Origin of the sequence: Oceanisphaera ostreae (genome assembly GCF_042676125.1) — a bacterium.
GTDB classification, from domain to species: domain Bacteria; phylum Pseudomonadota; class Gammaproteobacteria; order Enterobacterales; family Aeromonadaceae; genus Oceanimonas; species Oceanimonas ostreae.
Genome location: NZ_JBHTJS010000040.1, coordinates 1 through 57,671, shown reverse-complemented (window position 1 = coordinate 57,671; position 57,671 = coordinate 1). Strand labels below are relative to the sequence as shown.

The window sequence follows — 57,671 nt, the reverse complement described above, 5'->3', positions numbered from 1 at the left end:
TGGCGATAACCAGCCAGACTACCAGCTCGGCGGGGAGCTTTCGCCGCCTGACACTCGCTTTATCCGTTTGCTCTAGCGCGGTATGAATCCAGTCTAAAGGAAGGTGTTTGTGGAAGGTCGATAACGACTCAGGAACGGCAAATGTATCAGTGTCGAGTAACCAGTGAGCAAGCAAAAAAATACCCTCATACCATATGGTGATGAGGGTATTCTGACGCCGTATAAGGATCGGTCAACCGATCGCCAAAATTTCTTAACTGATCGGTGTTAGCCCACGGGCTGCCCTTTTTTATGCGTGTGCGGCGTAAATAGTGAGGCGTGAGGAGAAATGACAGCGCCGGGCGCCAAGCTAGCTCAGAATACCGCTCTTAGACTTTAGCCGTCATACTGGGCTCGCCCCAGTATCTCGCTTTTTAATGTTTTTCTTTAACTTACGGCTTACGGCTGCAGGCTTACCGCTCCCCGCAGGGGGCTGAGATCCTGACGTGCGTCAGGAAGACGGCTAAGGGACAACGCCGAGCGCCAAGCTTAACAAAAGATGGTGTGTGTATTGTCCGCTTCACTCTTCACCCTTCACATCACCCCAACAACAACTTATGTAATTGCTGCAATGAGCTGACTTCATAGTGGGGGCGTATGCCTTCGGGCGTGGGCTTGCCGGCACTATTGAGCCAGCAGGTATCAATACCGGCGTTAAGGCCGCCTAAAATATCCGAATGGGGGTTATCGCCGACCATCAAGATCTGCTCTTTGGGTGGGTGGCCCATTTTCTTAAAGGCATGCTCAAAAATAGCGGCGTCCGGTTTGGCCACGCCTACCTGTTCAGAAATTATCAGCGTATCAAATGCTTGCTGCCAACCGGCGCGGGCTAGGCGGGTGTGCTGCATAGACGTGAAGCCGTTGGTGATAATACCAAGCTTAGCTTTGCCGGTTAGTGCGGCGATTAACTCAAGCGCACCGGGCAGGGGCGGGCAAACTTCTGCCATAGCGGCCAGAAAGTCGCTATTTAACCGTTGAGTAGAAACTGCCAGCCGCTCGGCCCAACTCTTAAAGCGCTGATGTTGCAATTGTGCGGCGTTGATGGCGCCATTTTGATAGTTCACCCACAGTGGCGCACTTAAAGCCTGATAGTGCTGGTAGTCGACAGCCGTGAATTCAACGCCAAAAGTGGCGAACATGCGCGTTAACCCGGCAAAAGCATCGAAGTGAAATAAAGTTTCGTCGGCATCGAACAGGATCCATGAATAGCGCATAGCATGATTACTCCGGCGTTGTTGCGGTGCTAGTGAAAAAATAGCTAGTTTAGGGACTCTGGGCGCGTAAACACAACCACTAATAACCGATTAAAGATATTTATGCTGGCTTGGGCTTAATCGATTTTTGTTTTACAGTAAGCGCTTTTTAATGCAACTAATCCCATTAACGGCAACATGAGGCACACGATGGATCTTTCTAACTGGCTGGCGCTGGTCACCATTTGTACGGTCGGCGCCATGAGCCCAGGCCCCAGCCTTGCAGTGGTAATGCGTAACACCATGCGGGGCGGACAAAGCCATGGCGTGTTAACGGCACTCGGCCATGGTGCCGGTGTGGGCTTATACGCCTTAATGACGGCATTAGGGCTGGCGCTGATTATTGCTAACCATCCGTTGTTGTTTGATGTTATTCGTTATGGCGGCGCGGCTTTTCTGGCTTGGTTGGGCATTAAGGCCTTGCTGGCAAAAGCAAGCCCTGAGGGTGATACCACTGCCGTTCATCATATTGCTGGTCGGCAAGGAGCATTTGAAGGTTTTATGGTAGCGTTTTTAAACCCCCAGTTGGCCATCTTCTTTGTCGCGCTGTTTAGTCAGTTTGTGCATGCCGACACCGACTGGCAGCAAAGCAGTATTATGATGCTGACTGCCGGGGGAATAGACGCGGCTTGGTATGTGTTGGTCGCATTAGTGTTATCGCGAGGGCCGGTATTAGCATGGCTAAAAGCCAAGTCGATTTGGCTCGACAGGCTCAGTGGTATTGTGCTGTTAGCGCTGGCACTTAAAGTGGTGTGGTAAGTCAGATTACCTGGTTGTTTGTTAACCCGAGCCGGTGTTTTTGGTTGTGCGCTAGATCAAAGTTTGGTAGCCTAATAACGCAAATTAATGTGTTTTGTGAACAATAATTAGAACAACATTCGGAGCAATAAGATCCAATTCAGGGTCGATTCGTCTCTCATCATTGTTATCCGCTAGGACCAAACAGTTGAATCCAATGTCATATTTTACGCTTGCTGATAGCTGGCACGACTTAGCGTCGTTGTCACAAATCGGCTTGGATGGCGTGGGTATGATCAGTGTGGTGATGATGTTAGAAGTGATCAGTGAATGTCTATTATCCTGGACCGGTTTGTCTGGCGATGTGTTTGAATATCAAGCCCAGCTCAGCGACTTACTGCCATTTGAAACCATTAAAGCTATTATTCTTACTAGTTTGCTCGTCTTTATGCCCCTATTACTGCGGTGGTTATTACTGCTGTTGTATCTGCTGCTGCAATCGCTGCATTGGCCGCGCTTAACCTCCGTTAAGCCGAATTTTGACTCTCCACTCCCGCAATACTGTGTACTGCGCACCGCTCACGGTTGCCGCGCTCCCCCTTTGGCCCGCTCTGGGTTCTAACACTCTTTAGGTTCAATTGAGTTCTCTTGCTGATGCTTGCTACTGGTTATTTCCCAGTTAGTTAACGCAGTAAAGCCCTGTTGACGCCCGCATTTGAGTGTTTGCCCCATATTGGGTCTCCGTGTTGTTAGTGACTGCGTATTTGCCTTTTTTGGGCTCATGCTCCGCGAATTTTGCTCATTAATCTGCACGGATACCCCTCATGGTCTTGTCGCTTGGCGATAAGGTAATTCCTTAAGGAATAGGGGAAGGGTTCTTGTTTATGCAAAACCTAGTTATACAAAACCTGCTTGGTCGAAACCTGTTTAGTCGAAATAAAGTATTTCGACATCTAAAAACTGCGCTGTTTGCCGGTGCGAGCGCCATGTTGTTGGCCGGTTGCCAAGGCGGCGTACTTGATCCTAAGGGCCAAGTAGGCGTCGACGAAAAGCACCTGATCGTGGTTGCCACGCTCTTGATGTTAATTGTGGTGGTGCCGGTTATTTTTATGACGCTGTTTTTCGCGTGGAAATATCGCGAAGGCCGCACTCAGGAAATCTATGCGCCTAAGTGGTCGCACTCCACCAAAATCGAGTTAGTGGTGTGGATTATTCCTATCATTATCGTGGTTATTTTAGGCGTCATTACCTGGCGTTCTACTCATGATCTGGACCCTTACAAGCCGCTGGTGCATGAGAAAGATCACATCACAGTGGAAGTGGTCTCACTGAACTGGAAGTGGTTGTTTATCTATCCAGAGCAGGGTGTGGCTTCGGTGAATGAGTTGGCGTTTCCGACCGATGTACCGGTGGAATTTAAGATAACGTCTGACACCACCATGAACTCGTTTTTCATTCCGCAACTCGGCGGCCAGATTTACTCCATGGCCGGTATGGAAACCAAACTGCACTTAATTGCCAATGAAGCAGGCACCTACGACGGCTACTCCGCCAACTACAGCGGCGAAGGCTTCACCGGTATGCAGTTTAAAGCCATAGCCACGCCAGATGAGGCCGGTTTTGATGCCTGGGTAAACAAGCTCAAACAAGCACCTGACAGCCTGAGTCCTGCTACATATAAGCAACTAGCCAAACAGAGTGAAAATAATCCGGTGCACTATTACGGCCAGGTTAGTTCAGACATGTTCCACCACATCTTGCATCAATTTATGCACGGCCATCACGGCAGCGAACAGGCTGCAAATGATGCCCCCGCTATGCACGCTATGAACGATGAGATGACCATGGAGACTGAAAAATAATGTCCTTACTAGGAAAACTCACATTAGACGCCGTGCCGTATCATGAGCCAATTATCATGATTACGCTGAGCGTGGTGGCAATAGCCGCCATGGTGATTGCCTTTTTGGTAACCAAATATAAGAAATGGACCGTATTGTGGCGCGACTGGATCACCTCGGTGGACCATAAGCGTTTAGGTATTATGTATATCATTCTGGCGTTCGTGATGTTGGTGCGCGGCTTTGCCGATGCCCTCATGATGCGGGCCCAATTAGCGCTATCGACCAATGGTGCCGATGGCTACTTGCCGCCTGAGCATTACGACCAAATCTTCACCGCCCACGGTGTCATCATGATCATCTTTATGGCCATGCCATTTATGATTGGTTTGATGAACATAGTGGTGCCGTTGCAGATTGGTGCTCGCGATGTAGCCTTTCCGTTTTTGAACAACCTCAGCTTCTGGCTGGCGGTGTCCGGTGCGGTACTGGTGAATCTGTCACTGGGTTTGGGCGAATTCGCCAAAACCGGTTGGGTGGCGTATCCGCCGCTGTCCGAGATGGACTTTAGTCCAGGCGTGGGGGTGGACTATTACCTGTGGGCCTTACAGATCTCGGGGATAGGCACCTTGCTGACCGGGGTGAACTTCTTGGTCACCGTATTCAAGATGCGCACCCCTGGCATGAAGCTGATGCAAATGCCGATTTTCACTTGGACCTGTACTTGGGCCAATATCCTGATAGTGGCGTCGTTTCCAATATTGACCGCTGTGCTGGGTATGTTGACGCTAGACCGTTATTTGGACTTCCACTTCTTCACCAATGAAGGCGGTGGTAATGCCATGATGTACATCAACCTGTTCTGGGCTTGGGGTCATCCCGAGGTGTATATCTTAGTGTTGCCAGCATTCGGTATTTTTTCGGAAATCATCTCTACCTTTACCGGTAAGCGTTTGTTTGGTTACACCTCCATGGTTTATGCCAGCGGTGCCATTTCGATCTTGGGCTTTGTGGTGTGGCTGCATCACTTCTTTACCATGGGCTCCAGCGCCAACGTCAATGCCTTCTTTGGCGTGATGACCATGATTATCGCGGTGCCCACCGGGGTTAAGCTGTTTAACTGGTTGTTCACTATTTATCGTGGCCGGTTGCGCATGACGGTGCCTGTGTTGTGGACCTTGGGCTTTATGACCACCTTTACCATTGGTGGTATGACCGGCGTATTGCTGGCCTTGCCCGGTGCCGACTTTGTACTGCATAACAGTCTGTTTTTGATTGCGCATTTTCATAACACCATTATTGGTGGTGCCGTGTTTGGCTATTTAGCCGGTTTTGCCTTCTGGTTCCCGAAAGCCATGGGTTTCCACTTGGATGAAAAGCTGGGCAAGATTTCCTTCTGGTGCTGGCAGATTGGTTTCTACGTGGCCTTTATGCCGCTATACGTGCTGGGCTTTTTGGGCATGACTCGTCGTTTGAACCATACCGATAATCCTGCTTGGAACTTCTGGCTCTATCTGGCCGCTGTGGGTGCGGTGTTTATTCTGGTGGGCATAGCCGTGCAGTTTTATCAGCTGTACAAAGCGTTCCGTGATCGCGAGCTAAACCCTGACTTGACCGGTGACCCTTGGAATGGTCATACCCTTGAATGGTCTACCTCTTCACCGCCGCAGTTTTATAACTTTGCCGAGCTGCCAATGGTGGAAGACATAGACGCCTTCACCGACATGAAAGAAAAAGGCACCGCCTATCAGGCACAAGCTCACTATCAACCGATCCATATGCCGAAAAATACCAGTACCGGTGTGCTGATTGCTGCAGCGATTACTGCCGCGGGCTTTGGCGCTATTTGGCATATTTGGTGGTTAGTGATTGCGAGTCTGGTGGCCAGTTTCGTTATTTTCTTGTGCCGCGCCTATGACAATGACACCGACTATTACGTACAGCCCGATGAGGTTAGCGCCATCGAGTCTGCGCATATACGTAGCCAAATCAAGGAGGCCTGATGCAAGCCGTAGCGATTGATCACACCCAAGTGCAGCAACAAGAGCACTCACATGAGCATCACGACACCAGCGGCAATACGTTGTTTGGGTTTTGGCTCTATTTAATGACCGACTGTTTGTTGTTTGCCTCGGTGTTTGCCACCTATGCGGTGTTGTATATGAACACCGCCGGTGGCCCGTCTGGCAAAGACTTGTTCGACTTAAACTTTGTACTGGTGGAAACCGGCGTCTTGTTGGTCAGCAGTATTACCTACGGCTTTGCCATGTTGGCTGGTCATCACCATAAGCGCGGCTTAACGCTGTTGTGGTTATTGGTGACCTTCACGCTGGGCGCCACCTTTATTGGCATGGAGGTGTATGAGTTTCAACACCTGATCGCCGAAGGTGCGGGCCCAAGCCGCAGCGCCTTCTTGAGTGCTTTCTTTACCTTAGTTGGTATGCACGGCTTGCACGTGACTGCCGGTTTGGTGTGGATGGCCATCTTGATGATAGAGCTGATTGCTAAAGGCACTACGCCACGCACCTTGACGCGTTTAAGCTGCCTGAGCATGTTCTGGCACTTTCTTGATGTGGTGTGGATTTGTGTATTTACCGTGGTCTATTTATTAGGGGCAATGGCATGAGTAATCATCATGATACGGCGGCGGATCACGGCAGTGTATCTTCTTACTTAACAGGCTTTGTGCTGTCGATTTTGTTAACCGCCATTCCATTTTGGGCGGTAATGACCGGGCAAATGAGTAAAAGCCAAACGTTGTTGTTGGTGGTGGGTTTGGCGATAGTACAAATCTTTGTCCACCTTAAGTACTTCTTGCACCTGAGCTTTAAGCTCAACAGCCGCGCCAATACGGTGGCGTTCGTGTTCTCCGCCTTGATTATTATCATGGTGGTGGGCTTGTCGGTGTGGATTATCATTAGCGCTAACGAAATGATGATGTAACCAAAAGAGGATAAGTAGAGTCAGCCAAAGGGTTCACTCCTCCGACACGCCATAAACCCATCCCTGGGGGCTCGGACATGCTATCTGACCGCCAAGGATGGCGGAAATACCGAAATGGCAGGAGCATTTTTCGGTGCTGGCATGTCACGGTCGGTGGAGTAAATCCCTTTGGCTTCCTTGCTGATCCGAGAGTTATTTGCTCTAGGCATTTAAGGTGCCGAAGCAATAAGCTGTTTATGCAACGGGGTAGTTAATCCCAAGGGGCTTTTTATGATTCGGCCTTATCTTAAGGTAACCAAGCCAGGCATCATCATGGGTAACTTGATATCGGTAGCGGGGGGCTTTTTTATGGCAGCCCGCGGCGATATCGACTGGTCGCTAATGTGGGCCACCGTGCTGGGATTGTCGCTGGTGGTCGCTTCTGGCTGCGCCATCAATAACTGTATCGACCGCGATATAGATGTGCATATGCGCCGCACCCGTAACCGAGTAACGGTCACCGGTGAGTTATCCGGCCGTGCGGCGTTAATTTATGGTTTGGTACTGGGTGTGCTGGGCTTTGCGATACTGGCGGTGCGAACCAATGAGGTTGCGGTTGGGTTTGCCGCCTTCGGTTATGCGGTTTATGTGGGGCTATATAGCCTTTGGATGAAGCGCAAATCAGTGTATGGCACCTTAGTTGGTAGCCTGTCAGGCGCAGTGCCGCCAGTGGTGGGTTACTGCGCCGTTACCGGCCAGTTCGACGCCGGTGCCGCCATTTTGCTGCTGATATTTAGCTTATGGCAGATGCCGCATTCTTACGCTATCGCCATTTTTCGTTACGACGATTATGCGGCGGCCAACATTCCTGTGTTGCCGGTGGCCGAGAGTATCGCCAAGGCCAAGCGCCAAATCGTGCTGTATATCGCGGTGTTTTGCTTAGTCACCACGTTATTGCCGCTCAATGGTTATACCGGTCTGACCTTTATGGCCGTGTCGTGTGCTACCAGTTTATGGTGGCTGGCGATGGCTTTTAACGGCTATCGCCGCGGTGCAGAAGAACAGGGCTGGGCACGCCGCGTGTTTGTGTTGTCCATTATTACCATTACCGCGATTAGCGTGACCATGGCGCTGGATTTTAGAGCCGTTCCCGATGCCTTATTGGTGTTGAACCACTAGGGTCAGCAGGCCCTACTTTTCCATGTTTCTCCCTTTGGCCAAAGTAGTTCATCCAACTGCTTTGGCCTTTTTTGTGAGTGACTCATTATTTAGCGCATGGAATGCAGGCCGATCATATTGCTCTCGGTATCTACAACTAGCGCAATAAAGCCGTAAGGGCCAATAGCAAACTTTTCCCGCATTACTTGGCCGCCATTGGCCTGTACTCGACTCGCCTGTTCGGCACAGTCATCACAACTAAAATACACCAAAGTGCCACCACCGCCCGGTGATATGCCATCCATCTTAACGAGGGCTCCGCTGGCACCACAGGCGTTGTCTTCGCCTGGAAACATCCACATCTCGGGCCAATCTTCGGCCATTTTGTCTGCGGGCTCTAGGGTCACGCCCAGCACCGCCTCGTAGAATTTACGCGCCCGCGCCATCTCGGCCACATAAATTTCAAACCACACTACTGAGTTCGTTTTCATGATGCTTGCTCCTCCGTTGTTGTGTGTATTAATTATAGTCGGGCAAAGTTATGGACAATAAAAAACGCCGAAGCGGTTAGGCTTCGGCGTTGTTATTATCGAGCTAAATTAGCAGTTAATTGCAGAACTGCTTACGGTAGTTTAGCGTCTCTGGCGGGATCTTCCCGCTCTTCGTGACGGTCTTTATGCGGAACAATACCTTGCTCATACGCCATAATGTGAGCGACTTTCGGGCCAGTCCAGAGCACGGGTAACAAGAGTAGCGATACCGGTGCTGCGGTGATCACAATAAAGGATTGCAGGGCGTTAATGCCCCCTTCACCCATGCGTAATAACACGGCGGCTACTAAACCCATGGTAAGCGCCCAAAAGATACGGTCGCGGGTACGTGGCGTGTGATCACCACTAATGGCCATGGCAATTGCGTACGCCATGGAGTCACCTGTGGTGGCTACGAAGATCACGGTGAGCACCAAGAAGGCCGGTACCATAAACTCAGCGAAGGGCAGTTGTTGGGTAATGCCCAATAACGCTGCGGGTAAGCCACCTGCGGCTAATGGCTCAGAAATCAGCCCTGCTGTGGTTTCTTCATAAAAGATACCGGCACCCCCTAGGGTAGCAAACCAGAAGTTAGTGACTAACGGCGCCATAATGGCTACCGCTACCACTAATTCACGCAGGGTACGGCCACGAGAAATACGGGCAATAAACAGCGCCATCATTGGGCCATAACCAATAAACCAACCCCAGAAGAACAAGGTCCACCAGCCCATCCAGTCACCTTCAGGGCGAGTAAGTGCCATGGGCATAAAGTCTTTAAGGTAAAGACCCATACCATTAAGGAAGGAATCAATAATGAAACCGCCCGGGCCGAACAATAAAATGATGGCAATTAAGATAAGCGCTAACACCACGTTGGCACTAGATAGCCACTGAATGCCTTTTTCTATACCGGTAGAGGCTGAAATGGTATAAATCAACACCAAGCCGCCAAGAATGGCTAACTGCAAGGTATAGTTATTTTCCCAGCCCAGCAGCGCTTCAAAACTAAAGCCTAACTGCGTGGCCAAAAAGCCAATGGGACCAATAGTACCGGCGGCTACTGCAATAATAGATACCACATCAGCAACGGTCCCTAACCAATGCGTTTCTACTTTTTTACCCAAAATAGGATACAGCAGGGTGCGCGGGCGCATCGCCAAGCCTCGGTCGTAGTGCGCATGCACCACCACTAATGCCGACAAAGTACCTAGTGCGGCCCAGGCCATAAAGCCCCAATGCATAAAGCTTTGTGCAAGACCTGCAGATATAGCAGAAATGCCAACGGACGCTTCTGCAAACACCGGAGGGGTGCTTAAGTAGTGGTACATAGGCTCGGCGGCAGACCAAAACACCCCGCCGCCAGCCAGCAGGGTACACATAATGACGGCCAGCCAGCGAAAGGTGGAACTGTCGGGGCTAACGTGACCACCTAACCGTATATCACCGTAGCGAGTAAAGCCCAGCACGAGGGCAATCACTAAGTTAGCCAGCATCCAGACTTGCCACAAGGGGCCAAACACACCTATAACCCAAGAAAAACTGATGTTAATCCATTGGGTCATCTGTTGTAGGTCAATAAGGGCGAGTATTACGAAGAGGAGAAGGAAGCCACCACTTAGGCCGGCCACGAGACGTTTGTCGTTCGTTCGGGGTTTAGAAGATTTCATCAATTCACTTTGTTCAATGTATGAACGCACCAATTATACACAAATAGTGCTAACAATTAAAACAGAATGAAAAAACAACACTAAATGGTGGTTTCTTAGGGGGAAGCAGCGAGAAATTTTGCTGGTGCTTCTGTTAAGATAAATACTCTTTAATTTTAGGACAGGATATTTTTATGCTTCGTCCTCGAGTGGCGCCTCATCAGTTGATTCATCAGCATCAGCCTCTAGATGATGATGAGCTGGGCATTATGTGTTGGAACACGCAAAAGCTAACTCTAAGCCCAGAGTTTCAGTTGTGTTTAACGCAGTTATTGGTGCAATTTCCTACACGGTTATTGTTATTGCAAGAGGCTAAGTTGGCGCTAAGTCAGCGACTGCAGTTAGACGGCTGGTCGTATGCGGTCTCCCCTAATATTCAAACCCCCACTCATTTATTTGGCGTACTCACCGCCGGCCAATGTGCTTTTGACGACATTACGGCCGTATTAAGCCAAGGTCGCGAGCTCACCTTTGCTACTCACAAGAGCCAGGTTATTACTCATCATCCGCTGCAGAGTGGCGACACTTTGTTGGTGGCTAATATTCACGCGATTAACTTTGTGCGTCACGGCCAGTTTCATCATGAAATATCCGTATTACGCCAAGTACTGCTACAACATCAAGGCCCCTTGATTGTAGCGGGCGACTTTAATGTGTGGAGCCGCTCGCGACGCTTATATTTAGCACAGTTTTGTCGAGCGATGGGGCTAAAAAGAGCGGCCATGGAAGATGCGAAATATATTAAAGCCTATCGTAAGCAGCCCTTAGATTTTATTTTTTATCGGGATTTAAAGCTGCGCTCAGCCATCGCCATCAACACCCCCACCGTCTCGGATCACAATCCCATTTACGCGCAATTTTCCCGTTAATAGATGAGCTCCCTGATATCAGAATAAGGCAGGCAAAAAAATACCGGGCACGGAGCCCGGTATGCTTGAGGTGTTACTTATTCAATATCAAATTTTTACCGGATCACTGCCTCTTTTCCAGTCCCACAGCGCAATCAGCGCCAGAGCACCCAAGGCGCTGAGCCGCACCACCGGGCTTTCGACCAGCATCAGGGCGGCGATAATCAGCAGCAGACCTCGGGCCAGCAAATTAAGCTGATTGAAAAGACGAGCTTCCACCCCGCAGGCAAAAGCAATAATCAGCCCCAGAGTCGCTAGAATAGCCACCACAAATTGGAACGCGGTGTCATCGGCCTGCCACAGTAGGCCGGAGTAGGCCATCATCAGCGGGATAATGAAAAAGCCAAAGGCGAGCTTAAATGCTTGCACCGCAGACTTCATTGGTGAGGCTCCGGCAATACCGGCACCAGCAAAGGCGGCTAAGGCAATGGGCGGAGTCACGTTAGAGGTTTGCGACAGCCAAAACACAATTAGGTGAGCGGTGAGTACCGGCAGGCCGAACTCGTTAAGAGCAGGCACAGCCATCACCGACAGCACGATATAGGCGGCAGTGACTGGTAAGCCCATGCCCAACACCACGGCGGCCAGAGCAATCAGAATAAATGCCCCCCACAGGTAGCCACCGGAGAGGGAGATTAGCGCCTGAGTAAACTGCAGGCCAATACCGGTTTGCCCCACCACACCCACCACAATACCGGCGGTGGCACAGGCGGCACTGATTGGTAATATCATCAGCGCACCATCGCGTAAACCGGCCAATATGGCGGAAAAGGGAACCCAAGTTTTGCGGCGACTAAACGCGGCCACCACAATCGCCAAACAGCCAGCCAAGCCAACCAGTACCGGGGAGTAGCTCATCAGCAGCAGCACGGTGATCATCACCAGCGGCAGCAGATAGTGCCAGCCTTGTTTGACCACCACTGCAATTTTTTCTACGTTATCCATACCTTTAAGGCCGAGCTTACAGGCCATTAAATGCACATAGAGCAAGGTACAAAAGAAGTAGAGAATGGCCGGTGCAATAGAGACCAGTAATATTTCTGCATAAGGCAGGCCGGTAAACTGCGCCATAACAAAGGCACCGGCTCCCATTACGGGGGGCATAATCTGCCCGCCGGTAGACGCCGCCGCTTCAATACCCGCCGCTTGCTCGGGTTTGTAGCCTAGCTTTTTCATCATGGGGATAGTTAATGCCCCCGTGGTGACCGTGTTGGCAATGGCCGAGCCAGAAATTGACCCTAATGCCGCCGAGGCCAGTACAGAAGCTTTAGCGGGGCCACCGCGATAGCGGCCAGCTATAGCAAAGGCACAGTCGATAAAAAATTGACCTGCTCCTGTTACTTGTAGCAAGGCGCCAAATAACACGAATACAAATACCACGCCGGCAGAGATGGCCAATGGCGCACCAAATACACCATTAGTAGAAAAAATATGGAAGCGAATAATTTCTTGTAAATCAAAGCCTTTACTAGCGAAATCGTCGGGCAGCACATTGCCCAGCATGGCATAAACTAAAAATACAATTGCAATGCAGCTCATCACCCAACCAACGGTACGACGAGTCGCCTCCAGCAATAGCGCAATCAGTATCACACCGGCGTAAAGGTCGACGGTACCCAACCCATCGAATAAGAAACTTAAATCGTTATAATCAAAATTAGTGAGACGAAAGCCAATCCATGCGCTTATTGCGGCAAAGGCAAAGTCCAGAAACCGTCCTGTTCGATATAAAGAGGGAGGAGCGGTACGAGAAAAGGTGGGGTTGACCAGAAATACCAATACCAGTACCCAGCTTAAATGCAGTGGCAGAAAAACCGGTGCCGATAGCTCGGCAGCAAGGCCATGCCAGATCTGAAAAAGTGTTAGGGCCAGCGCAATGGCGCCGATGAGATAATCGAACCCGCCCAAGCGGGCGGGTTCGTTGCTTAAGGAAGGCTGTTGCATTGTGCTTAGTTGCCTTTTTTCTCATTCATGAAAGCCTGAGCACTTTCGTGCAGCGGCACGCCCTGTAAGCGATCCATGTTTTCTACCGTGGTGTTCTTGGCATCGGAAATTACCTTTTGAATCTTGCCCATGTCATCAAATGCCGTTTCAAGCATCTGGCTTGCTAAGGCTGGGTCTAAGTCTTTCTTAACCACTAACACGTTCCACACCACAGGCGCGGTAAAAGCGGGCACCTTGTTATAAGTGTCGGCGGGAATTTCCATGCCCGAATAAGCAGGCAGGGCGGCATTGATCTTGTTCAGGTCATCTTCGCTAAAAGACAATATGCGTATATTACGAGTGAGCGCGAGTTCGGTAATGGCACCCACACCGGCACTGCCAATAATCACGCCCGCATCAATTTGGCCATTCGATAACGCTTCTGTGGTCGCTGTGTAGTTGAGGCTTTGTGCTTTGAAATCACCTTCGTTAATACCAAGCGCCTTTAAAATATTGGTAGAACCCACTCGCGTGCCTGAGCCAGGTGCACCGACAGAGACCTTTTTGCCTTTCAAATCGCTGACCGAATGAATATCGGAGTCGGCGGGTACCATAAACTGCACCACGTTAGGGTAGAGGGCGAATAATACCGAGATATCCATGGGTTGTTTGAAAGGGGCTTCCCCCTTAGCGGCGGCCAGCACGGAGTCACCCATGGCGATACCGACCAGCTGCTGACCCGAAGCGACCTTAATAATATTTTCTACTGAAGCGGCGGTCACTTCGGCGCGCATATTAAAGCCGTCGATGTTTTGGCTCCAAGTTTGAGCCAGCATACCGCCCAATGGGTAGTAGGTGCCACTTTGGCTGCCGGTACCAATAGTGTAATTAGCGGCAGTTGCAGGTAGAGCAATGGCGAGGGAGGCGGCAAGCAAGGCGCGCTTCAACCAAAGAGACATAGCATATTCCTTATATTTGATATCAACAGGCCCCTATGAACAACAGAGCCGAACGTGTTAGCAGTTAGCAAGATGTTAGTTTAGTGCAATTTTAGATACCTACAAGACTATTTATCTTTGTAGAGAGACTGTGTGTCAATAATATGATGTTAAGCTAATAAAGATAACAAAATCATAAAATTATCGGCAGATATTCGTTTTTATTTTTGTTATAAATGTATTTTTAGCGACAATTATGTAACAACAAGCGATAGTCGGTATTACTACTAGGTTAAATGATTGAACAATCAAATTTTTATGTTACAAGTAAGCATGATCATGCTAGGCATTGCCGTAATTGCTTACTTGAAGACAATTGAGTTATTTAATACTGCGCTATTAAAATATTCATTAGAGCCTTAATTCTCGTGGCAACCCATGCCGAGTAAATGAATAATATGGTGAGCTTGTGAATGTTAAATGGGGCTTGCTCTGGAGCAAAACGGGTCTGTGGTAAGCATGTTTATATGCTCGGCTGTTATCTGCATTATTACCCTATTTGTGTACCGTATCGTTCAGGACCCAGGGAGCCTTACTCTTGATTATCCATTTTGTTGAACATTCTGCCTTGTTGTTGGCACTGTGTTGGCTGATGACGCTGAATTCTTGTTGCTGGGATCGTAATGACAATATTGCGAAGCTTACCAGTGGGGTGCTGTTTGGTATTACGTGTGTCGTTGGCATGCTAATAGCAATCGAGCTGAATAGTGGCTGGGTATTTGATGCTCGCAGTGTGATTTTGAGCATAGCCGCATTTGTCGGCGGTCCACTGGTGGCTGGCGTAGCTGGCTTGATGGCGGGCGGTTATCGCATTTGGCTGGGCGGCGCTGGCACGAGCGGGGGGCTTATGGTTATCGCCCTGTCTATGATGTTGGGGTTGATCTATCGCTATTTACATCAACGGGGCAAGGTCGGTAATGGGCTGTTTGCATTGTTCTGTTTCGGTTTTTTAGTACATGCCGCCGTGTTGTTGCACTTTTTTCTGCTGCCGGTACCCCATAGTACTGCTATGGCGCTGCAAGCGGGCGTGCCCATGCTGTTAGTCATGCCGCTAACCACAGTGTGTTTAGGTTGGATGCTTAACGATATTAAACGGCGCAACCACAGTGAACGAGAGCTGCGTATTGCCGCAACCGCCTTTGAAGTTCGGCAAGGCCTGCTGGTGGCGGATAAAAATAGCTGTATTTTAAGGGTCAACCGTACCTTTAGTGATATCACCGGTTACCACTCCGACGAAGTGGTGGGTGAGCATACCAGCCTGTTCAGATCTGGGCGTCATGACGCCGACTTCTATCAGACGATACAGCAGCAGCTGATGGCGGAAGGACGTTGGCAGGGAGAAATCTGGAATCGACGCAAAAATGGAGACATCTATCCAGAGTGGCTGTCAGTCAGTGTGGTACGTAATGCCCAAAGCGAGATCACCCATTATGTGTCTTCAATGGAGGATATTACCGAGCGCAAGAATGCCGAGGCGCGCATTCGGGATCTGGCTTTCTTTGATGCACTAACCGGCCTACCCAACCGTAGTTTGTTGCTTGACCGTGTTCAGCACGCCATGGACTCGTCAACTCGCAGCAGTCGCTATGCCGCCTTATTGTTTCTGGATCTTGACGGCTTTAAGAGCATTAACGACTTACATGGCCATAACACTGGTGATCAGATGCTGTGTCAGATTGCTACTCGCCTTAGCGACGCCCTGTATTCTAGTGATACGATGGCGCGCTTGGGGGCCGACGAATTTGTGATTTTAATCGAGAACCTCAGCATCGAGCACCAGTATGCCGCCGATCGAGTCGAGCAATATGCCATGCGGATGAAGTACTTATTAGGCAAGCCCTATCAGATAGCAGAGCTCGAGCTGCACCGCGGTGCCAGCATTGGCATTACCTTGTTTAACAATGCCAGCAGTTCAGCCGATGAACTACTGCAGCAGGCCGAGATGGCGATGCATCAGGCTAAGACGTCAGGCAGACAGAGTATTCGCTTCTTTGACCCTGCGATGCAGGAGGCTGTTAGCACGCGGATGCTGCTGGAAGAAGATATTCGGCGAGGGCTGCAAGCTGAGGAGTTTATTCCTTATCTGCAGCCACAGCTAAACGAGATAGGCCAAGTGATTGGCGCAGAAGTGTTGGCTCGTTGGCAGCATCCTCAACGAGGCCTGCTTGCTCCTGGCTACTTTATTGAGGTGGCAGAGCAGGCCGAGCTGATTGAACAAATAGATCTACAGATGTTACGTCAAGCCAGCGATCAGTTAGCCTTATGGCAACGAGCGCCGGCCACGGCTTCGCTTAGCTTGGCGGTTAACCTGAGTGCTCGGTTGCTGTATCAACCCGATTTTGTGACCACACTACTGCAGTTTTTGGCGGAGTCGGGTGCCGACCCGTATCGGTTGAAGTTGGAGCTAACTGAAACCATGTTATTTGATGATATGTCGATAGCCATAGCCCGTATGCTTGAACTCCGAGAGCACGGTATTCGCTTCTCAATAGACGACTTTGGCACTGGTTACTCATCGTTAGCTTACTTACAGAAGCTGCCGCTGGATCAGTTGAAAATCGACCAATCTTTTGTACGCGAGCTGCCAGAAAACAGCAGCTTAGCGATTATTAAGGCCATTTGTGCATTGGCCGACAGTTTGCAGCTAGAAGTGATAGCCGAAGGCGTAGAAACCGAACAGCAATATCATCAGTTATTGGATTTAGACTGTCGGCATTTTCAGGGTTACTTGTTTGGTCGGCCTATGCCGCTAGAACAGTTTGAGCATTGGCTAATCACCAATCAAGCAACCTGCCCACTGCGCTTGCCTCTGTAAGTTAACGGAGGTTAAGTGAGGCAGTTAAGTCATCTTTCTTCGCTCAAACTAGCGCGAGATGCCGTCTTTTGTGGCAACTTATTCGCCACGGTCTGTGTTTAAGTACAAATCCATTCTGCTGCGCAGAACCGGCGAAATTCCTTGTCTAACAAACGTGCCGGCCGAAAGCGCCTTAGCTGCTTGCGGTGCTTACTTGCATGCATGGCGGCGAGAGCGCTGACCTGTGGGATGTAAATGAAGTTTTATTTTCTTGATCTAGGTCAATAGTGAAAATCTGAAAGTGTGTTGATATGCGCGGCCGCTTGTTATCCATAATCGTCATATTTCTGCATTTATATCGTTCAGGACCCAGGGGGCCCTTTTTCTTGATACTCCATCTTATTCAAAACGCCGCTTTGCTGCTGTCGCTATGTTGTCTGCAATCGATCAATAACCGTTTCTTGGGTTGTAATGGTAAGACGGGCTCTTTTATATCGGGCTTGTTGTACGGTCTAACCTGCGTGATTGGCATGATGAGTGCTATTGAACTAGAGGGAGGCTGGATATTCGATGCCCGCAGCGTGGTGCTGAGCATGGCTGCGATATTTGGTGGCCCTCTAGTCGCTGTTATCGCGGGTTTTATTGCGGCTGCTTATCGGTTCTGGCTGGGTGGAGCGGGTATGTGGGGCGGCATGAGCGTTATCGTGCTAGCCGTGCTGCTGGGGTGGGCGTATCGTTATTTTCACAGTCGCAACAAGGTTGTTCAGGGGCTCTGGTCGCTGCTATTTTTTGGTCTGCTGCTGCATATTTTGATGCTGATAAATCTTCTACTGCAGTCTACGGCTCATACGGCTGGCATGGTCATGCAGGCGGGTGTGGCCATGCTGCTGGTCATGCCCGTTGCTACTGTGTGGCTGGGCTGGATGCTGGTAAATATCACAAGGTTGGCTCGCGATGAGCAGGAGCTGCGCATTGCGGCCACAGCTTTCGAAATCCGCCAAGGGCTGCTGATAACTGATCCCGACAGTCGTATTCTGCGAGTCAATCGAGCGTTCAGCACCATCACCGGTTATCAGCCGGATGAAGTAATCGGACAAAAAAGCAGCATACTTAGCTCTGGGCGTCATGACGCGGCTTTTTACCGGAATATGTGGCAGCAGCTGACGGCGACGGATCGGTGGCAGGGTGAAGTATGGAACCAACGCAAGAACGGTGAGATATATCCTGAATGGCTGTCGATTGTCGGAGTACGCAATATCAAGGGACAACTTACCCACTATGTGGCCTCGATTGATGATGTTACTAAGCGCAAAGCCGCCGAGGCGCGTATCCGACACCTAGCTCTCTTCGATACGCTGACCGACCTGCCCAATCGTAATCTGCTGCTGGATCGAGTACAGCATGCCATAAATACCTGTGCGCTTAGCAAGCGGTATGCCGCGTTGCTGTTTCTCAACTTTGACGGCTTCAAGGGTATCAACGATCTACATGGGCGTCAGTTTGGCGACGAGCTGCTATGTCGAATCGCCACCCGACTTAGTAATGGCCTGCGTTCCAGTGATACGCTGGCGCGGCTTGGTGCCGACGAGTTTGTGGTTATGGTCGAGAGTCTGGACGACGATCGTCAAGAGGCCACTACCAAAGCCGAGCAGTGTGCAATTCATCTGAAGCGCGTATTAGGTAAGCTGTACCGGTTCAATGAACTCGAACTGCACAGCCGTGTCAGCATTGGCATTACCCTGTTCAATGACGCCGAACACACTGGAGAAGATCTGATACAGCAGGCCGAGATGGCCATGCATCAGGCCAAGGCGGCGGGCAAGGACGCGATACGTTTCTTTGATCCTACCATGCAGGAGACAGTCAGTGCGCGACTGCGTCTAGAGGAAGACATTCGCCGCGGGTTACAGGCTGAAGAGTTTATACCCTACCTGCAGCCGCAGTTGGATGAGCGCGGTCGGGTGCTGGGCGCCGAAGTGCTGGCTCGCTGGCAGCACCCCCAACGGGGCCTGCTCACTCCGGGAGTTTTTATCGAGGTGGCCGAACAGGTCGGTATGGTGGAGCAGATAGACCTGCAGATGCTGTATCAGGCTTGTCATCAGCTGGCATTGTGGCGACGAGAACCGGCCACCGCTTCACTGAGCTTAGCCGTCAATCTCAGTGCTCGGCTGCTCTATCAAACGGACTTCATTGACCAACTGCTCCAAATTCTGGCCCTGAGCGGTGCTAATCCGCAGCGGCTGAAGCTTGAGCTAACAGAAACCATATTGATCGACGACATGTCGGTTGCCATTGCCCGCATGCACCAGCTCAGAGAGCATGGTATTCGCTTCTCAATTGACGATTTCGGCACCGGCTATTCGTCACTGGCCTACCTGCAGAAGTTGCCGCTGGATCAATTGAAAATCGACCAATCCTTCGTGCGCGACATGATAGAAGATGAACAGAGCTTGGCGATTATTCGCGCCATCTGTGCCTTGGCCGCCAGCCTGCAGCTGGAGGTAATTGCCGAGGGCGTGGAGACACAAGAACAACACGCTATGCTGCAGGATATCGGCTGCGGCTACTTTCAGGGTTACCTGTTTGGCCGACCCATGCCGCTGGACGAGTTTGAGCGGCTGCTGATGGCTAACCAGCCAAAACCGTCGTTGCAGTTGTCGTCAGACCACAGCAGGTCAGAGGCGAATACAGATAACGAGATGATCACTGCCCGAGCGAGGCGTTAAGCCATGTTGTTGAATTACAGAAGGGTGTTGTTGTTTTTTATGGCGAGCATGGTGCTGGCCGAGCTTGCGATCATGCTGATGATGAAATGGCTCGGGCTGGGCATCCTGGGGTTTTGGCTGGTTGCACTGTTTGATGCCACAGCTGTGTCACTGACGGCCATTATACTGCTCTGGGGTCTGACGAGCCGTGCCGGCGGGCTAAGTACGGATGCCCAATTGAAGACTGGGGCTATAGTGTTTGTGACCGAGCTGCTGGTTATGCTGATGTTACCTATGGCCGACGATGGATGGCTGTTTTTCTGGCTCGATGCGGTCTTGTTGTCCGTGGTAAGTGGTTTACTTATTAACTGGCAGGTTTTGCTGCCTTTGCAGCGCGGCAAGAAGACTTGGTCAACTGAGGTTACAACGTCCATTTTTTGGGGCGGTTTATGCACTTATCTGAGTCTGATGACCTGTGCTGGCATCATACTGCTCTCCGTTTATCAGCAACAACAGCAGCAGCGATATGAAGAGGTTAGTGCGGCTGAAATGTCCCATCTCGATACTATCAGGCAGGAATTGCTGGCCAATCTGCACGAGGCGGCCCTCGATCTCACCCTGCTTGCCGGCCAGGCGGAACGTCTTGTTAGTCAAACTGGGCTCGACTTCGGCGAACCGCAGTTGGCGACCGATTACATGACGTATTTAAAGGTGAGGCGCGATTATGCCATGTTGCGCTTGATTGATAGCCAGGGTGAGGAGCGGGTCCGCGTGGAGCGGTCGCGAGGCCAAGAAGCGGTTAATATTCCTGCAGGGCAACGGCAGAATAAGTGGCAGCATGACTATTTCGGCAAGGCCATGCAGTTGGCAAAGGGAGAGATCTACATCTCTGAGCTGGAGTTGAATATCGAGCATGGTCAGATAGAAATTCCCTACAATCCGGTTATCCGCTTGGCGACGCCCTTTTTTGACGAGGCAGGCAACAAGCGGGGCATAGTTATCATCAATCTGATGGCCGAACGTTTGCTGCAGGGCTTGTCTCGCCCGCGGCAACCCCTAATGGGGCAGCTGATACTGCTGCATAAAGATGCAGGTTGGCTGTATGGTGTTGAGAAAGCGCGACTCTGGGGCTCGGTGCTTGACGAACGACGTCAGCACCGCTTTGCCAATAGTCATCCTGAGGTCTGGGATCAGATGCAGGGAGGTAGCGAAGGAATTTCTCGGGCCCCGGAGGGACTGTATGTTTACCAGAAACTGACTGCGCGCGATCATCCGGTACTCGGTGCCATGACGGTCGATGAGAGCGGGTTGCAACCGCCCCAGTGGTGGCTTATTTCCGTTGTCGACCGCGCCGTATTCGAACAAGACATGGTCAAAATTCGTCACTTGCTGCTAACGGTGTCGCTGTTCTTTGCCGTGCTTACCGCCATTGGCATTTTGTTGTTCAGCCACACCCTGAAGAAGCGAATCGAGGCGGAGAGAAAGTTGCATCACTTGGCGCATTTCGACTTTCTCACCGGGCTGGCAAACCGTGCCCTGTTTAGCTGCACCCTACAGCGTGAGCTACAGCATAGCCGGCGCAGCGGCGTCGACTCGGCACTGTTTTATATGGATCTGGATAACTTCAAACCCATTAATGACAGGCTGGGCCATAACGCCGGTGATACTGCACTGAAGGAGGTGGCGCGACGGTTGCAGCACAGTGTGCGACCTTACGATACGGTGGCCCGCATGGGCGGTGATGAGTTTGCCATCCTGATGACCGGCCCCATTAGGCCGGAAGATATCGACACTCTGGCCAAGCGCATCCTTAATGCCTTTGACTTGCCCGTCGAGGTGGCAGGGCAGCCGTTCCTGCTGGGTGTCAGTATCGGTGTTACCTTGTTGCACCAGAGTTTCACTAGCCACGAACAGGCCTTGGCAGTGGCAGATCAAGCCATGTATAACGCCAAGAAAACCGGTAAGCACTGCTTCTTCTTGGCGCCGACACCCAAGATGTCGAAAGATACCGATGATAGGTCATAAGTGGCTCGAACGAGTCTAGATGAAGTGGCTCAGCCCTTGGGGGCTTCCGCGTTCTTAGCGGCAATCCATTGCGACATATACTTGGTGCTCATCATGCTGTGATGACGCAGCATACTGCCGGTAAAGTTGGCTAAGCGGTGTTCATCTAACTGGCTGGCTATCTCTTCGATGTGGCTGATTAACTGCTCGCCTAATTGCTCACCATCATAGCGTTGTTTTAATAGTGCCGTGCCTTGCAGCTGCGCCTGCTGCCAGCGTACTTCATCTTGATACAAAGCCACTGCCGCATCGGCAAATTGTTGCGCATCTTGGGCAATCATCCCCGGCCACGGCAGCTCACCGTGCATGCCTTCACTGCCAATATCCGTGGTCACGCTGGGCGTTTGCATCACCATGGCATCCAATAACTTACCTTTAATACCCGCGCCAAAGCGCAATGGTGCTAAGCAAACTCGGGCCCGTTCCATTACTTCAAACGCATCATCTGCCCAACCCTTTATTAAAAAGCCAGCTTTCGGATTATGTAGGGCGGTGGCTTTCGGGGGCGGGTAAGAGCCGTAAATATGCAATTCGGCTTGGGGTAATTGCTTGCGAATAAGTGGCCAAATTTGCTGTAAATACAGCACCGCATCCCAATTAGGTGCGTGGCGAAAGTTGCCGATGGTCATAAAATGCTGGCGCTGGTCAAAATCGCGGGTGCTAGCGGGTAGTGTGCTTAAGTCGACCATAAACGGTAGATGGTGCAGCAAGCGGGCATCTACCTTGAAGGTACCTTGCAACAGCTGCATTTCATAATCTGAGATAATCAGTGCTAGATCGCAGCGTAAAATAGCGGCAATTTCACGCTTGGCAATATCGCTAAATAAGTCAGCGGTGGTCATCTCACGATTGGCTTTATGGGCCTGATAGCGCGCTTGGCGCAAGCACTGTAAGTCTTCGGTATCTAACACCCGCAGTGCATTAGGGCAGTGTTTTTCTACTCGCCAGCCAAATTGTTCTTCCATCATAAAGCGGTCAAACATGACGACATCAGGCGCGTAATTTGCCACATAAGAGTCGAAACTGTCGCAATTCAGCACTATGCTCTGGCTAGTTATCCCTTCGGCACTAAGATCGGTCATGTGATCGGTAGGCTGCGCTGGTGTAGCAAACTCGACTTGCCAACCTTGTTGCTTATAAAGCCGCAATATCGACAACATATGACTGCCCGCCGCCGACGAGTTAGGTTCGGGCCAAACATAGCCAATCACCAATACTTTTTTCATTGCTTGCCTTCTTTATTTAGCTGAATTCAAAAGATAAAAAACCTATTTTTGCCACGGAAGAACACGGAATCCACGGAAAATAGTGATCAGATCGAAGATAAAGCGTTAAGCCGTCAGCTGTAAGCCATAAGTTTAAAGACAAACCCTTAGAGATCTTTTGTAGGCTATCGCTTTAGCTGATAGTCCCGTCTCAGCGGGATTTTAAAACCATCCTGCTGCGCAGAACGAACAGCGGCACCGGTTCACCTATTACACGGATAAAGGCACTGCTTTGCGGCCCTGTCCACCGCGGGCAATGAGTGGGTTTGAGTGTTTGTCTTTAACGTATGGCGTACAGCTTAACGCTTCCCGCGTTCTGTTCGGCCGTAGTGGTCTTCAAAACGCACTATGTCGTCTTCACCTAAATAAGTGCCCGACTGCACTTCTATTAGCTCTAAGGGCAGTTTGCCCGGGTTTTCTAGCGCGTGCAGCTGACCCACGGGAATATACACCGACTGGTTTTCCGTCACTAATCGCACCTGATCACCTAGCGTCACGCGGGCGGTGCCACTGACTACCACCCAATGTTCGGCTCTATGATGATGCATTTGCAACGACAAACGACCCCCTGGATTCACGGTAATACGCTTAACCTGATAACGATCGCCACTGTCTATGGCATCAAACTTACCCCAGGGGCGATGACACTCACGATGCACAATATGCTCTTGTCGGCCTTCAGCCTCCAACTTAGCCACCAGCTGTTTTACGTCTTGTTCATGGTCTTTATGGGCCACCAGCACTGCATCTTTAGTTTCGATGATCACCACATCTTGCACGCCTAACGCCGCCACTAAGCGATGTTCAGCCACAATGAGGCTATTACTCACCTGCTCGGTTAACACATCGCCACGCAGGGTATTACCTTGTGTGTCGGGAGTAAGCTGTTGCGCCAGTGCCGACCAAGAGCCCACATCGCTCCAACCGGCGGCTAATGGCACCATGGCCGCCTGTGTGGTGTGCTCCATTACGCCATAATCAACAGAAATGTTGGGACAGGTAGCAAACGCGGCACTATTAAGGCGAATAAAGTCCAGATCACGCTCACTCTTGGCTAAAGCGGCTTCACAGGCGGCCAATACCTGTGGTTGAAAATGCACTAACTCTTCCAGATAACGCCTTGCCTTAAACATGAATATGCCGCTGTTCCAGTAATAATGACCGTCAGCTACATAGTGATTAGCCGTGTCTTGGTCTGGTTTTTCTACAAATTCGGCCACCTCAAAACCTGTGGTATTGGCGATAGGAGCTCCGCGGTGCAAATAACCATAACCGGTTTCGCCGTGGGTAGGCGTAATGCCAAAGGTAACCAGCTTGCCTGCCTTAGCTAAGGGTAGCGCGGCTATTACTGCGGCCTGAAAAGCAGGCACATCGGTAATGGCATGGTCGGCTGGCAACGCCAGTATGATGGCGTCTGTATCCTCTATTTTATCCGGCACAGAGGTGCAAGCTGTCTGTTGTTCGGCATACAAAGCCGCTAATGCGAGTGCTGGCGCCGTATTACGGCCCATGGGCTCTAGCATTATTTGCGCAGAGCTGCCTGGCAGCTGTCGTACTTGCTCGGCGGCTAAAAACCGGTGTTCTTCATTGCAAATTAATAGCGGAGTCTGTATTTCTAGCCCTTTAAGCCGAGTAAGGGTGGCTTGCAGCATAGAAAGATGAGGCGTTAGCAGCGGCAAAAACTGCTTAGGATGCTGCTGGCGTGACAATGGCCATAAACGGGAGCCATGGCCGCCAGCCAAGATCACGGGGAACAACATGGACTTATCCTTCTGCTGGGGTGGCGGGGCCTGGTTTTGGACCTGAGTTTGGACTTGGCTCAAAAGCTGCCAACCTCATCGTTCGTGAGGTGGCGCCACTGACCCAGCGGCACATTCAGGCGAACGGCACCTATCTGTTCCCGGTGCAGGCTGACTACTCGGTTGCCAACCGCCGCAAACATACGCTTTACCTGATGAAAGCGCCCCTCAGTAATGGTGAGCAACACCTCTTTTGGGCCAATCGGTTCCAGCCTGGCCGGCAAAGTGGCAGCGCTTTCTCCCTGCAACAGCAGGCCCCGGGCAAAGGTGGCTGCCACTTCTGCTGCCAGCGGGTCCCGCAGGCCGACCCGGTACACTTTTTCACATTGTTGCTGTGGTCGTATGATATTGAACGACCAGCGGCCGTCGTCGGTGAGCAGCACCAGGCCGGTGGTGTCCGCATCCAGGCGGCCGACGATATGCAGGTCGTCTGCTCGGTCGATATCCAGCCGATTAAACAGCGAAGGATAGACACCGTCCACGTTCGAGCACAGGGTGCCGGCTGGCTTGTGCATCATGAGGTAACGCGAGGGCCGGGCGACCAGTTGCCGTCCGGCCAGGGTGATTAGGTTGTTTTCATGTACCTGGGTCGCCTCATCGGTCACCACGTCACCGTTGACGATAACCTCGCCGGCATGGATGACCCGTCTGGCCTCGGTTCGGCTCAGGTCGGTACTCTTGCAGATGAATTTATCGAGGCGCATGGCAAACCCAGCTGATGGCAAAGAGCGTTATTATCGCACAGCTGCGCGCTCGGGGTCAGTCAGAGAACTGGGCATTGGTGGCATCGCAAACGATATCGCTTCATGGCCGCTGCGCCAGAGGCAACACAGCCGCCCCCTCGACATGCTACGAGTACATCCATGTAAGCTCGGACATGCCATCCCTGCACTTCACGGTAGAAGAGGCCCTTTGTCCGACCTTATAAAGAAAAATAGAACTGTTATTTATAACGACTTTTCCATGGACATGTGGGGGATCCCTGCATCCATAAACTCGTCACCGTAGGGAGTGAAACCGAGCTTGGCATAGAAGTCGACGGCATGGGTTTGCGCGCCTAGATATACCCGCGGATAACCCAGGCGAGTGGCCTCGGCGACCAGCGCCTGTACCACTTTGGCACCCAACCCCAAGCCCCTAAAATCCGCCAAAATAGCGATGCGTCCAATATGGCCATCATCCTGCATCCGGCCGGTGCCCACATATTCACCGTCTACCACCGCCAGCACATGCATGGCAGAGGCATCTAGGCCGTCGAACTCCAGCTCAGGCGACACTCCTTGTTCTTGCATGAATACCGCCTCGCGAATGGCGCGAATATACGGGCTATGAGCGGTGTCGTAAGCAACGAGTTGTATGTCTGACATTGTGGTTCCTTGGTTAATAATTAAAGATTAAAGACTTTTTCGCCACGGAATCCACGGAATCCACAGAAAAATTAAGCTGAGATTAGACCGACCAGTCATAAATTCTATTTATTGGCAAAAGCTCGGTCTCCGATAGTCCGGTGTTTGGCTCTTAACATTAATAAGCATTTTCAGATCTGATCACTATTTTTCCGTGGTTTCTGTGACTCTCGTAGCAAACAAGCGTGGCAAATATTTATCTTGGCTTTGTTATAGGCTGAGGCACTTACCGCTGACAGCTATGCAGTCAGTTATTTCTTCTTCTGCATTGCCGCCGCGAGTGCGGCTTCCATGGCGCTTTGGGGCGCGGCTTGCTCGCGGCGGGCAGGGCGCGGCTGGCTTTGGCTGTTATTACTCACGTTTCTATTGCTCGGATTATTTGGGTTCCGCTGCGGGCTAGCACTGCGATCGGTGCGCACATTGCCACTGCCATGGTCGGCGGCGTTTTGCTCCAATCGCATGGTGAGGGCGATGCGTTTACGCTGTAAGTCTACTTCCATCACTTTTACTTTTACTATGTCGCCGGCTTTTACTACTTCGCGCGGATCTTTAATAAAACGGTCGGTGAGGGCCGAGATATGCACCAGTCCGTCTTGATGCACGCCAATATCCACAAAAGCACCAAAGTTAGTGACGTTGGTGACTACGCCTTCGAGCACCATATCTAGCTCTAGGTCTTTTGGCGTTTCTACCCCTTCCATAAAGCGCGCGGCTTTAAACTCGGGGCGCGGATCTCGACCCGGTTTATCCAGTTCTTTTAAGATGTCTTGCACCGTGGGCAAGCCAAAATCGGCGTCGGTATAGTCTTGCGGGTTAAGTGACTGCAGCAGGCTACTGTTACCAATAATACTCTGCACGGCTTGCTGCTGTTTTTCGACAATGCGCTTCACCACCGGATAAGCTTCTGGGTGAACAGAAGAGGCATCTAGCGGGTTTTTACCGTCGCGAATACGTAAGAAACCGGCACATTGTTCATAGGCTTTGGGCCCAAGGCGAGGCACTTTTAGCAGTTGTTTACGCTCGGTAAACACCCCTTGCTCATCCCGATAGGCCACAATATTTTGCGCCAAGGTCGGCGTTAGGCCAGACACGCGAGTTAATAGTGGGGCGGAGGCCATGTTTACGTCTACGCCCACGGCGTTTACGCAGTCTTCTACTACCGCATCGAGGTTTCGGGCTAATTGGCTTTGCGAGACATCGTGCTGATATTGGCCCACACCGATACTCTTGGGGTCGATTTTCACCAATTCGGCTAATGGGTCTTGCAGGCGACGGGCAATGGATACCGCGCCACGCAACGAAACGTCCAAGTCGGGAAATTCATTGGCCGCCAGCTCAGAGGCTGAATAGACAGAGGCCCCCGCTTCGCTGACCACCACCTTCTGTAATTTAAGCTCATGGCTTTGCTTCATTAGCTGCTCGACCAAACGCTCGGTTTCGCGAGAGGCCGTACCGTTGCCGATGCTCACTAAGCTAACGGTATGGCGGCGACACAGCGCATCCAGCGAGCGTAGGCTTTGCTCCACTTTGTTGAAAGGGGCAAACGGATAAACGGTGTCTTGGGCCAGCAATTTACCAGTACCATCTACCACCACCACTTTAACGCCGGTGCGAATACCCGGATCCAGGCCCATGGTCACGCGGGCGCCGGCAGGTGCCGCCATCAGCAAGTCTTGCATATTGAGGGCAAATACCTTGATGGCTTCTACTTCTGCCTGCTCGCGGGCATGGCCTAACAGCTCGGTTTCCATTTGTAATGACAGCTTCACCCGCCAAGTCCAGCTTATGACACTGGCTAACCAAGCATCGGCGGCGCGGCCTTGGGCTTGCCAGCCAATAAAGCGGGCAATAATAGCTTCGCAAGGGTGGGTTTTAGCTTCGGTGTCTACTACTAAATTTAAGCTAAGCACGCCTTCGTTACGGCCGCGCAACATGGCTAATAAGCGGTGCGACGGCACGCGGCTAATGGGTTCTTGATGTTCAAAGTAGTCTTTAAATTTGGCGCCCGTTTGCTCTTGCCCCGCACTAACCCGTGCCTGTAATTGGCCATGTTGCTGTAAATATTGGCGCACCGCTTCTAGCAAGTCCGCTTGCTCGGCAAAGCGCTCCATTAAGATGTATTTCGCACCGTCTAGTGCGGATTTTTCATCGGCTACGCCGGCGTCCACATTAATAAAACGGGCGGCTATCGTTTGCGGATCTTGCGTGGGATTGTCAAACAGGGTATCGGCGAGGGGCTGTAAACCGGCTTCTATGGCAATTTGCCCTTTAGTGCGGCGCTTGGGCTTATAAGGCAGATATAAGTCTTCGAGGCGAGTCTTAGTATCGGCATTAAGCAGCTCTTTTTTCAGTGCGTCGGTGAGCTTGCCTTGTTCGGTAATGGAGTTGAGGATAACGGCGCGTCTGTCTTCTAACTCACGTAAATAATGCAGCCGACTGTCGAGGTTACGCAACTGGGTATCATCTAAGCCGCCGGTGGCCTCTTTTCGATAACGGGAAATAAAAGGCACGGTCGCGCCTTCATCTAGTAATTTTACGGCTGCATCCACTTGAGATTTAGCAACGGCCAGCTCGGTGGCCAAGGCATGGTTAATATTTGTCATCAATAAAGCTCCAGGCAGAATGGCGATATACGCCCTGCCAATAACGAAAAGGCATGTGCTTAAGGCGAAGATGTGAGCCGATATACGCCTATTATGAAACAGAAGTGAACAGCAAAGAAGGGGGAGGGAGCGTTCGGGAGCTGTAAGCTATAAGCGGTCAGTTAAAGACAAACCTGTAGTCCCGCGCTTTAGCTGCGGGTTCTGCGAAGCAGAATATTTTTGTTCTGTAGCTGTTCGCTTAAAGCTGATGGCTTATACCAATTACAGTGAAGATCTAACTTATTTTTAAGCTGGAGACTCAGAGGAAACAGAGTCGACTACCACGACACGCCATAAACCTATCCATGGGGGCTCGGGAAATGCCATCCTTGGCATTGTCACGGTCGTGGTGGCCGATCTCTGTTACCTCTCTTTAAGCACCGAGTTGTTCGACCTTTACATGAAAGAAAATCAGACCATTTGTTTAGTGCAATTGGTATTACAGCTGCCCGGAGGGCGAAGCCAGACGGCAAAAAGGAACCCTAAGGTCCCTTTGCTTATACTCGTTTAATAGGATTAAGCAGTATTACTGTAGGGCGCTGACTCGCTCTTGCAGTTCGGTATCGGTTTGAATGCGCGATGCGATAGCATTATAGGTGAGGGCATCCAAATTATGGTCTTTTACTACTGCCAGCATTTTTTCTTGGGCTTGCATCTGTAGCTGCTGGGCTTTTTCTTGGTCAGTTTCTTCATTCAATTTTTGGGTGAATTCGTCGCGTACTTTTGCGACATCTTGATTCGCTTCTACAAATTTCTTCAGATCACCATCTGTAATAGGGCCAGCTTGTTGGCCTTGCTCAAATTGCTGAGCTGACGCGCCATTTTGCTGGGCCGGAGCCGAAGCAGGTGCTTGTGCCATAACGGCAGTGGCACCCATACCAAAAGTGGCGAAGGTAATGGCGGCGGTCAGTGTCTTGAGCTTGTTCATAGATGAAACTCCTACTATTGAAAGTACTTAGTACGTTGCAGAAGCCGTGCCAGCTTTTTATAAAAAACATAAGCCTTTGAAATATAACTGTTTTGTATTTTTAAGCTAATAAGTAAGCGGTGAAGGCTATTTTTTTCATCGTTAAATGTGTGTATAAATTACACATGAGAAAAAAATACCCGTTTAAAAGCAACACACCTGCCGTCGAGCAAGAGTCAGGCGCTTGGCGAAAACTGGGCGTCAGTGGTTTGCAACGCACTCTATTAGTGTTTGTAGTGCTACCGTTGGTGCTGCTTACGGCGTTGGGCATTCGCTTTGGGCTGGAGCAGGCCAATCAGTTTCAAGAGCAGCGGCTAAAAAACGACCTCGAGCTAGTCGGCCGAGCCATTAGCATTCCGGTAGGCACCGCCTTAAATAATGGCGATATGGACGCAGTTGAGCTGGCGTTAGAATCGGTGTTTGTACTAGGTGAAGTGTATGGTGCCTCGGTATTTGATGTGGATGGCAATCGAGTTGCCTCGGCGGGCGTCACCGAAACCGATTTGACTCGATCTATTATTCCTCAGCGCATTCGCACTACCGGAGAAGGACAAGAAGCCTTTAGCCGGGTGGCGGGGCGCAATGTGTTCTCCCACTTTCAGCCGCTGTTTGATACCGCGGGCCACATACAAGGGTTGGTACAAATTACCCGCCGCGCCAGCGACTTTGGCCGCGCCTTAGATCAACTCACCATTATTGCCTGGTTGCTGTGGGGGGTGTTTAGTTTAGTCATCTTGGCCAGTGTATTGCTGGGCCATTACGGTGGTGTGGGGCGTTATGTTGATAAGCTGCTTGCACATATGAGCCGAGTGGCCGACGGTGATTTATCTCATAGAGCGGCGTTAAATGGGCCTCAAGAGGTGGCCAGCCTAGCGCGCGGCTTAAATCAGATGCTAGACAGTATAGAGCAGGCCCACCGAGACTTAGATGCCCACCGTGCGGCGGAAACTCAGTTGGTAGCGAAACTGAAAGATAACGAAAAAATGGTGGCCATCGGCAGCATGGCGCAAGGCATCGCCCATGAACTGGGTGCGCCCTTAAGCGTGATTGATGGTCGAGCTAGGCGCTTAGAGCGAGCGGGCAGCTTAAATGAACAGCAGCAGCGTAACTTAAGCGGCATTCGTACCCAGGTACATCGGCTAACGCGCACCGTGCGCCAGTTACTCGACTACTGTCGACCCGCTGCGACTCAGCCGCGAATGCTAACGGCAAACCTGTTAATACAGGATGCGTTGGAAGCGATTGCCCCCGAGCTTGAAGCCAAAGGCTGCCAGTTGACCACACAGTTACCGCCTGGTTTACCGGTCTTTTGGGCCGATGCGGGGCGATTAGAATTGGCGCTGCTAAATTTGCTGCGCAATGCCTTGCAGGCGGCAGAAGGTGGCATGGGTGTTTGGGTGGCGGCAAATAGCCGCTGGTTGGTGATCCGCATTATCGATGATGGTCTCGGCTTACCAGAAAATTGTTCACCCGCTCGGCTTACCGAGCCGTTTTTTACTACTAAACCTCCCGGAGAAGGTACCGGGCTGGGGCTGGCTATTGTGCAGGCCGTGGCCGAAGAGCAGGGCGGTTACTTTACCTTAAGCAATCACGCTGACGGCGGTTGTGAAGCTTGTTTAGTGCTGTCACTCGCCCCACCTAAGAAGGAAGCATAAGCATGGCGCAACACCAACATATTTTGCTGGTAGAAGACGACAGTGGCTTGCGTGAGCTGCTGCAAGAAGAGCTAGAAGCAGAAGGCTATAGTGTGACTGCCTGTGGTGATGCCGAACAAGGTCTGCAACTGCTGCAAACTAGTCCGCCCGACTTGCTGATCAGCGACTTACGCTTACCTGGCGCCAATGGTTTGAGCTTGTTACCGGCACTTAGCACCAGTGAGATACCGCCAGCTGTGCTAATTATCACCGCATTTGGCTCGGTACAGCAGGCAGTGAAGGCGCTACAGGCGGGTGCCGATGACTTTTTAACTAAGCCATTAGAAATGGACCACTTTTTATTAACGGTGGCACGATTACTGGAAAACCGTCGCTTGCGCAGCGAAGTGCAGCATTATCGTAGCTTGCTGGCCATTGAACAGTTTAACGGCATTATTGGCCAAAGCTCGGCCATGGCGCAGTTATTTCATCAGATCCGTCAAATTGCCTCAGCCGACGGCCCCGTATTAGTACAAGGTGAAAGCGGCACCGGTAAAGAACTAGTGGCCCGTGCCTTACATGATCAAAGTAACCGCAAAAACGGCCCTTATATGGTGGTGAATTGCGGCGGTATTCCTAGTGAATTAATGGAAAGCGAATTTTTTGGCCATGCTGCGGGTGCTTTTACCGGGGCTCGCACGCAGCGTGCTGGATTATTTCAGCAAGCCGACGGTGGCACTTTATTACTGGATGAATTGGGGGAAATGCCACTGACGCTGCAAGCCAAGCTGCTACGAGTATTACAAGACGGTAGGGTGCGGCCCGTGGGCAGCGACCATGAGATTCAGCTGGATGTGCGCATTATTGGTGCCACTAACCGCAATCTTACCGAAGCAGTGGCGGATGGCAGTTTTCGTGAAGACTTATTTTATCGACTAGAAACCTTCGCCTTGCAGGTGCCACCATTGCGCGCCAGAGAAGATGATATACAGCGGTTAATCGGCTTCTTTCTGACGCGATTTAATGCGCGTCAACAGCGTAATGTAAAAGGTTTTAGCGATGAAGCATTAGCGATGCTGCAGGGTTATCCTTTTCCGGGCAACGTGCGTGAGCTACAAAATGCCGTAGAGCGGGCCGCCACTTTTTGCGACGGTTCCTTGATTGAAGCACATCACCTGCCACAGCGCATTTGTCAGCAGTCTGAACGGGCACTGTCATTAGAGTTTATGGTGGTTGATCAGGGCAAGAGTCAGATAGGTAATAGTACGGTAAGTAATGATGTCGATGAAAATGCCGAAAGTATGGCATCACTAGAAACCGTACAGCGCCAGTATATACATCGAGTATTAGCCGCCACCGGCAACAACAAACGCCGCGCCGCCGATATCCTCGGCATCACCCGCCGCACCCTCTACCGTTGGATTGAATAGGAAAGCGGGACGCTTTACGCCGTCAGTTAAAGACAAGTTCAACAGATTTCTTTAGGTACTATGCCGTCATACTGGGCGAGCCCCGGTATCTCGGACTGCTAAATCTAAATCGAGATCCTGAAACGAGTTCAGGAAGACAGTAAAAACACCTAACTTTGTAACCCAGCGCTTTAGCTGCCGGTTCCGCGTTAGCAGGAACTGTTTTGTAGTTGTTTTTAACTGACCGCTTATCGCTGACGGCTTAAAGCTGCCCGAAGGGCTGGTACTGAATCTTGTTGATATACCACTCTTTCAGGCCAGAGGGGGTTTGTACCTGTATCCCGTCGTCTACTTGCTTGCCAATGAGGGCGCGGGCCATGGGTGAGTTAATGGTGATGTAATTATTTTTCGGATCCATTTCATCGCTACCCACTATACGATAACGCACTATGTCGCCAGCCTCGTTTTCTAACTCCACCCAAGCGCCAAAAAACACTTTTCCGTCTTGGCGTGGGTCGTAATCAACGATTTTTAGCGCTTCTAACCGCTTCATTAAAAAGCGCACTCGGCGGTCTATTTCGCGCAGTCGTCGCTTGCCGTATATGTATTCAGCGTTCTCACTACGGTCGCCCATGGCGGCCGCTTCCGACACCGCTTGAGTCACGGCAGGGCGCTCTACCTTCCACAGTTCTTTTAACTCTTCGTCCAGCATATGCCAGCCGGCACGAGTGATCAGGTTGGTTTTCATCACTAAGTCTATTTAATGGCCAAACAATTGCTGGCCATTGTGGCTTAGCCTCATCGAAGAAGAAAGCCTGACAAGACCCGATGTGCTATTCCCAGGCAGGGAAGGGATCGGGCAGTTGCTGCCAGTGGTATTCACCCTGAGCCATTTCTTGCGCACTAAGCAGGCAGGCGTCCAGTTGGCGCCGCAACTCGGCTTGGTTCAGCCCCTGGCCGATAAACACCAGTTCTTGGCGCTTGTCGCCAAAAGGCTCTTGCCAGGATTCCGCAATGGCGGCGCGGCTTTCTTCCTCTTGCGGCCAGTCTTCAACGGGAATGGCGTGCCAGAACAGGCCGGCTCCGCCGTGATAGGCGATGCCACCAGCCTGATTCCACTGACCGGCAAAGTCTGGGCGGCTGGCTAGCCAAAAAAAGCCCTTGGAGCGCAATAGCTTGCCGGCCTGCTCGGGTTGCTGCAGCCAGTCGTAAAAGCGTTGGGGATGAAAGGGCGTGCGCGCGCGATAGACAAAACTGCCGATGCCATACTCTTCGCTCTCGGGCACCTGTTCACCGCGCAGGGTTTGCATCCAGCCGGGCGCGCGGGCGGCGCGCTCAAAGCAGAAGCGGCCGGTGCCCAGCACCCGCTCTATGTCTACCCGACCCTGACGGATGGGGATGATTTCGGCCTCCGGATTCAGCCGTGCCAGAATGGCGCTCAGCTCGGCAAGTTGTTGGGCGCTAACCAGATCGGTTTTACTGATCAGCAGCACGTCGCAGAACTCCACCTGTTCTATCAGCAGATCGGTCACGCTGCGACCATCGTCTTCCCCTAAGCTCTCGCCGGTGTCCTGCAGATCCCGAGCGGCATTGAAGTCGGTCAGAAAATTCACCGCATCCACCACAGTGACCATGGTATCTAGCCGAGCCAGATCGCTCAGGCTGGTGCCGTCTTCATCGGCAAAGGTGAAGGTCTCGGCCACCGGCAGCGGCTCCGAGATACCGGTAGACTCAATTAACAGATAATCGAAACGACCGGCGTCGGCCAGGCGACGCACTTCTATCAGTAGGTCTTCGCGCAGGGTGCAGCAAATGCAGCCATTGCTCATCTCCACCAGCTTTTCTTCGCCTCGGCGCAGGGCCACCTGCTGGCCAACGGTGGCGGCGTCGATATTCACCTCGCTCATGTCGTTGACGATCACGGCGACGCGCAATCCTAGGCGATTGTTGAGAATGTAATTGAGCACTGTGGTTTTTCCGGCACCGAGAAAACCGGAAAGCACGGTAACCGGCAGGCGGGGTAAAGGAGCATGATGCGACATGAGAGAGTCCGTTTGGTGACTTGATTGATAATATTACTTGATGTTATAACATAACAGTACATTTTCAGGAAAGCACAACGTCAAGGAACTCTATCCGATCATGATCAGTACAGAACCCTCTTCCATCACGCTCACCGAGATCAGCCGTCAGGGTATTGCACCCAGCGTGTTCACCCGCATTTACGAGCCTGATTGTCAGCTGGTCAACTGGCAACGGCCGCTATCTGTGGCCGTTGCGGATTACGCGGCCGCGTTAAGCCGACAAGATCATGCCATCAGCATGCGCGAGCTGTTGGCACCCGCAGCCGTGTCGGAGGCCTTGTATTCCCGTTTGCCGGACCTGCCCGGTCGGGACGATTTTGTGGCCAATGCGCAGCAGCTGGCAGAGATGTTCGCCTGCCTTTTTGAGCTACGCCGAGTGGGTTTGCGCCTGGCCAGCCTGCAAACCGCCATGTGTCCGCGCTTTCATGTGGACAGGGTGCCTTGTCGCTTGGTAACTACCTATGCGGGGCCGGGTACCCATTGGCTGAATCAGACGCAGCGTAATCAAGTGCTGGACACGGGTGGTCGGGAGCCTGAACGGTGGCAGCGACTGATGGCGGGTGAAGTGGCCCTGCTGAAAGGGGATGGCTGGGAAGACAACGACGGCCAGGGCCTTTGGCATCGTTCGCCGCCGGCGTCCATCGGTTACCGGAGATTGTTTCTGTCGCTGGACTTTGCCGAATAAGGCCCGGGTTTACATCTGTAATCTGGCTCTGGTTGGTTACGGCGGCGAACAGCCCAACATGAACGGTAACTGGGGTGAATTCTACCACCCCTGATTCAGTCAAACTCAACCACCCGAAAGTGCGGGTTGTCAACCGTCGCCGTCATGCGGATAATGGACGCCAGAGGGATCAGGTGCTCCGTATCATCGTTCTGTATCTTGATGCACTCTTGTCGCTGTTCATTACGGGCGGTATCCAGGGCAATGCCGCTGATGTGCTCGTCCGAAACCAGCGTGAGTGTAATCGGATACCGATACAGGCAGGCAATCTCGATATAGTCGTGTTGTTCGCAGCTCATCATTTTTTGTTTCCCACTCCCCATTCCCTATTCCCCAGTCTCGGAACTTCACCCCAGATGATCCAGCGGTAGCGCAGTTTCATGTTTGATGCGGCGCAATACGAAGCTGGATCGCACGCCGGTGACACCATTTAAGCGGGTGAGCTTACCAAGCAAAAATTGCTGATAATGCTCCATGTCGCGCACGATGACTTTTAGCTGATAATCGGCCTCGGTGCCGGTGACTAAGTCACATTCTAGTACTTCAGAAAACTCATGGATGGCGGCATCGAAGGTCTCGAAGCGTTCCGGCGTGTGCCGGTCGAGTGAGATATGAATATAGGCCTGCAGGCTTAAACCGAGTTTATTGGCGTTGAGCAAGGTCACGTGATCGGCAATTAACCCCGCATCTTCTAGCGCCTTCACCCGCCGCGAGCAAGGCGAGGGTGATAAACCAATACGTTCGGCCAGCTCTAAGTTGCTAATGCGACCGTTACGCTGCATCAGTTCTAAAATACGTCGATCTGTTCTATCGAGTTGTACTAAATTGCTCAAGGATCTTCCCTAATAGAATAATTAATTACTATAGATAGTATAAGGGGTGAAACATTGCTTAAGAAGCACAATTTAACCTGTTATTCGCAACCACTCACCCCAAGCAAAGCGCTACTATAGTTCCATCTTCTGGAGACAAACAGACCGATATCCTCGGAGCCTGTTGCAAGCCGATTTACCTTATCGGTAAGCACCACAAAGGTCACACTCGAACAGAGTGAAAGGCTAGGAGCAAGGGCCACAAGCCTAATGCAGAGCACAAAAAGCCAGCCGTAAAGGCTGGCTTTGGTGTTTCTGGGGGCGGGAGCTGTGATTCCTTAGGTGGAGGATACGGGGAAATAATCCCTACCTAATATAGCGTATAGCGGGAACTGAGGCTCGGGAGGGGATCAGGCTTCGGGAATGGCAGCGATCACCGAAATTTCCACCAGCAGCTCGGGGCTGGCCATGGCGGCTTCCACACAGGCGCGGGCCGGGGCGTGACCGGCTGGCACCCAGGCGTCCCATACTTGATTCATTTCGGCGAATAGGCTCATGTCTTTCACATAGATGGTGGCGCTCAGCAGGTGCTGGCTGCTGCTACCGACCTCGGCCAGCAGGGTGTCGACCTTGCCTAGCATGGTGCGGGTCTGCTCGGCGATGCCCTGAGTGCGGTCTTCGGCCACCTGTCCGCAGAGGTAGACGGTGTTGTTGTGAATGACGGTGCGGCTCATGCGCTCGCCGGTATGATGGCGTACTAGGGTCATGTTATCTCCTGACAAGGTTGAGGTCGCCGAGCCGAGGGCTCGGCGGTTGGTGTTACGATTGGTTTTGGTCGGTCTCGGCCAGGCAGGCCAGCTCTTGCAGAGTCAGCGGCTTGATCGGTGAGCGAATGTTATAATAGCCAACCTCGGCCGGAGTAGTCTGGCGAGTATCGGCAATAATCTGAGTTACCGTCAAACCACACATCCGGCCCTGACAAGGACCCATACCGACTCGGCTAAAAGCCTTGGTCTGGTTGGGGCCGATGCAGCCAGATTGGGCAAAGCGGCGAATGTCACCTGCCGTGACCTCTTCGCAGCGACATACTAAGGTGTCGTCGGGCGGCGTGAGAAATTCTTTGGCGGGCTGGTAAAGCACATCGAGAAAGGGACGAATCGCAAGTGTCGAGGCTAAATCTCGGCGCACCGGCTCGGCTAGCCTATCCCTATCGGCTGAGCTTTGTTTGCCCAATTGATGGGCAATTTGCCAAGCAGACAGACGGCCGGCTTGTTCGGCGGCCATCGCGCCGCCGATGCCCGCACCATCACCGGCGATGAAGATACCTGGGATATCGGTTTCGCCCCAAAAGTCTGTACTGGGGCGCCAGCATAACTGCTGTTCGTCCCATTGGTGGTCGATGCCGATAGCTCGGCTTAGTTGCACATTGGGTATTACGCCCTGGTGCACCAGCAGACTGGTGGCGTTTAGAGTCTGCTCTTTGCCCTTATGGGTGAAGCGTACCTGAGTTAGCTGGCCATTTTCATCGGCCTCGGCCCGTAGTCCGCTAACTCGGCTTAGGCAGCGAACGCTCGAGCCTTTGAGCCTAGCCATATAACCCAGCCCCTTGACCAGTACCTTCCAACCGCGCAACGCGCCACCGAGGTGACGGCCGGCCTTGAGATAGTTTGCTCTGGGAGTGGTATCGAGCACGGCGGCGATATCGACTCCGGCTCTGTGCAGCTGCAATGCGATCAACAGCAACAGTGGGCCGCTACCGGCCAGGATCAGCGGTGCCGGGGGAGTCAGGCCGCTGGTCTTGAGCATAATCTGGGCTGCACCGCAGCTCATTACCCCAGGCAGCTGCCAGCCGGGAAAGGGCACCGGGCGTTCTTGGGCGCCGGTGGCCAGCAGGATTCTGCCTGCGCGCAGAGTTCGGGCTTTACCTTGCGCTGACAGTCGCACTTCCCGTTCATGGGTGATTTCCCACACGGTGGCAGCCGGAATATAATCAACCTCGGCCTGAGTAAACGGCGTCAGCAGCTGGCGGCCATGGTAGTAGTCTTGGCCCAGTATGCGCTCATCCTGCGGCGCGGGCGCCGAGATGGCACGGTATATCTGACCACCGGGAGCGGCCTGTTCGTCTAGCACGGCGACGGTTAGACCCTGTTCAGCGGCGGCGGTGGCTGCAGCCATGCCCGTGGGGCCGGCGCCGACGATCACTAAATCATACTGCTTCATGGAAGTCTCCCTCTGTGAGCTCACGGGCCCCAGACTGGCAGCGCACTTTCATACCTTCGATTACTTGCACCATGCAGCCTTGGACGTTGGCTAAGCCATCGACTTCTACTAGACATTCGAAGCAGACTCCCATCATGCAGTAGGGCGCGCGAGGGCTAGCAGAAACTGGTGTAGTGCGCGACGGTACGGCTCCGGCGGCCAGCAGAGCGGCAGCCACCGAGTCACCCTCGCGGGCGATGAAGGGTTGGCCGTCGATTTCCAGGGTGACGGCCCCGGCAGGGGTGGTGGCCAGTCGGTTAAAAGGGGAATCGGTCTGCACTGAACGCCTCCAGAGAAATATCTATGTCTCGGCCAAGTAGCCAGTCAACTAAAGGGCCAGCATGTACGGCACCTAGTGTGACGCCGCTGTGGCAGGTAACCACATAGGCGCCGGGATATAGGGCCGACTGTTGATAAATGGGATAACCGTCCGGGGTCATTACCCGCAGGGCGCCCCAAGATCGGATCAACCTTACTTTTTTTAGCACCGGATACATGCGGATGGCGCGGGCGGCAATCTTGCCGAGTTCCTCGGCGGTAGTGCCGGTATCCAGGCCCACATCTTCTTTGGAGTCACCCAACTGCACAGTGCCTTCGCCGGTCTGGCGTACATGGCCGGTGGGATAGCTGATAAAGGGCTTGAGCCGCTCGGTGATCAGTACCTGACCTCGGTTGGGCTCAACCGGCGCATGCAGGCCCAGTTGCGGTGCTAGTGCCTTGTTGCCCAGGCCGGCTGCCAGTATTACTTTGTCTGCTTTCAGGCTGTGGTTGTCCAGCTGGATCTCGAATCCACCGGTTTGCTGAGGCTGAATATGCTGCACTGGCTGACCGTTAATAAGAGCCCCGCCGTGTAGTTCAAAGGCCTGATGCAGGGCCCGAAACAACAGTAACGGATTAAGGTGGCCGTCCATCGGCGACCAGGTCGCTCCAGCGATATCGGGTCCTAGAGCCGGTTCCTTTTCCCGTGCCTGTTCTACGCTCAGCACCTCGAAAGGGTAGTCACCGTCGGCGTCCTGCTGCATCTTGCTCAGCATCTCGGCTCTTTGCTGCAGGTTCTGTTGATCCAGGCAAACATAGAGGCCACCGCGTTGCTGCAGTTCGATATTGATGCCGGTATCTTGTTGCAGGTTGGCGGCCAGTGCGGGCCAGAGGCGGGCTGACAGTCGGGATAGTTGGGCATACTCGGGACAGGTGTCACCCTTGCCTTGTACCCAGACCAAACCGAAGTTGCCGCGGGAGGCCCGCAGCGCCTGATCGCCTTCGTCGAAGATAGTGACCCTTTTGCCATGACGAAGAAGGCCATAAGCAAGGGACATGCCCACTAGACCACCGCCGATGATGGCAACATCGGTCTCATTGCGGCTGGCATGGTTGCGAACCGACATCGTGTTCTCCTTTGGCTATATGGAAAGATCGGGCCCGAGAGGGCCCGATTGATTTACTTGAATGGATTCAGAACTTGCTCGGCCCAGTCCTGACCGATGTCTTTCATGATCTCGGGCCAGATCTGTTCCCGAGCGACGTCGGCATAGGCGTCGATGTTGGCATCGGTGACTTCAACTATGGTGGCGCCAGCATCGGCCAGACGCTGCTCGTAAGAAGTCTGCTCGGCCTGAGCTTTCTCCCAGCGGCGTTTTTCAAAGGCTTGGGCGGCCTGATCCAGAGCGGCGCGCTCGTCGTCATCCAGATCCGCATAACGCTCGGCATTGATCTGCAGGAACCACACCTCGAAGTGGGTGTTGAGTGGAACATAAGACTTGGTAACATCGCGGAAAGAGGCGTAGTAGCCCTCGGCACCCGAGCCCATTACACCGTCCACCACCCCGGTTTGCACCGCAGTAAAGGCTTCAGAGAAGGGAAGAGGCGAGCCGATAAAGCCGGTATTGTCGGCTAGCAGTTGGAACGATTTCATTGGCGGTACCCGCAGCTTTACGCCTTTGTCGTGCACTGGATCTGTGACCTGATCCACTTCTCGGTTAAGAGCGATACCACCGAAGTATACGGGCCAAGCGGCCAGCACCTTGATATCCTGGGCCTGATATAGCTCGTCGATAGTGTTACGCAGCGGTGAACCCGGGGTGTAGGCCTCGCGGGCATCGTTCCAGTTTTTTACCATGTAGGGCATGTAGATGACTTGGAAGCGCTTGTCGGCACCGGCAGAGGGCGGCTGTACCGCCATGTCGATAGCGCCCAAGCTGACCCGCTCCTGCACTACCGTATAGTCGCCGAGGGCGTTGGCCGGATAGACCTTGAGTTTGAGGTCGCCATCGGTGGCGGCCTTTAGCTCGTCGGACAGCTGGCGCACATCCAAGTCGATGGCGGTCCCTTGGGGCCGTACATGAGAAATTTTGAGGGTCGCGGCCTCAACGGCGGTGCCGACGAGGGCTAGTGATAACAATATACTCTTGGCCAGGGTGCTGTATTCAATCCGTTTTTGCATGGTGTTCTCCTTGGTGATTAATAGCCAAACAGGGCTGGAATATATTCAGATAAATCGGGCCATACCGAGACCAGTACCACTACCGGCAGGTAGCCGAACAGCAGCAGTATCATGGCTGGTTTGATTAATTGGGTGAACTGCACCTTGCCGATGCGAGCACCCATGTAGAGAATGCTGGCATAGGGCGGGGTTACACCGCCCATGGCAGTGTTGACGCCCATAATGGCGGCAAACTGGATGGGGGTGACACCTAGGGCAGACATCAGTGGCAGCAGCAAGGGCGCAGTTAGTATGATGGCGGTAACATCGTTGACTACCATGCCGATCAGGAACAAAAACACGTTGACCATGATCAACAGCAGTACTTTGTTGTCAGTAATCTCGAAGATGGCATCCACCAACGCTTGAGGAATGTCTTCCATCACGTAGATCTGGCTTAGCATCAGACTGAACAGCACCATGATCAGTATGGCGCCGACTGCGGTGGCGGATTCTTTACCGGACTCGATAAAGGTACGCCAGGTCAGCCCTTTATAAATCATGAATCCTACCGGGATAGCATAAATAACTGAGATAGCCGCGGCTTCGGTCGGGGTCATGATGCCGCCGTAGATACCACCCAGTATGATTACTGGCATCAGCAATGCGGGCAGGGCGTGCACGGTGCGGGCGGCGCCTTCGCGAATGGCCTCGTGGAAAGGCTTTGGATCGTTCATTACCAGCGGAAACTTACGTGCCATGACCAAGTTGACCAGGGAGAAGTTGAGCATGATCAGCAGGCCCGGGCCAAGAGTGGCGAGGAAGCTGGCCAAAATCGAGGTTTCAGTAACCCAGCCGTAGACGATCATGGTGACGCTGGGCGGGATCAGCAGACCTAGAATTGAGGAGTTGGCGATTAGCGCGGTGGCATAGGCGCGAGGGTAGCCCTGACGCTCCATCTCTGGGATAAGTAGTGGGCCTACGGCGGCGATGCCGGTAAGGCCGCTGCCAGAAATGGCGCCTATGATAGCGCAGCTGATCGTGGCCACCACACCGAGGCCGCCACGCACCCGACCGACAAATATGTTGACGAACTTGAGCAAGCTGCCGGCTATGCCGCTAACACTCATCAAGGTGCCGGCAAATACAAATAGCGGGACGGCTAGCAGCACGGGGGTGGCCAACTGGCTAAAGCCCCACAACATGGTGCCTTTCATGGTGGCGCCACCTGCTAGGCTCATCACCATCAGGCCGCCGCCAAAGCAATAGGGCAGTGGCACGCCGATGGTGAGTAGAATCACCAGTACGGCAAAGGCCAGAATCGCGATTTCAATCATGGAACTTCTCTCCCTTCTGTTCTTCCGTGAGCAGTTTGAACTCGGTTACTTCGGCCGGCTCGCGGATGGTATCGACCCGGTGGGCTTCACCGCTGGCCAACAGTGTTCGTAGGTGTTTCAGAAGATGCCAAGCCCCATAGAGGGTCATCACTACCAGACCCATAAACAGGGCGGCTTCATAGATGATGGTGGGAATGTAGAGGGTTGGGCTCTCCTTCCAGACTCGATTGGCATACTTGAAATAATCCCAAGCCCACCAAGTCAGCCAACTGGATATGATCAAACTGATGGTTTCGGAAATCACTACCAGCCAGAGACGTGCTCTATCTGTTTTGAGAAAGACATCCAGCACATTAGCGCGAATTTGAGTATCTTCCCGGGAAGCATTAACTGCTCCCAGCATGTAAAGCCACATGGTGGGAATTAACGCCATTTCTTCCAACCCCATCATGGGAGTCTCAAACACGTAGCGCGAAATCACCTGCACGGCCTGAAATCCGGCCACCGTAGTGATCAGCAGGGTCAGTGTGTATTTGAATACCGTTTCCATGTCCTTTTCCTTGTCCATGTCCATGTATTTGTTCGGTTCACTTGTAGAGTTGATGTTCTGCATCATTTCTACCTGTTGTTCATATTACATTTACAAAATCATAACAACCAATCGTTTTAATTAGCCTTTGCATAACGTAATGTTATTCTTATATCGTGACAATATTCAGAGAGACAAGTGATGGCAAAGTTAAGTTACCGGCAGGTGGAAGCATTTCGGGCAGTGATGATCGCCGGCACGACCACGGGAGCGGCAGAGCAGCTCTACATTTCGCAGCCTGCCGTGAGCCGGTTGCTCAGTGACTTTGAGGCGTCGGTACAGATCAAGCTGTTCGAGCGCCATCACAAGCGATTGGCGCCGACCCCCGAAGCTCTGTTGCTGTATGAAGAGGTTGAGCGCTCTTTCGTCGGTATCGAGCGACTGGCGACCATGGCGGAAGAATTGCGCGACTTTCAGCGTGGCAGCCTCAAAGTGGCGGCCATGCCGGCTATTGCGTTAGGCTTTCTGCCGCGGGTGATGCAGCAGTTCAGTCGGCACCACCAGGGGGTGAATATGACGCTGCAGGTGCGCAGCTCCCAGCAGGTGGCCGACTGGATAGCGACTCAGCATTTCGATGTTGGTATCGGCGCCACTAATGTGGCCGATCCGGCGCTGGCGGTGGAGGTGCTTGGAGATGCGGCCCTGGTCTGTGCCCTGCCGGCGAGTCATCCGCTGGCAGACAAGGCAGTAATAGTGCCGGAGGATTTGCGGGATCAGCCTTTTATTTCAATGGGCCCGGAGCAAAGCGTACGCTACAAGGTGGACGAAGTGTTTGACCAGGCCAAGGTCAGCCGACAGCTGGTGTTCGATACTCAGCTGTCGCACGTGGCTTGTTCCTTTGTTGATGCGGGCTCGGGGGTGGCGCTGGTCGACCCGATTACCGCCCTACATTTTTCATCTACTAATCTGGTGTTTCGTCCCTTCGAACCCTGGGTGTCGTTTTCCTATCACCTTTTGTATCCGGCACACAGGGCACGATCTCGGGCCACTGAGGAGTTCAGCCAGTTGTTAAAGCAGGAACTGGCATTGCTGGTAAAACGTTCTGATGGGCTACTGCGATTGAAAGCTACTTAGTGGCAAAGTGAACCCTGCATGTTTCAATGTTTTAACACGCCGCGATTAAGGCAACAGTGGTTGACCCAGTAGATGATTACCATATGCCTAATGCAGAGCACAAAAAGCCAGCCGTAAAGGCTGGCTTTGGTGTTTCTGGCGTTTGGACACGGCGTCGTGGCTTCCTTCACATGCGTGCGAGAATGACGACAAAACCGCACCTGTTGTGCAGCATTGCTTAGAAGTTATAAAACTTCATAATCCAGAAGGTGATCATACCCAGACACAAGGGCCAGAAGACCCCCTTGAAAGCCCAGGCCAGTATGGCCGTGACCAGAGCCGCCGTTATCTGCGCGATGCTCACCGAATCCAGCGTGGCTTTATCCTGAAATATAATGGCAGGGATGGACAGCGCGGCCAGTACGGCGGGGGCCAACAGCTGCAATGTGGTCTGGTGCTTGCCAATATTGAAGCTTCCCCTGCCATGGAGATGCACGAACGACAGCCGAATGGCGAAGGTGCCGATGCAGACGGCGATAAATATCAACCAGAGTGTCAGGTTATTCATTGTTTTCCCTTTGTGCCTTCAGGCTGAGTTTGGTGATGAAAGAGCTGGCAATCAGGCCGATAGTGGTACCGCCGATAATGGCCGCAATAAAGCCCAGGTTATAGGGAAGCTGGATCAGGCTGGTTGCCACCAAAGCCGAAAACACCGCCGTGATCAGCGATGCCCGGTTACGGATACTCGATACCAGCATGGCGATGAATGCCAGGGGAATGGCGAACTCCAGTGACCACTCGGCCGGTATTTGCTCGCCAACCAGCAAGCCGAGGATGACAGAGCCAACCCAGCTTACCGCCAGCGCCACTGCCGTACCGGCGAAATAATAAAGCTTCTCCCTGTCACTCTGTTCAGGCGTAAAGCGAGTCGCACACAACCCATAGGCCTGATCGCTGATCAGGTATACCAGAGGCCATTTGTGGCGGGTCTTCAATGAGTGCAGCAGCGGGGCGAAGGTGGCGCTGTAGATAAGGAAGCGAATATTCACCATCAGCGCGGTGAAGATAATGACCGCCGGTAATGCCTGTTCCTGAATTAACTGATAGGCCGCCAGCTGTGCCGAACCGGCAAAAAACAGCAATGTCATGCCAATGGTCATCTCGGGACTGAATCCGAGGCTGGTGCCATTGGCCCCGGCAATGAGCCCGAAAGGCAATACCCCTGGTACCATCGGCAGCAAATCTCTTACCCCTTCAAAAAAATCACGCTTGCCGCTTGATGACATCTTTTATTGTCCTTGTATATTCAGATGGTTTCGGGACGTAACAGACCCTAGAGTTCAATATCAGGCGAGTAGTTTACCGAAATGTTCAGTCGGTTACAGACAATCGGCCGGAGTCATGACCGACTCTGTAGGAGCCAATGTATTTGGACTAGGGCAGTCAGATTTAGATAGTTTCTAATGAAAGAACAAAATAAGAAATTATTGTTCATTTTTTGCATATTATAAGGTTAGTTGTTGCTTAAAAAGATCAATTTAGTCTTTTATTCGCAATCACTCGCCCCAAGTAAAGCGCTACTATAGTTCCATCTTCTGGAGACAAACAGACCGATATCCTCGGAGTCTGTTGCAAGCCGATTTACCTTATCGGTAAGCCTCACAAAGGCCGCATTTAATCGAATGTTAGGCTGAGATCTGGGCCACAAGCCTTAGCAATATGCAGATAATCATCACGGTTAGGCCGTTAAAAAAGAGCACCTGAGGTGCTCTTTTTTATGGCTGAAAGTGGAGAGAGGTGAGGCGTAAGAGCCAAACACCTAACGGTAGGCGGGGTATTTTGGTTTAGCTTGGCCCTTTCTTTAACTGACAGCTTATGGCTTCAAGCTTACGGCTGCCCGAAGGGCTATTACTTAATCACCCCACAGGCCATACGGGCACCGCCGCCACCTAATGGTGCTGGGTCGTCACTGTGGTTGTCGCCACCGGCGTGGATCATAATGGCGCGGCCTTGAATTTGCGTCAGCTTTTCTAACTTTGGCGCCAACACGGGATAATTAGCATGGCCATCGGCATCCACATACAGTGCCGGTAAATCACCCAGATGACCTTTGGCGTTATAAGGGCCTAAATGTATGCCGGTATTCTCAGGGTCAAAGTGACTGCCTGCCGCTCCTGCTGGTACCACTTTGCCATCATCATTGGTTTTAGGGCCGCAATCGGGATGTTCATGAATATGAAAGCCATGGATACCAGACGCTAACTCAGATAAATCAGGCGCAAATAACAGACCAAACTCTGTTTCAGTGACGTGGATCGTGCCAAGCTCGGTAGTGGTGCCTTGGTCGTCAACGTTATGAATCGCGATATTCATCTCGTTTGCTAAGACAGAGCCGCTAATAGCGGTTGCTAAAATAGCGGTCGTTAATAAAGCATGCTTGATCATGTTACAGACTCCTATTCTTACGTTATGCGCTAGTTATATCAGCTTAGAGCAAGGCGGAGTTATATTCGACCCTTGTGACTGCTTAAAGAATACGCTCTGCTGCTTGCTTGGTGATCAGAATTGGAATGGACTTAGAAGTTGGCGTATCACTACCGTCCCCCACGCTGTGCAGCGGTACTAACGGATTGGTTTCTGGGTAATAGGCCGCCACATTGCCAGGCGGGATGTCATAGGCCACCACCTTGAAGCCGCTGACTTTACGTTCTACATCATCTAGCCAAACGGTGCTCAACTCTACCCAGTCGCCTTCTTTTAGCCCGCGGCGCTTTATTTCGTCTGGGTGCATAAACACCACCATGCGCTGGCCATAAACGCCGCGATAACGGTCGTCCATACCATAAATTGTGGTGTTGTATTGGTCGTGAGAGCGCAGCGTTTGCAGAGTAGACAGCATGCCCTGTGCCTTGGCGGTAATGGCTTCGGGGATCAGGCTAGCAGGTAGAATATCGGCACCAAAATTGGCCTTGCCGTTGTGAGTTTGCCACTGATAACGGGCGGCACTGTTGTCTAAATAAAAACCGCCGGGTTGTGTTAGCCGTTCATTAAAGCCTTCAAAGCCCGGTAGGGTGGCGGCAATATGGTCACGAATTAAATTATAATCTTGTGACAATGCTAACCAGTCCACCGGTGTATTGCCTAAGGTTGCTTGGGCAATACCGGCGACGATGGCGGTTTCTGAGCGTTGTTGTGGGCTGTTGGGTTTGCCCACACCTTCAGAGGCATGCACCATGCTGAACGAGTCTTCCACGGTAATAAATTGGGAGACATCGCCTTGCATATCTTGCTCGGTGCGCCCAAGGCAGGGCAAAATCAGCGCCTCTTTGCCGGCCATTAGGTGGCTGCGATTAAGCTTGGTACTAATTTGTACTGTTAGCTCGCAGTTAGCTAGGGCTCGGGCGGTGGCATGAGTGTCTGGCGCGGCGGCGGCAATATTGCCACCGAGCGCGATAAACACTTTTGATTGGCCGTCTAGCATCGCCTGAATAGCGGCGACCGCATTATGCCCAGGCTGGCGTGGCATCGGATGGTTAAAGTGCTGCTCTATTCTGTCTAAAAAGGCGGCGCTGGGTTGCTCATTAATACCTACGGTTCTATTACCTTGTACGTTGCTGTGGCCGCGCACTGGGCACAAACCCGCACCCGCTTTGCCCAATTGGCCACATAACAGCTGTAAGTTGGTTATCTCACGAATGGTGGCCACCGAATGCTTATGTTGGGTAATGCCCATGGCCCAGGTAATGATCACCCGTTTGGCGCCCGCATACACTGTTGCCGCCTGAGTAATTTGCGCCTGACTTAGGCCCGACTGCTCCGTTATTTTCTCCCACGGCGTAGCATCCACCTGAGCTAAATAGGCATCTAGGCCTTGTGTTTGCTCGGCAATAAAGACGCGGTCGAAGACGCCTGCTTTACCTTCAGCCAAAGCCGCGGTATCCCACGCCAGTAACTGCTTGACCATGCCGCGCACAGCCGCCATATCACCGCCGAGGCGTGGACAAAAGTAATGGCTAGAAATGCGCGAGTCTTTGGGAGTGAGCATCTCAACGGGGCTTTGCGGATCGGCAAATCGCTCTAATCCTCTTTCTTTTAGATTATTAAAGCTGACGATGGCTGCGCCATTGCGGGCGGCGTTGCGCAGGCTGTGCAGCATGCGCGGATGATTGGTGCCTGGATTCTGGCCGAACACGAAAATGGCATCGGCTTGGTCGAAGTCTTTTAGTGTGACGGTGCCTTTACCCACACCAATGGCTTGCGTTAGCGCAACCCCACTGGCTTCGTGGCAAAGGTTGGAGCAGTCGGGAAAGTTATTAGTGCCAAAGCTACGGCCAAATAATTGATAAAGATAGGCCGCTTCGTTGCTGGCGCGGCCCGAGGTATACAGCTCTAATTGATCTGGATGCTCCAGTGCCTGCACGTGGCGAGCGATCAAGGAAAAAGCATCATGCCACGAGATTGGCTGATAACGATCGGTGGCCCGATTGAGAACCATTGGTTGCTCAAGGCGGCCTTGATATTCAAGAAAATAATCGCTTTGACGTTGCAGGTGGCTTAGCGAATGTTGCTCAAAAAAGGCGGGTGTCACCCGTTTTTTGGTGGCTTCCCAGCTGATGGCCTTGGCGCCGTTTTCACAAAAAGAAAAATGCTTACCCGGTTCATCACCCCAGGCACACCCTGGGCAGTCGAAGCCCTTAACTTTGTTGGCTCGCAACAAGTTACGAATGTTTGCCGCCGGTTGTTTACTGCCAAAAACGAAACGCGTAGTGGAAGATAAGGCACCCCAGCCTCCGGCCGGTCCTTGATAAGGTTTAATTTTTTTGGTCATGGCAAAGCTCAACTAATGAAGTGTAATAAACGCGTGAGGCTTGTTGGCGCGCTAGGTGAAGGTAAACCGGCAGGCATAACGTCATGCTGAGCTCAACCTCAACCTAGTAAATAAGCAGTAAAGTCAGTGTAAACAGCCAAACAAAGGGGATCTAATTGAAAGAATTGATAGTAAGATAGATATTATTTATCAATTTACATATCAATCATCTTTTTTATTGATGTACAGCCGAGGCGATCATGGATCTTAAGCAGCTGAATTATCTTTGTGCCTTGGCACAAGAGCGCCATTTTGGCCGGGCGGCAGAGACCTGTCATATTACTCAGCCCACGCTATCGATGCGCCTCAAGCAACTCGAAACTGAACTGGGCGTATTATTGATCCGACGCGGCAAGCAATTTGAAGGCTTTACGCCAGAAGGTGAACGAGTGTTGGCTCAGGCTCGAGTGCTGTTGAGCCATTACCACAACCTCAAGCTGGAGGTTGAGGCCATGAAAGGCAGCCTCACCGGTACAGTACGCTTAGGATTAGTGCCTCTTAGCTGCATGGATTTAAGTCCAATATTGGCGCGACTGCATCAGCGTTATCCAAATTTAACTTTTGAGATCAACGATATGACCGCCGATGATATTTTGCAGGGGCTAGAGGACAACAGTCTAGATATTGGAGGTGGTTTCTTTGAAGCCGAAGAACTAGCAAAGCTGAATAGCCTCGCGCTACCCGAGCAGGGGGTTGCCGTTGCATTTGGGCCAAGCTGGCAAACGCGGATTCCAGAGGTACCTACAGCGGCAGACTTGGCGGAGCTCCCCTTATGCTTACCTAAAGCAGGTATGTATTTTCGCCGTTATCTCGACACCATGTTTGCCCAACAAGGTATTACATTGCAGCCGGTGTTGTCCTCAAACTCGGTGTATCGTTTGATGCGCGCGGTGCACTCCGGCCTAGGGTGTGCACTGATCCCCACCGGCAGCGTCTTATTTACCGAGCTGTCTGGCGTTGAAACTCGGCCGCTGGCATTGCCCGCCATGGCAAGAATTGGCGCACTGGTGATGCGCAATGATGCTCAGGCCAGTGTGTTAGCTAAGGGTTTCTTTGAAGTGGCTAAAGAATGCTGGCAGTTAGCTGAGTCTGACGACAAAAATGATGAAGCTGTTCTATGATTATGGTTTGTCCTTGGCGTGAGGCAGCTATAGTCAGTATATAAAGCTGGTCTGTTTGGCTCACTGATAAAAGCGATGAGTACTATGAGCATGGATATGCGACGGCAACATAATCAGGATGATTCAGAACTCGCCATGTCAGACATTATTGCTCAAGACAGTAATGGCTGGTATCAGCTGTGCGAACAGGCGGCTCATTGTGCTGATGCACAGGCTGCCTGTTTCTTTTTTTTTCAAAACGATGACCAGACGCCCTTGCTGGCAATGGGGCCGGGCTGGCCTTTGTTACCTAGATGGTCGTTGGCCGATTATCAAACTGTTTGGCAACAACAGGTATTTTACTGCGCGATTAACGGTGTGGCTCTTCATGCGAATAAAAGCTATCTAGCGATACCGATAACACGCGGTGTGCTCACAGGCTTATTACTACTTAAATATCAAACTCAGGTGCCGGCGTTGTTGCCACCGCAAAAGCTGTTGCTGGATACCATGGCGGAGCATGGGGCCTTGCTCTGGCATGAAGGCAATCACAAGGCTCGACAACGCAAACGAGATGGTTCTTCGCGCCGGTTGCTGAATCGTCTTAAGGTGCTTTTTAGTAATGTACCTATCCCTATTAATGCCTTTAACGCCGAAGGGCGCTGTATCCTCTGGAATAATGAATGCGAGCATGTTTTTGGCTGGACTGCCGAAGAGATAACACAGCACCCGACCCCGCTCAGTTTGTTTTATCCCGACCTAGCCGATCAGCATCGGGTAGTCGCTACCTTTAATGACCATAATAGCTCTGAGTTTAAAGAGTGGCGGCCCATCGATCGGGAAGGCAACAAACTGACTACTCTGTGGGCCAATATTATGCTGCCCAATGGCGACATGCTGTGTGTGGGGCATGACGTTAGCGAACAGAAAGAAATAACTAATCGACAGCGTTTGGCAGCCAGCGTATTTGAGTCAAGCTACGACGGCATCATGATTACAGATCTTGACCATTGCATTACTCACATCAACCCGGCCTTTACGCGTATTACCGGTTATGTGTCCGATGAAGTGATGGGCCGTCACCCCAACTTGTTGCAACATGTTAATTCCGATGATGGTTTATACAATGAGCTATGCCAACACTTTAAATCACAAGAGCATTGGCAGGGAGAGTTATCGGGTCGGCGTAAAAATGGCGAAACGTATTCTTTATTGTTGGCTATTTCTGTAGTAAAAGACGAACAAGAAAAAGTACTGAATTATGTTGCGGTGTTCTCCGATATTACTTATTTAAAAGACCATGAAGCCGAGTTGAAGCATCAAGCCTGCCACGATGTATTGACAGGGGTACCTAACCGGCTGCTGTTTGGTGAGCTATTAGAGCGCGCCATTGCTTCGGCGGTGCGTAACAAGGGCCTGCTTGCGGTGTGTTATCTCGATTTAGATGGCTTTAAGTCCGTTAACGATAACTTGGGGCATGCGGCCGGAGATCGGTTGTTAATTGAAGTAAGCCGCCGTTTAGGAAAGATTACGCGTAGCTGCGATGCCATGGCTCGCCTAGGTGGCGACGAGTTTGCGCTGTTGTTTACCGAGCTGCACAGCAGCCTAGAGTGCGATGAGATACTGACTAGAGTACAAAGCATGATTAATGAGCCGGTTGAGCTGGATGGGCAAAGCGTTAGGGTGTCTGCCAGTATTGGTGTTGCTTTATATCCGCAAGATGGCACAGATGCAGAACTACTGCTGCGCTATGCCGATCAAGCTATGTATCAGGCCAAAAGACAGGGTAAAAATACTCATGTGTTTTTTGATGCCGCCCTTCATTTGCAAGAACAGGGTCGACAGCTGCAATTAGCGCGGATGATGAAGGCGTTTCGCCAAGGTGAATTTTTGCTGCATTACCAGCCAGCTATTGATCTTTTTGAACGACAAGTTGTTGGTATGGAAGCTTTGCTACGCTGGCACGATCCCGAGCGTGGCATAGTAATGCCAGGAGAGTTTTTGCCCGTTATTATCGGTAGTCATATGGAGTTTGAGCTGGGCATGTGGGTTATTGAGCAAGTGCTGAGTCAAATGACGCTATGGAGCCAGCAAGGGTTAGCATTTAAGGTGAGTTTCAACGTCAGTCGCGGCCAGCTAATGCATTCTAATTTTAGTGACGAGCTGAGCCATTTATTAGCTCGATATCCCTTGGCTTTACCGTCTTTGTTGGACCTAGAGTTTCAAGAAACCGCCGTTTTGGCTGATATTAATGCAGCCGTTGCGGTATTACAGCGTTGTCGTCAGTTGGGAATATGTGTGTCATTGGATAACTTTGGCACCGGCTACTCCTCGCTTAGCCACCTTAATCAGTTGCCGGTTAATACGCTAAAAATAGACCGCAGCTTTATTAGTGACCTACTCTCTAATGCTCACGATGTGAGTATGGTGGAAAGCGTGATCCAATTGGCAGCAGCATTAAAAATGACGGTAACAGCCGAAGGCGTAGAGGAAATTGAGCAGGGGGTTCGATTGCAGCAACTGGGCTGTCGGTATGTGCAGGGCTATGGTATTTCTCAACCTATGCCGGCGGAACAGGTTGGTGGCTGGTTAAAAAAATGGAGCAGTGAGCAGCCAGAAAATAGTGAGGGGTAAAGGTGATTGTAAGGTGAAGAGTAAGTGTCTTTTCTTACCCTTCACTCCTCACCTTTCACCCCTCACGTGCTCTTATCGAATTACAGTTGTGGTCCTGCGGCCACTAGGGCTTTACCTTCGGTGGTGTCGGTAAACTTATCGAAGTTGTCGACAAAAAGTGTGGCCAGATCATGTGCTTTACTATCCCACTCGGCTGGGTCTGCGTAAGTATTGCGCGGATCCAAAATGGACGTATCTTCTACGCCATTTAAGTCGGTAGGAACTGCGACATTAAAGTAAGGCAGCTCTACAAATTCGGCGTTTTCAATAGAACCATCCAAAATGGCATTGATAATGGCGCGGGTCGCTTTAATAGAAATGCGCTTGCCGGTGCCATTCCAGCCGGTATTGACCAAGTACGCTTCGGCGCCCACGGCGTCCATCCGCTTGGCTAATACTTCGGCATACTGTGTAGGGTGCAAGCTTAAAAAAGCGGCGCCAAAACAGCTAGAAAAAGTTGGCGTGGGCTCAGTAATACCACGCTCGGTGCCTGCTAATTTGGCGGTAAAGCCTGACAAAAAGTGATATTGCGCCTGTTCACGCGTCAGCTTACTAACCGGTGGCAATACGCCGAAGGCATCCGCGGTTAAGAAAATAACTTTTTTGGCATGACCGGCACGAGATACTGGTTTAACGATGTTATCGATGTGATAGATAGGATAAGAAACACGGGTATTCTCGGTTTTAGAACCGTCATCAAAATCGATAGTACCGTCGGCACGCACGGTAACATTTTCTAACAGGGCATCGCGGCGGATCGCGGCGTAAATTTCTGGCTCATTCTCTTTGCTTAACTTGATGGTTTTGGCATAGCAGCCACCTTCAAAGTTAAACACGCCGTTGTCGTCCCAACCGTGTTCATCGTCACCAATTAAAGCGCGCTCGGAGTCGGTAGATAGCGTGGTTTTACCGGTGCCGCTTAGGCCAAAGAAAACAGCGACGTCGCCGTCTTTACCTACGTTTGCAGAACAGTGCATAGCGGCAATGCCTTTTAGGGGCAGTAGGTAGTTCATCATAGAGAACATACCTTTTTTCATCTCGCCGCCGTACCAAGTGCCGCCAATGAGCTGGATACGCTCAGTGAGGTTAAATGCCACGAAGTTTTCGCTGTTTAGGCCTTGTTCTTCCCAGTTAGGGTTAGTGCATTTGGCACCGTTCATCACCACAAAGTCAGGTACAAAGCTGGTCAGCTCGGCATCGGTTGGGCGAATAAACATGTTTTTGACAAAATGCGCCTGCCAAGCTACTTCGGTCACAAAGCGTACCGCTAAGCGGGTGTCTGGGCTAGCACCACAAAAGGTATCGATAACAAACAGACGCTTGCCTGATAGCTGCTCCGTCACCAAGCTTTTAAGCGCGGTCCAAGTCTGCTGAGTCATTGCCTTGTTGTCGTTTTTACCTTGGTCGGCCCACCAAACCGTGTCGCGAGTAATGTCGTCGCGCACTATGTATTTATCTTTGGGCGAGCGGCCGGTAAAAATACCGGTGTCTACGGCCACAGCACCTAGGGAAGTTTCGACACCCTTTTCATAACCGGTTAAGCCGGCTCGAGTTTCTTCAGCAAATAACTGTTCGTAAGAAGGGTTATGAAGGATCTCACTCGCATTGTGAATACCGTATTCAGAAAGGCCTAACTGCTGCGCCTTGGACGTCATTGTTATCTCCAGAAAGAGAGGGGTTGATTAAGCATAGATGTCACTATGATTTATGACGGCAGGTTAGCAGTAAATGAGGAGAATTTAGGGGATCGGTGTCAAAATTTAGAGTTTTGCATTGCTAATTAACTAAAAAGGGGTACGAAACCCCTTCATTATGTGTGCAATGCTAGTGTATTGTTGGCGGCTCATTAAAAATATTTAGTACATCTGTATCATGAAAGTGATAATGCTGACCACAATAGTCACAGTTCATCTCTATTTTACCTGCTTCCTTTACAACTTCTAGCGCTTCTTCTTGGCCTAACTGCAATAACGCGTGCTCACATTTTTCGCGAGAGCAGGTGCACTTAAAGCTTACGGGCTGTGGATCGAATACCCGCACCGCGTCTTGATGATAGAGTCGGTATAAGACTTCATGTGCATCTAGGTTAAGCAATTCGTCGGCTTTAATGGTGTGGGTTAGCGCCTCTAGGTGAGTAAAGTCACCGTCTTGACCATTAGGCAGCGCCTGCAACAACATACCTGCACAGCGAGGCTGTTCTTGCAGTGGGTCGGTAAATAGCCAGATGCGTGTGGTTAGCTGCTCAGACTGAGCAAAATAATTTTCTAGGCTTTCGCTCAGTGAATGTTCACCCAGTTCGACGATGCCTTGATAGCGCTCACCCTCAAAAGGAGTAATGGTAATCGCAAGGTAGCCTTTACCAACAACGTCTATCAGATTATTGCTGTCTGGTACTTCGCCTTCCCAGCGAGCAATGCCTCGCAGTTGTTGCTGATGATCGCCATTAATGACCGCCAATGAGACAGGACCATCCCCTTGTAGTTGTACGGTAATATGACCTTCAAACTTGAGGGTGGCGGTTAGCAGACTGGTGGCGGTAAGCAATTCGCCTAGCAGTCGTTGCACGGGAGCCGGATAAGCTTGAGATGCCAGTACTTGTTGATAACTTTGTTGCAGCTGGACCAGCTCGCCTCTTACTTGATAGTTATCGAATAAATAGCGGTAGAGTGTGTCTATGTGGGTCATAAAAATCCTGTCTCGGCCTAGGGCCACTGTAGTTTCATATTAAATATGAGTCTTAACTTCGCGCTATACGCCTTACGTTCTACGCCGTACGTAAGACTTTGTCTTTCTCTTTGCGTATAGCGTAACGCGTGCAGCGTCTCACTTCGCTTATTCTTGCCCTTGTCCTTGCTTGATTTTAAGCAAAGAACGACGTTCTTTTTTATCCGGCTTACGCTGAGGGCTGGGGGCAAACTGGTTGTTGAGTTTACGAGCCTCGGCATTTTGTTCGCGTTTTTTAAGGCTTTCTGGCGTTTCTTGATATAACTGCTGGGCCTGCTCGGCTTTGCCTCTGTGCTCTGACAGCTCAAGGATGAGTACTTCTTTTTCATCATTTCCTTGGCGAACACGTACCATTGCCCCTACTTCAATCGCTTTGCTGGGCTTGCTGCGCTGGCCATTATAATGCACTTTGCCGCCATCAATCATGGTGCGAGCCAAACCGCGAGTTTTGTAAAAGCGGGCGGCCCACAGCCATTTGTCGAGGCGGATGCTGGGCGTTGGTACGTTCATATCACTCGCTCTCATAAATATTTTGAAAGTTAATCATACCAGATGCCGATAATTTAGGCTTAAATTGGTCGCGGTAAAGCGCATTTGTCATCACTTGTAGGCAGACGTTTAGGCTAAGTTACGATAATCTCTGGGTAGGCTGAGCCAAAAGATGGAACAGAAATATGTTGGATAACAAACAAAAACCTCAAGTACTGCATACAGAAGTGGTGGCAGAGAGTCGTTTATTCAAGGTTGAATCACTACATCTTAAATTTAGTAATGGTGTAGAGCGGGTATATGAGCGAATGCGTAACAGCGGGCGTGGTTCTGTGATGTTGGTGCCGTTGTTGGATGAAAATACTATCTTGTTGATCCGTGAATATTCTGCCGGTACGCACAGTTATGAGCTGGGGTTTCCTAAGGGCTTAATTGACCCAGGCGAGAATGCTATGGAGGCGGGTAATAGAGAGCTGATGGAAGAAATTGGTTATGGCGCAAAACAGCTTACCCCCTTGAAGCAAGTGAGCTTAGCGCCGGGTTATTTTGGTAGCCGAATGGATATATTATTAGCGCAAGATCTGTATCCTGAACAAAGAGAAGGGGATGAGCCGGAACCGCTTGATGTGGTGCCTTGGCCGCTGGATCAAATAGACCAGTTAATGGCCCGGCCCGACTTCAGTGAAGCACGCAGCATCTGTGGTTTGTTTTTGCTGCAAGACTGGCTCAATAAAAAGGAGTAAACATGGATATCTCTGCCTTGTTACCTGGTGTAATAGCCGCTGCCCGAGAGTCTGGTGGCATTATTCTATCGTTATATAACAGCGGCCAGTACGAAGCCGAAAACAAAGATGACAATAGCCCGGTAACCAGTGCCGATTTGGCGGCACATGAGTATCTGAAATTGGCGTTACGAGAGATAGCCGATATTCCCGTATTGTCGGAAGAAGGATGCGATGTTTCGCTGAGTGAGCGTAGCTGCTGGCCGCGCTATTGGTTGGTTGACCCGTTAGATGGCACCCAAGAATTTATTGCTGGCAGCGGTGATTTCTCTACCATGATAGCGCTCATTGAATATGGCAAGCCGGTGCTGGGCGTGGTGTATGGGCCGGTGAATGATCTGCTTTATTATGCGGTGGCGGGTCATGGTGCTTTCAAAGAAGCCAATGGCGAAACTAAGGCTATTTCATCTAAGCATTATGATGGGCTTAAACCGTTAACTCAGCTGCGCATTACCGTGAGCCGCCGGCAAAACGTCGACTGGGTGCGGGCCTGTTTAACGAAAGAGGTGGAATATCAGCTAGTGCCACTGGGTTCGAGCTCGCTAAAGTCGTGCTTAGTCGCCGAGGGGGGAGCCGATATTTATATGCGCATTGGCCCAACCGGTGAGTGGGACACGGGGGCAACCCAATGCATAGTCGAAGAAGCGGGAGGGCGTATTCTAGATTTATATCTGGCGCCACTAAGCTATAACTGTCGCGACACGCTAATTAACCCCAACTTTATTACCATGGGAGACGCTGGGCTACCTTGGTCACAGGTACTTATCGACCCAGAAGGTCATGGTCAGAAAAGAAAGCCGTAAGCGGTCAGCTTTAAGCTTTCAGTTAAGAGCAAAGAGGGCGCACAGCCTAAAGATATATCTGCCACGGAATACACGGAAAAATACGGATAAATTAAGATGGGATAAGGTCTTAAAGAGATCTTGATGGTAAGAGCGGGCCCTTCGGGCAGCGGTAAGCTGTAAGCGGTTAGTTAAAGATAACTCATCTGGAATGGCCCGACTAAAGTAGACACCAGTTTAAGCAGCATTAAGTTGCTGTGCATATGCGTTGGG

49 protein-coding genes (1 of these 49 running past the window's edge) are annotated in these 57,671 nt (G+C 51.6%); 19 read left to right on the top strand and 30 right to left on the bottom strand.

Annotation, left to right across the window (positions count from 1 at the left end):
* On the bottom strand, positions 1 to 175 hold part of the coding region annotated (locus ACFQ1C_RS11210; RefSeq protein ID WP_379558703.1) for a transposase domain-containing protein (this coding region is incomplete at its 3' end). Its footprint begins 296 nt before the window's first position; 175 of 471 annotated nt are visible.
* A 403-nt stretch (positions 176 to 578) separates the two neighbouring features.
* On the bottom strand, positions 579 to 1,253 hold the full coding sequence (gene yjjG / locus ACFQ1C_RS11205; RefSeq protein ID WP_379558702.1) for a pyrimidine 5'-nucleotidase: 675 nt from the start codon (positions 1,251 to 1,253) through the stop codon (positions 579 to 581).
* A gap of 189 nt (positions 1,254 to 1,442) precedes the next feature.
* Between yjjG and ACFQ1C_RS11200 the strand changes: the two genes are divergently transcribed.
* The 7 genes from ACFQ1C_RS11200 to cyoE all read left to right on the top strand — a co-directional run bounded on the left by ACFQ1C_RS11200 (position 1,443) and on the right by cyoE (position 7,972).
* Positions 1,443 to 2,051, top strand: a complete 609-nt coding sequence (locus ACFQ1C_RS11200) for a LysE family translocator (RefSeq protein ID WP_379558701.1) — start codon at positions 1,443 to 1,445, stop codon at positions 2,049 to 2,051.
* A gap of 196 nt (positions 2,052 to 2,247) precedes the next feature.
* Positions 2,248 to 2,652: a hypothetical protein gene (locus ACFQ1C_RS11195; RefSeq protein ID WP_379558700.1), complete on the top strand. Its 405-nt coding sequence runs from the start codon at positions 2,248 to 2,250 to the stop codon at positions 2,650 to 2,652.
* Positions 2,653 to 2,914: 262 nt separating this feature from the next.
* Complete coding sequence (gene cyoA / locus ACFQ1C_RS11190) at positions 2,915 to 3,892, top strand: ubiquinol oxidase subunit II (RefSeq protein ID WP_379558699.1); 978 nt, start codon at positions 2,915 to 2,917, stop codon at positions 3,890 to 3,892.
* Positions 3,892 to 5,874: a cytochrome o ubiquinol oxidase subunit I gene (gene cyoB / locus ACFQ1C_RS11185; RefSeq protein WP_379558698.1), complete on the top strand. Its 1,983-nt coding sequence runs from the start codon at positions 3,892 to 3,894 to the stop codon at positions 5,872 to 5,874. Before cyoA ends, cyoB begins: the two co-directional genes overlap by 1 nt.
* A complete protein-coding gene (cyoC, locus tag ACFQ1C_RS11180) occupies positions 5,874 to 6,497 on the top strand; it encodes a cytochrome o ubiquinol oxidase subunit III (protein ID WP_379558697.1) in 624 nt (207 codons plus the stop codon). The genes cyoB and cyoC overlap by 1 nt, the downstream gene beginning before the upstream one ends.
* On the top strand, positions 6,494 to 6,814 hold the full coding sequence (cyoD, locus tag ACFQ1C_RS11175; RefSeq protein ID WP_379558696.1) for a cytochrome o ubiquinol oxidase subunit IV: 321 nt from the start codon (positions 6,494 to 6,496) through the stop codon (positions 6,812 to 6,814). The genes cyoC and cyoD overlap by 4 nt, the downstream gene beginning before the upstream one ends.
* A gap of 270 nt (positions 6,815 to 7,084) precedes the next feature.
* Positions 7,085 to 7,972: a heme o synthase gene (gene cyoE, locus ACFQ1C_RS11170; protein WP_379558695.1), complete on the top strand. Its 888-nt coding sequence runs from the start codon at positions 7,085 to 7,087 to the stop codon at positions 7,970 to 7,972.
* A gap of 89 nt (positions 7,973 to 8,061) precedes the next feature.
* Here the strand turns inward: cyoE and ACFQ1C_RS11165 are convergent, their stop codons facing one another.
* Positions 8,062 to 8,442 carry a VOC family protein gene (locus ACFQ1C_RS11165; RefSeq protein WP_379558694.1) on the bottom strand — a complete coding sequence of 127 codons (381 nt, stop codon included), beginning with the start codon at positions 8,440 to 8,442 and terminating at the stop codon, positions 8,062 to 8,064.
* 131 nt (positions 8,443 to 8,573) lie between these two features.
* Positions 8,574 to 10,151, bottom strand: a complete 1,578-nt coding sequence (locus ACFQ1C_RS11160; RefSeq protein WP_379558693.1) for a BCCT family transporter — start codon at positions 10,149 to 10,151, stop codon at positions 8,574 to 8,576.
* Positions 10,152 to 10,324: 173 nt separating this feature from the next.
* On the opposite strand from ACFQ1C_RS11160, the gene ACFQ1C_RS11155 reads away from it, so the two are divergent.
* On the top strand, positions 10,325 to 11,059 hold the full coding sequence (locus ACFQ1C_RS11155; RefSeq protein WP_379558692.1) for an endonuclease/exonuclease/phosphatase family protein: 735 nt from the start codon (positions 10,325 to 10,327) through the stop codon (positions 11,057 to 11,059).
* A gap of 87 nt (positions 11,060 to 11,146) precedes the next feature.
* Here ACFQ1C_RS11155 and ACFQ1C_RS11150 read toward each other — a convergent pair whose 3' ends face one another.
* Together ACFQ1C_RS11150 and ACFQ1C_RS11145 are read right to left on the bottom strand one after the other, a co-directional pair.
* Entirely contained in the window at positions 11,147 to 13,042 is a 1,896-nt protein-coding gene (locus tag ACFQ1C_RS11150) for a TRAP transporter permease (RefSeq protein ID WP_379558691.1), read from the bottom strand.
* A gap of 5 nt (positions 13,043 to 13,047) precedes the next feature.
* A complete protein-coding gene (locus ACFQ1C_RS11145) occupies positions 13,048 to 13,980 on the bottom strand; it encodes a TAXI family TRAP transporter solute-binding subunit (RefSeq protein WP_379558690.1) in 933 nt (310 codons plus the stop codon).
* A 577-nt stretch (positions 13,981 to 14,557) separates the two neighbouring features.
* On the opposite strand from ACFQ1C_RS11145, the gene ACFQ1C_RS11140 reads away from it, so the two are divergent.
* From ACFQ1C_RS11140 to ACFQ1C_RS11130, 3 genes are all read left to right on the top strand, one after another.
* A complete protein-coding gene (locus ACFQ1C_RS11140; RefSeq protein ID WP_379558689.1) occupies positions 14,558 to 16,834 on the top strand; it encodes a putative bifunctional diguanylate cyclase/phosphodiesterase in 2,277 nt (758 codons plus the stop codon).
* A 365-nt stretch (positions 16,835 to 17,199) separates the two neighbouring features.
* On the top strand, positions 17,200 to 19,539 hold the full coding sequence (locus tag ACFQ1C_RS11135) for a putative bifunctional diguanylate cyclase/phosphodiesterase (protein ID WP_379558688.1): 2,340 nt from the start codon (positions 17,200 to 17,202) through the stop codon (positions 19,537 to 19,539).
* 3 nt (positions 19,540 to 19,542) lie between these two features.
* The gene (locus ACFQ1C_RS11130; RefSeq protein ID WP_379558687.1) at positions 19,543 to 21,543 is read left to right on the top strand and encodes a diguanylate cyclase domain-containing protein; all 2,001 of its coding nucleotides are present in this window, start codon (positions 19,543 to 19,545) and stop codon (positions 21,541 to 21,543) included.
* A 29-nt stretch (positions 21,544 to 21,572) separates the two neighbouring features.
* Here ACFQ1C_RS11130 and ACFQ1C_RS11125 read toward each other — a convergent pair whose 3' ends face one another.
* From ACFQ1C_RS11125 to ACFQ1C_RS11100, 6 genes are all read right to left on the bottom strand, one after another.
* Positions 21,573 to 22,808, bottom strand: a complete 1,236-nt coding sequence (locus ACFQ1C_RS11125; protein ID WP_379558686.1) for a glycosyltransferase — start codon at positions 22,806 to 22,808, stop codon at positions 21,573 to 21,575.
* A 338-nt stretch (positions 22,809 to 23,146) separates the two neighbouring features.
* Entirely contained in the window at positions 23,147 to 24,607 is a 1,461-nt protein-coding gene (locus ACFQ1C_RS11120; RefSeq protein ID WP_379558685.1) for a mannose-1-phosphate guanylyltransferase/mannose-6-phosphate isomerase, read from the bottom strand.
* 59 nt (positions 24,608 to 24,666) lie between these two features.
* The gene (locus tag ACFQ1C_RS11115; protein WP_379558684.1) at positions 24,667 to 25,350 is read right to left on the bottom strand and encodes a pseudouridine synthase; all 684 of its coding nucleotides are present in this window, start codon (positions 25,348 to 25,350) and stop codon (positions 24,667 to 24,669) included.
* A 243-nt stretch (positions 25,351 to 25,593) separates the two neighbouring features.
* Complete coding sequence (locus ACFQ1C_RS11110) at positions 25,594 to 26,013, bottom strand: GNAT family N-acetyltransferase (protein WP_379558683.1); 420 nt, start codon at positions 26,011 to 26,013, stop codon at positions 25,594 to 25,596.
* Positions 26,014 to 26,303: 290 nt separating this feature from the next.
* Positions 26,304 to 28,655 carry a Tex family protein gene (locus ACFQ1C_RS11105; protein ID WP_379558682.1) on the bottom strand — a complete coding sequence of 784 codons (2,352 nt, stop codon included), beginning with the start codon at positions 28,653 to 28,655 and terminating at the stop codon, positions 26,304 to 26,306.
* A gap of 565 nt (positions 28,656 to 29,220) precedes the next feature.
* Positions 29,221 to 29,622 carry a DUF4168 domain-containing protein gene (locus ACFQ1C_RS11100; RefSeq protein ID WP_379558681.1) on the bottom strand — a complete coding sequence of 134 codons (402 nt, stop codon included), beginning with the start codon at positions 29,620 to 29,622 and terminating at the stop codon, positions 29,221 to 29,223.
* A gap of 164 nt (positions 29,623 to 29,786) precedes the next feature.
* Here ACFQ1C_RS11100 and ACFQ1C_RS11095 point away from each other — a divergent pair, with 164 nt between their 5' ends.
* Together ACFQ1C_RS11095 and ACFQ1C_RS11090 are read left to right on the top strand one after the other, a co-directional pair.
* Positions 29,787 to 31,316 (top strand): sensor histidine kinase, encoded by a 1,530-nt coding sequence (locus ACFQ1C_RS11095; RefSeq protein WP_379558680.1) that lies wholly within the window; start codon positions 29,787 to 29,789, stop codon positions 31,314 to 31,316.
* A gap of 2 nt (positions 31,317 to 31,318) precedes the next feature.
* Positions 31,319 to 32,725 (top strand): sigma-54-dependent transcriptional regulator, encoded by a 1,407-nt coding sequence (locus ACFQ1C_RS11090; RefSeq protein ID WP_379558679.1) that lies wholly within the window; start codon positions 31,319 to 31,321, stop codon positions 32,723 to 32,725.
* Positions 32,726 to 32,966: 241 nt separating this feature from the next.
* Here the strand turns inward: ACFQ1C_RS11090 and greB are convergent, their stop codons facing one another.
* Positions 32,967 to 33,452 (bottom strand): transcription elongation factor GreB, encoded by a 486-nt coding sequence (gene greB, locus ACFQ1C_RS11085; RefSeq protein ID WP_379558678.1) that lies wholly within the window; start codon positions 33,450 to 33,452, stop codon positions 32,967 to 32,969.
* Between the two features lie 85 nt (positions 33,453 to 33,537).
* On the bottom strand, positions 33,538 to 34,746 hold the full coding sequence (gene zigA / locus ACFQ1C_RS11080) for a zinc metallochaperone GTPase ZigA (protein ID WP_379558677.1): 1,209 nt from the start codon (positions 34,744 to 34,746) through the stop codon (positions 33,538 to 33,540).
* 100 nt (positions 34,747 to 34,846) lie between these two features.
* Here zigA and ACFQ1C_RS11075 point away from each other — a divergent pair, with 100 nt between their 5' ends.
* Positions 34,847 to 35,473: a DUF1826 domain-containing protein gene (locus ACFQ1C_RS11075; RefSeq protein WP_379558676.1), complete on the top strand. Its 627-nt coding sequence runs from the start codon at positions 34,847 to 34,849 to the stop codon at positions 35,471 to 35,473.
* Between the two features lie 95 nt (positions 35,474 to 35,568).
* Here ACFQ1C_RS11075 and ACFQ1C_RS11070 read toward each other — a convergent pair whose 3' ends face one another.
* The 9 genes from ACFQ1C_RS11070 to ACFQ1C_RS11030 form a co-directional block, all read right to left on the bottom strand.
* The gene (locus tag ACFQ1C_RS11070; RefSeq protein ID WP_379558675.1) at positions 35,569 to 35,835 is read right to left on the bottom strand and encodes a Rho-binding antiterminator; all 267 of its coding nucleotides are present in this window, start codon (positions 35,833 to 35,835) and stop codon (positions 35,569 to 35,571) included.
* 24 nt (positions 35,836 to 35,859) lie between these two features.
* Positions 35,860 to 36,345: an Lrp/AsnC family transcriptional regulator gene (locus tag ACFQ1C_RS11065; RefSeq protein WP_379558674.1), complete on the bottom strand. Its 486-nt coding sequence runs from the start codon at positions 36,343 to 36,345 to the stop codon at positions 35,860 to 35,862.
* A gap of 389 nt (positions 36,346 to 36,734) precedes the next feature.
* Positions 36,735 to 37,106 carry a RidA family protein gene (locus ACFQ1C_RS11060; protein ID WP_379558673.1) on the bottom strand — a complete coding sequence of 124 codons (372 nt, stop codon included), beginning with the start codon at positions 37,104 to 37,106 and terminating at the stop codon, positions 36,735 to 36,737.
* 37 nt (positions 37,107 to 37,143) lie between these two features.
* A complete protein-coding gene (locus ACFQ1C_RS11055) occupies positions 37,144 to 38,544 on the bottom strand; it encodes an FAD-dependent oxidoreductase (protein WP_379558672.1) in 1,401 nt (466 codons plus the stop codon).
* Positions 38,531 to 38,863, bottom strand: a complete 333-nt coding sequence (locus ACFQ1C_RS11050; RefSeq protein WP_379558671.1) for a (2Fe-2S)-binding protein — start codon at positions 38,861 to 38,863, stop codon at positions 38,531 to 38,533. Before ACFQ1C_RS11050 ends, ACFQ1C_RS11055 begins: the two co-directional genes overlap by 14 nt.
* A complete protein-coding gene (locus ACFQ1C_RS11045; protein WP_379558670.1) occupies positions 38,841 to 39,968 on the bottom strand; it encodes an NAD(P)/FAD-dependent oxidoreductase in 1,128 nt (375 codons plus the stop codon). The genes ACFQ1C_RS11050 and ACFQ1C_RS11045 overlap by 23 nt, the downstream gene beginning before the upstream one ends.
* 53 nt (positions 39,969 to 40,021) lie before the next feature.
* A complete protein-coding gene (gene dctP / locus ACFQ1C_RS11040) occupies positions 40,022 to 41,023 on the bottom strand; it encodes a TRAP transporter substrate-binding protein DctP (protein WP_379558669.1) in 1,002 nt (333 codons plus the stop codon).
* Between the two features lie 17 nt (positions 41,024 to 41,040).
* On the bottom strand, positions 41,041 to 42,339 hold the full coding sequence (locus ACFQ1C_RS11035) for a TRAP transporter large permease (RefSeq protein ID WP_379558668.1): 1,299 nt from the start codon (positions 42,337 to 42,339) through the stop codon (positions 41,041 to 41,043).
* On the bottom strand, positions 42,332 to 42,955 hold the full coding sequence (locus tag ACFQ1C_RS11030; protein WP_379558667.1) for a TRAP transporter small permease: 624 nt from the start codon (positions 42,953 to 42,955) through the stop codon (positions 42,332 to 42,334). The genes ACFQ1C_RS11035 and ACFQ1C_RS11030 overlap by 8 nt, the downstream gene beginning before the upstream one ends.
* 138 nt (positions 42,956 to 43,093) lie before the next feature.
* Here ACFQ1C_RS11030 and ACFQ1C_RS11025 point away from each other — a divergent pair, with 138 nt between their 5' ends.
* Entirely contained in the window at positions 43,094 to 44,002 is a 909-nt protein-coding gene (locus ACFQ1C_RS11025; RefSeq protein WP_379558666.1) for a LysR substrate-binding domain-containing protein, read from the top strand.
* A gap of 217 nt (positions 44,003 to 44,219) precedes the next feature.
* On the opposite strand, the gene ACFQ1C_RS11020 is transcribed toward ACFQ1C_RS11025, so the two are convergent.
* The 4 genes from ACFQ1C_RS11020 to ACFQ1C_RS11005 all read right to left on the bottom strand — a co-directional run bounded on the left by ACFQ1C_RS11020 (position 44,220) and on the right by ACFQ1C_RS11005 (position 48,809).
* The gene (locus tag ACFQ1C_RS11020) at positions 44,220 to 44,549 is read right to left on the bottom strand and encodes an AzlD domain-containing protein (protein ID WP_379558665.1); all 330 of its coding nucleotides are present in this window, start codon (positions 44,547 to 44,549) and stop codon (positions 44,220 to 44,222) included.
* Positions 44,542 to 45,267, bottom strand: a complete 726-nt coding sequence (locus ACFQ1C_RS11015; RefSeq protein WP_379558664.1) for an AzlC family ABC transporter permease — start codon at positions 45,265 to 45,267, stop codon at positions 44,542 to 44,544. Before ACFQ1C_RS11015 ends, ACFQ1C_RS11020 begins: the two co-directional genes overlap by 8 nt.
* Before the next feature lie 622 nt (positions 45,268 to 45,889).
* The gene (gene sodC / locus ACFQ1C_RS11010; protein WP_379558663.1) at positions 45,890 to 46,426 is read right to left on the bottom strand and encodes a superoxide dismutase [Cu-Zn] SodC; all 537 of its coding nucleotides are present in this window, start codon (positions 46,424 to 46,426) and stop codon (positions 45,890 to 45,892) included.
* Between the two features lie 82 nt (positions 46,427 to 46,508).
* Positions 46,509 to 48,809, bottom strand: coding sequence for an FdhF/YdeP family oxidoreductase (locus ACFQ1C_RS11005; protein ID WP_379558662.1), 2,301 nt, complete (start codon positions 48,807 to 48,809; stop codon positions 46,509 to 46,511).
* Positions 48,810 to 49,048: 239 nt separating this feature from the next.
* On the opposite strand from ACFQ1C_RS11005, the gene ACFQ1C_RS11000 reads away from it, so the two are divergent.
* Both ACFQ1C_RS11000 and ACFQ1C_RS10995 read left to right on the top strand, forming a co-directional pair.
* Positions 49,049 to 49,969 carry a LysR family transcriptional regulator gene (locus ACFQ1C_RS11000; protein ID WP_379558661.1) on the top strand — a complete coding sequence of 307 codons (921 nt, stop codon included), beginning with the start codon at positions 49,049 to 49,051 and terminating at the stop codon, positions 49,967 to 49,969.
* 84 nt (positions 49,970 to 50,053) lie between these two features.
* Entirely contained in the window at positions 50,054 to 52,582 is a 2,529-nt protein-coding gene (locus ACFQ1C_RS10995) for a sensor domain-containing protein (protein WP_379558660.1), read from the top strand.
* Between the two features lie 80 nt (positions 52,583 to 52,662).
* On the opposite strand, the gene pckA is transcribed toward ACFQ1C_RS10995, so the two are convergent.
* From pckA to hslR, 3 genes are all read right to left on the bottom strand, one after another.
* A complete protein-coding gene (gene pckA / locus ACFQ1C_RS10990) occupies positions 52,663 to 54,276 on the bottom strand; it encodes a phosphoenolpyruvate carboxykinase (ATP) (RefSeq protein WP_379558659.1) in 1,614 nt (537 codons plus the stop codon).
* A 169-nt stretch (positions 54,277 to 54,445) separates the two neighbouring features.
* Positions 54,446 to 55,306 (bottom strand): Hsp33 family molecular chaperone HslO, encoded by an 861-nt coding sequence (hslO, locus tag ACFQ1C_RS10985; protein ID WP_379558658.1) that lies wholly within the window; start codon positions 55,304 to 55,306, stop codon positions 54,446 to 54,448.
* A 147-nt stretch (positions 55,307 to 55,453) separates the two neighbouring features.
* The gene (hslR, locus tag ACFQ1C_RS10980) at positions 55,454 to 55,855 is read right to left on the bottom strand and encodes a ribosome-associated heat shock protein Hsp15 (RefSeq protein ID WP_379558657.1); all 402 of its coding nucleotides are present in this window, start codon (positions 55,853 to 55,855) and stop codon (positions 55,454 to 55,456) included.
* A gap of 164 nt (positions 55,856 to 56,019) precedes the next feature.
* On the opposite strand from hslR, the gene nudE reads away from it, so the two are divergent.
* Together nudE and cysQ are read left to right on the top strand one after the other, a co-directional pair.
* Positions 56,020 to 56,577, top strand: a complete 558-nt coding sequence (nudE, locus tag ACFQ1C_RS10975; RefSeq protein WP_379558656.1) for an ADP compounds hydrolase NudE — start codon at positions 56,020 to 56,022, stop codon at positions 56,575 to 56,577.
* A 2-nt stretch (positions 56,578 to 56,579) separates the two neighbouring features.
* The gene (gene cysQ, locus ACFQ1C_RS10970) at positions 56,580 to 57,419 is read left to right on the top strand and encodes a 3'(2'),5'-bisphosphate nucleotidase CysQ (RefSeq protein WP_379558655.1); all 840 of its coding nucleotides are present in this window, start codon (positions 56,580 to 56,582) and stop codon (positions 57,417 to 57,419) included.
* Positions 57,420 to 57,671 lie beyond the last annotated feature (252 nt).

Bases quoted from the DNA above. Each gene is read 5' to 3' on its own strand.
- yjjG (WP_379558702.1), bottom strand. From the start codon at position 1,253: ATGCGCTATTCATGGATCCTGTTCGATGCCGACGAAACTTTATTTCAC.
- ACFQ1C_RS10995 (WP_379558660.1), top strand. From the start codon at position 50,054: ATGAGCATGGATATGCGACGGCAACATAATCAGGATGATTCAGAACTC.
- cyoE (WP_379558695.1), top strand. From the start codon at position 7,085: ATGATTCGGCCTTATCTTAAGGTAACCAAGCCAGGCATCATCATGGGT.
- ACFQ1C_RS11055 (WP_379558672.1), bottom strand. From the start codon at position 38,544: ATGAAGCAGTATGATTTAGTGATCGTCGGCGCCGGCCCCACGGGCATG.
- ACFQ1C_RS11160 (WP_379558693.1), bottom strand. From the start codon at position 10,151: ATGAAATCTTCTAAACCCCGAACGAACGACAAACGTCTCGTGGCCGGC.
- ACFQ1C_RS11120 (WP_379558685.1), bottom strand. From the start codon at position 24,607: ATGTTGTTCCCCGTGATCTTGGCTGGCGGCCATGGCTCCCGTTTATGG.
- ACFQ1C_RS11125 (WP_379558686.1), bottom strand. From the start codon at position 22,808: ATGAAAAAAGTATTGGTGATTGGCTATGTTTGGCCCGAACCTAACTCG.
- ACFQ1C_RS11045 (WP_379558670.1), bottom strand. From the start codon at position 39,968: ATGTCGGTTCGCAACCATGCCAGCCGCAATGAGACCGATGTTGCCATC.
- ACFQ1C_RS11015 (WP_379558664.1), bottom strand. From the start codon at position 45,267: ATGTCATCAAGCGGCAAGCGTGATTTTTTTGAAGGGGTAAGAGATTTG.
- ACFQ1C_RS11150 (WP_379558691.1), bottom strand. From the start codon at position 13,042: ATGCAACAGCCTTCCTTAAGCAACGAACCCGCCCGCTTGGGCGGGTTC.
- greB (WP_379558678.1), bottom strand. From the start codon at position 33,452: ATGAAAACCAACCTGATCACTCGTGCCGGCTGGCATATGCTGGACGAA.
- ACFQ1C_RS11095 (WP_379558680.1), top strand. From the start codon at position 29,787: ATGAGAAAAAAATACCCGTTTAAAAGCAACACACCTGCCGTCGAGCAA.
- ACFQ1C_RS11090 (WP_379558679.1), top strand. From the start codon at position 31,319: ATGGCGCAACACCAACATATTTTGCTGGTAGAAGACGACAGTGGCTTG.
- ACFQ1C_RS11005 (WP_379558662.1), bottom strand. From the start codon at position 48,809: ATGACCAAAAAAATTAAACCTTATCAAGGACCGGCCGGAGGCTGGGGT.
- pckA (WP_379558659.1), bottom strand. From the start codon at position 54,276: ATGACGTCCAAGGCGCAGCAGTTAGGCCTTTCTGAATACGGTATTCAC.
- ACFQ1C_RS11200 (WP_379558701.1), top strand. From the start codon at position 1,443: ATGGATCTTTCTAACTGGCTGGCGCTGGTCACCATTTGTACGGTCGGC.
- ACFQ1C_RS11035 (WP_379558668.1), bottom strand. From the start codon at position 42,339: ATGATTGAAATCGCGATTCTGGCCTTTGCCGTACTGGTGATTCTACTC.
- ACFQ1C_RS11020 (WP_379558665.1), bottom strand. From the start codon at position 44,549: ATGAATAACCTGACACTCTGGTTGATATTTATCGCCGTCTGCATCGGC.
- ACFQ1C_RS11130 (WP_379558687.1), top strand. From the start codon at position 19,543: ATGTTGTTGAATTACAGAAGGGTGTTGTTGTTTTTTATGGCGAGCATG.
- ACFQ1C_RS11145 (WP_379558690.1), bottom strand. From the start codon at position 13,980: ATGTCTCTTTGGTTGAAGCGCGCCTTGCTTGCCGCCTCCCTCGCCATT.
- ACFQ1C_RS11195 (WP_379558700.1), top strand. From the start codon at position 2,248: ATGTCATATTTTACGCTTGCTGATAGCTGGCACGACTTAGCGTCGTTG.
- ACFQ1C_RS11030 (WP_379558667.1), bottom strand. From the start codon at position 42,955: ATGATGCAGAACATCAACTCTACAAGTGAACCGAACAAATACATGGAC.
- ACFQ1C_RS11075 (WP_379558676.1), top strand. From the start codon at position 34,847: ATGATCAGTACAGAACCCTCTTCCATCACGCTCACCGAGATCAGCCGT.
- ACFQ1C_RS11070 (WP_379558675.1), bottom strand. From the start codon at position 35,835: ATGGGGAGTGGGAAACAAAAAATGATGAGCTGCGAACAACACGACTAT.
- cyoA (WP_379558699.1), top strand. From the start codon at position 2,915: ATGCAAAACCTAGTTATACAAAACCTGCTTGGTCGAAACCTGTTTAGT.
- ACFQ1C_RS11105 (WP_379558682.1), bottom strand. From the start codon at position 28,655: ATGACAAATATTAACCATGCCTTGGCCACCGAGCTGGCCGTTGCTAAA.
- cyoD (WP_379558696.1), top strand. From the start codon at position 6,494: ATGAGTAATCATCATGATACGGCGGCGGATCACGGCAGTGTATCTTCT.
- ACFQ1C_RS11165 (WP_379558694.1), bottom strand. From the start codon at position 8,442: ATGAAAACGAACTCAGTAGTGTGGTTTGAAATTTATGTGGCCGAGATG.
- ACFQ1C_RS11115 (WP_379558684.1), bottom strand. From the start codon at position 25,350: ATGCGCCTCGATAAATTCATCTGCAAGAGTACCGACCTGAGCCGAACC.
- zigA (WP_379558677.1), bottom strand. From the start codon at position 34,746: ATGTCGCATCATGCTCCTTTACCCCGCCTGCCGGTTACCGTGCTTTCC.
- hslO (WP_379558658.1), bottom strand. From the start codon at position 55,306: ATGACCCACATAGACACACTCTACCGCTATTTATTCGATAACTATCAA.
- ACFQ1C_RS11110 (WP_379558683.1), bottom strand. From the start codon at position 26,013: ATGTCAGACATACAACTCGTTGCTTACGACACCGCTCATAGCCCGTAT.
- cyoC (WP_379558697.1), top strand. From the start codon at position 5,874: ATGCAAGCCGTAGCGATTGATCACACCCAAGTGCAGCAACAAGAGCAC.
- nudE (WP_379558656.1), top strand. From the start codon at position 56,020: ATGTTGGATAACAAACAAAAACCTCAAGTACTGCATACAGAAGTGGTG.
- cyoB (WP_379558698.1), top strand. From the start codon at position 3,892: ATGTCCTTACTAGGAAAACTCACATTAGACGCCGTGCCGTATCATGAG.
- ACFQ1C_RS11100 (WP_379558681.1), bottom strand. From the start codon at position 29,622: ATGAACAAGCTCAAGACACTGACCGCCGCCATTACCTTCGCCACTTTT.
- ACFQ1C_RS11155 (WP_379558692.1), top strand. From the start codon at position 10,325: ATGCTTCGTCCTCGAGTGGCGCCTCATCAGTTGATTCATCAGCATCAG.
- cysQ (WP_379558655.1), top strand. From the start codon at position 56,580: ATGGATATCTCTGCCTTGTTACCTGGTGTAATAGCCGCTGCCCGAGAG.
- dctP (WP_379558669.1), bottom strand. From the start codon at position 41,023: ATGCAAAAACGGATTGAATACAGCACCCTGGCCAAGAGTATATTGTTA.
- sodC (WP_379558663.1), bottom strand. From the start codon at position 46,426: ATGATCAAGCATGCTTTATTAACGACCGCTATTTTAGCAACCGCTATT.
- hslR (WP_379558657.1), bottom strand. From the start codon at position 55,855: ATGAACGTACCAACGCCCAGCATCCGCCTCGACAAATGGCTGTGGGCC.
- ACFQ1C_RS11000 (WP_379558661.1), top strand. From the start codon at position 49,049: ATGGATCTTAAGCAGCTGAATTATCTTTGTGCCTTGGCACAAGAGCGC.